Origin of the sequence: Blastopirellula marina (genome assembly GCF_002967765.1) — a bacterium.
Lineage (GTDB): Bacteria > Planctomycetota > Planctomycetia > Pirellulales > Pirellulaceae > Bremerella > Bremerella marina_A.
Window position 1 is genome coordinate 115344 of the sequence record NZ_PUHY01000012.1, and the last position, 57671, is coordinate 173014.

General features: G+C 53.7%; 52 protein-coding genes (2 of these 52 cut by a window edge). 17 read left to right on the forward strand and 35 right to left on the reverse strand.

What is annotated here, in order from left to right:
• Positions 1–1015 carry the 5' portion of an arylsulfatase gene (locus C5Y83_RS16795; RefSeq protein WP_105330929.1) on the reverse strand. 704 nt of this gene lie to the left of the window's left edge, so only the first 1015 of its 1719 coding nucleotides appear in the window; the start codon lies at positions 1013–1015; its stop codon lies beyond the left edge, outside the window.
• 136 nt (positions 1016–1151) lie between these two features.
• Between C5Y83_RS16795 and C5Y83_RS16800 the strand changes: the two genes are divergently transcribed.
• A complete protein-coding gene (locus C5Y83_RS16800; RefSeq protein WP_105330930.1) occupies positions 1152–2348 on the forward strand; it encodes a YcxB family protein in 1197 nt (398 codons plus the stop codon).
• On the opposite strand, the gene C5Y83_RS16805 is transcribed toward C5Y83_RS16800, so the two are convergent.
• Positions 2345–3205 carry a hypothetical protein gene (locus C5Y83_RS16805; RefSeq protein WP_105330931.1) on the reverse strand — a complete coding sequence of 287 codons (861 nt, stop codon included), beginning with the start codon at positions 3203–3205 and terminating at the stop codon, positions 2345–2347. The genes C5Y83_RS16800 and C5Y83_RS16805 overlap by 4 nt on opposite strands.
• 308 nt (positions 3206–3513) lie before the next feature.
• Positions 3514–3969, reverse strand: a complete 456-nt coding sequence (locus C5Y83_RS16810; protein WP_105330932.1) for a hypothetical protein — start codon at positions 3967–3969, stop codon at positions 3514–3516.
• A gap of 324 nt (positions 3970–4293) precedes the next feature.
• Between C5Y83_RS16810 and C5Y83_RS16815 the strand changes: the two genes are divergently transcribed.
• A complete protein-coding gene (locus C5Y83_RS16815; protein WP_105330933.1) occupies positions 4294–4548 on the forward strand; it encodes a lipoyl domain-containing protein in 255 nt (84 codons plus the stop codon).
• Positions 4549–4602: 54 nt separating this feature from the next.
• Here C5Y83_RS16815 and rpiB read toward each other — a convergent pair whose 3' ends face one another.
• From rpiB to C5Y83_RS16845, 6 genes are all read right to left on the reverse strand, one after another.
• Positions 4603–5043 (reverse strand): ribose 5-phosphate isomerase B, encoded by a 441-nt coding sequence (gene rpiB / locus C5Y83_RS16820; protein WP_105330934.1) that lies wholly within the window; start codon positions 5041–5043, stop codon positions 4603–4605.
• A gap of 124 nt (positions 5044–5167) precedes the next feature.
• Positions 5168–6535, reverse strand: a complete 1368-nt coding sequence (locus C5Y83_RS16825; protein ID WP_105330935.1) for a hypothetical protein — start codon at positions 6533–6535, stop codon at positions 5168–5170.
• A gap of 59 nt (positions 6536–6594) precedes the next feature.
• A complete protein-coding gene (locus C5Y83_RS16830) occupies positions 6595–8202 on the reverse strand; it encodes a hypothetical protein (protein WP_105330936.1) in 1608 nt (535 codons plus the stop codon).
• Between the two features lie 26 nt (positions 8203–8228).
• Complete coding sequence (locus tag C5Y83_RS16835) at positions 8229–8969, reverse strand: glycosyltransferase family 2 protein (RefSeq protein ID WP_105331880.1); 741 nt, start codon at positions 8967–8969, stop codon at positions 8229–8231.
• Positions 8970–9260: 291 nt separating this feature from the next.
• Positions 9261–10079 (reverse strand): Nif3-like dinuclear metal center hexameric protein, encoded by an 819-nt coding sequence (locus C5Y83_RS16840; protein ID WP_105330937.1) that lies wholly within the window; start codon positions 10077–10079, stop codon positions 9261–9263.
• 46 nt (positions 10080–10125) lie between these two features.
• Positions 10126–12801, reverse strand: a complete 2676-nt coding sequence (locus C5Y83_RS16845) for a hypothetical protein (RefSeq protein WP_146117807.1) — start codon at positions 12799–12801, stop codon at positions 10126–10128.
• Positions 12802–13002: 201 nt separating this feature from the next.
• On the opposite strand from C5Y83_RS16845, the gene C5Y83_RS16850 reads away from it, so the two are divergent.
• Together C5Y83_RS16850 and C5Y83_RS16855 are read left to right on the forward strand one after the other, a co-directional pair.
• Positions 13003–13788, forward strand: coding sequence for a sugar phosphate isomerase/epimerase family protein (locus C5Y83_RS16850; RefSeq protein ID WP_105330939.1), 786 nt, complete (start codon positions 13003–13005; stop codon positions 13786–13788).
• A gap of 100 nt (positions 13789–13888) precedes the next feature.
• On the forward strand, positions 13889–14371 hold the full coding sequence (locus tag C5Y83_RS16855) for a hypothetical protein (RefSeq protein ID WP_233207260.1): 483 nt from the start codon (positions 13889–13891) through the stop codon (positions 14369–14371).
• 80 nt (positions 14372–14451) lie between these two features.
• Here the strand turns inward: C5Y83_RS16855 and C5Y83_RS16860 are convergent, their stop codons facing one another.
• Entirely contained in the window at positions 14452–15150 is a 699-nt protein-coding gene (locus C5Y83_RS16860) for a 16S rRNA (uracil(1498)-N(3))-methyltransferase (RefSeq protein ID WP_105330940.1), read from the reverse strand.
• Between the two features lie 142 nt (positions 15151–15292).
• Between C5Y83_RS16860 and C5Y83_RS16865 the strand changes: the two genes are divergently transcribed.
• The 3 genes from C5Y83_RS16865 (at position 15293) to C5Y83_RS16875 (ending at position 17044) form a co-directional block, all read left to right on the forward strand.
• Positions 15293–16030, forward strand: a complete 738-nt coding sequence (locus C5Y83_RS16865; RefSeq protein WP_146117808.1) for an AAA family ATPase — start codon at positions 15293–15295, stop codon at positions 16028–16030.
• Positions 16031–16186: 156 nt separating this feature from the next.
• Complete coding sequence (locus C5Y83_RS16870) at positions 16187–16804, forward strand: DUF6677 family protein (protein ID WP_105330942.1); 618 nt, start codon at positions 16187–16189, stop codon at positions 16802–16804.
• A gap of 27 nt (positions 16805–16831) precedes the next feature.
• Positions 16832–17044, forward strand: a complete 213-nt coding sequence (locus C5Y83_RS16875) for a hypothetical protein (protein WP_105330943.1) — start codon at positions 16832–16834, stop codon at positions 17042–17044.
• On the opposite strand, the gene C5Y83_RS16880 is transcribed toward C5Y83_RS16875, so the two are convergent.
• Positions 16995–19226, reverse strand: coding sequence for a penicillin acylase family protein (locus tag C5Y83_RS16880; RefSeq protein ID WP_105330944.1), 2232 nt, complete (start codon positions 19224–19226; stop codon positions 16995–16997). The two genes, C5Y83_RS16875 and C5Y83_RS16880, sit on opposite strands and share 50 nt — an antisense overlap.
• Positions 19227–19463: 237 nt before the next feature.
• Between C5Y83_RS16880 and C5Y83_RS16885 the strand changes: the two genes are divergently transcribed.
• From C5Y83_RS16885 to C5Y83_RS16895, 3 genes are read left to right on the forward strand one after another with little or no spacing between them, the layout of a single operon-like run.
• Positions 19464–20471 carry a carbohydrate ABC transporter permease gene (locus C5Y83_RS16885; protein WP_233207261.1) on the forward strand — a complete coding sequence of 336 codons (1008 nt, stop codon included), beginning with the start codon at positions 19464–19466 and terminating at the stop codon, positions 20469–20471.
• Positions 20471–21841, forward strand: coding sequence for an extracellular solute-binding protein (locus C5Y83_RS16890; protein WP_105330945.1), 1371 nt, complete (start codon positions 20471–20473; stop codon positions 21839–21841). Before C5Y83_RS16885 ends, C5Y83_RS16890 begins: the two co-directional genes overlap by 1 nt.
• Positions 21842–22663, forward strand: a complete 822-nt coding sequence (locus tag C5Y83_RS16895; protein WP_105330946.1) for a carbohydrate ABC transporter permease — start codon at positions 21842–21844, stop codon at positions 22661–22663.
• Between the two features lie 381 nt (positions 22664–23044).
• Here the strand turns inward: C5Y83_RS16895 and C5Y83_RS16900 are convergent, their stop codons facing one another.
• Entirely contained in the window at positions 23045–25300 is a 2256-nt protein-coding gene (locus tag C5Y83_RS16900) for an efflux RND transporter permease subunit (RefSeq protein WP_158262387.1), read from the reverse strand.
• Positions 25301–25408: 108 nt separating this feature from the next.
• Between C5Y83_RS16900 and C5Y83_RS16905 the strand changes: the two genes are divergently transcribed.
• The 3 genes from C5Y83_RS16905 (at position 25409) to C5Y83_RS16915 (ending at position 30380) form a co-directional block, all read left to right on the forward strand.
• Complete coding sequence (locus C5Y83_RS16905) at positions 25409–26728, forward strand: hypothetical protein (RefSeq protein ID WP_105330948.1); 1320 nt, start codon at positions 25409–25411, stop codon at positions 26726–26728.
• A 225-nt stretch (positions 26729–26953) separates the two neighbouring features.
• On the forward strand, positions 26954–29959 hold the full coding sequence (locus C5Y83_RS16910) for a hypothetical protein (protein ID WP_146117809.1): 3006 nt from the start codon (positions 26954–26956) through the stop codon (positions 29957–29959).
• A gap of 28 nt (positions 29960–29987) precedes the next feature.
• A complete protein-coding gene (locus tag C5Y83_RS16915; protein ID WP_105330950.1) occupies positions 29988–30380 on the forward strand; it encodes a diacylglycerol kinase in 393 nt (130 codons plus the stop codon).
• Positions 30381–30822: 442 nt separating this feature from the next.
• Here C5Y83_RS16915 and rplU read toward each other — a convergent pair whose 3' ends face one another.
• The 7 genes from rplU to C5Y83_RS16950 form a co-directional block, all read right to left on the reverse strand.
• On the reverse strand, positions 30823–31137 hold the full coding sequence (gene rplU / locus C5Y83_RS16920) for a 50S ribosomal protein L21 (RefSeq protein ID WP_105330951.1): 315 nt from the start codon (positions 31135–31137) through the stop codon (positions 30823–30825).
• Positions 31138–31363: 226 nt separating this feature from the next.
• A complete protein-coding gene (locus tag C5Y83_RS16925; protein ID WP_105330952.1) occupies positions 31364–33061 on the reverse strand; it encodes a ribonuclease E/G in 1698 nt (565 codons plus the stop codon).
• 626 nt (positions 33062–33687) lie between these two features.
• Entirely contained in the window at positions 33688–35424 is a 1737-nt protein-coding gene (gene ptsP, locus C5Y83_RS16930; RefSeq protein ID WP_105330953.1) for a phosphoenolpyruvate--protein phosphotransferase, read from the reverse strand.
• Positions 35425–35468: 44 nt separating this feature from the next.
• The gene (locus C5Y83_RS16935; RefSeq protein ID WP_105331883.1) at positions 35469–35765 is read right to left on the reverse strand and encodes an HPr family phosphocarrier protein; all 297 of its coding nucleotides are present in this window, start codon (positions 35763–35765) and stop codon (positions 35469–35471) included.
• 99 nt (positions 35766–35864) lie between these two features.
• Positions 35865–36341, reverse strand: coding sequence for a PTS sugar transporter subunit IIA (locus tag C5Y83_RS16940; protein ID WP_105330954.1), 477 nt, complete (start codon positions 36339–36341; stop codon positions 35865–35867).
• Positions 36342–36444: 103 nt separating this feature from the next.
• Positions 36445–36786 (reverse strand): ribosome hibernation-promoting factor, HPF/YfiA family, encoded by a 342-nt coding sequence (gene hpf / locus C5Y83_RS16945; protein ID WP_105330955.1) that lies wholly within the window; start codon positions 36784–36786, stop codon positions 36445–36447.
• Between the two features lie 399 nt (positions 36787–37185).
• On the reverse strand, positions 37186–39030 hold the full coding sequence (locus tag C5Y83_RS16950) for a hypothetical protein (RefSeq protein ID WP_105330956.1): 1845 nt from the start codon (positions 39028–39030) through the stop codon (positions 37186–37188).
• Positions 39031–39566: 536 nt separating this feature from the next.
• Between C5Y83_RS16950 and C5Y83_RS16955 the strand changes: the two genes are divergently transcribed.
• Positions 39567–40943: a BBP7 family outer membrane beta-barrel protein gene (locus tag C5Y83_RS16955; protein WP_158262388.1), complete on the forward strand. Its 1377-nt coding sequence runs from the start codon at positions 39567–39569 to the stop codon at positions 40941–40943.
• Positions 40944–41054: 111 nt separating this feature from the next.
• On the opposite strand, the gene C5Y83_RS16960 is transcribed toward C5Y83_RS16955, so the two are convergent.
• The gene (locus C5Y83_RS16960) at positions 41055–41960 is read right to left on the reverse strand and encodes an HDOD domain-containing protein (RefSeq protein ID WP_105331884.1); all 906 of its coding nucleotides are present in this window, start codon (positions 41958–41960) and stop codon (positions 41055–41057) included.
• Between the two features lie 423 nt (positions 41961–42383).
• On the opposite strand from C5Y83_RS16960, the gene C5Y83_RS16965 reads away from it, so the two are divergent.
• Entirely contained in the window at positions 42384–42650 is a 267-nt protein-coding gene (locus C5Y83_RS16965) for a hypothetical protein (RefSeq protein WP_146117810.1), read from the forward strand.
• Here C5Y83_RS16965 and C5Y83_RS16970 read toward each other — a convergent pair.
• The 11 genes from C5Y83_RS16970 to C5Y83_RS17020 all read right to left on the reverse strand — a co-directional run bounded on the left by C5Y83_RS16970 (position 42622) and on the right by C5Y83_RS17020 (position 52232).
• Positions 42622–43287 carry a response regulator transcription factor gene (locus tag C5Y83_RS16970; RefSeq protein WP_105330959.1) on the reverse strand — a complete coding sequence of 222 codons (666 nt, stop codon included), beginning with the start codon at positions 43285–43287 and terminating at the stop codon, positions 42622–42624. The genes C5Y83_RS16965 and C5Y83_RS16970 overlap by 29 nt on opposite strands.
• Positions 43256–45181, reverse strand: a complete 1926-nt coding sequence (locus C5Y83_RS16975) for a PAS domain S-box protein (RefSeq protein WP_105330960.1) — start codon at positions 45179–45181, stop codon at positions 43256–43258. Before C5Y83_RS16975 ends, C5Y83_RS16970 begins: the two co-directional genes overlap by 32 nt.
• A gap of 63 nt (positions 45182–45244) precedes the next feature.
• Positions 45245–45688, reverse strand: a complete 444-nt coding sequence (locus tag C5Y83_RS16980; protein WP_105330961.1) for a response regulator — start codon at positions 45686–45688, stop codon at positions 45245–45247.
• Between the two features lie 19 nt (positions 45689–45707).
• Positions 45708–46190 (reverse strand): hypothetical protein, encoded by a 483-nt coding sequence (locus C5Y83_RS16985; RefSeq protein WP_105330962.1) that lies wholly within the window; start codon positions 46188–46190, stop codon positions 45708–45710.
• Positions 46191–46196: 6 nt separating this feature from the next.
• The gene (locus tag C5Y83_RS16990) at positions 46197–47411 is read right to left on the reverse strand and encodes a DUF1559 domain-containing protein (RefSeq protein WP_105330963.1); all 1215 of its coding nucleotides are present in this window, start codon (positions 47409–47411) and stop codon (positions 46197–46199) included.
• Entirely contained in the window at positions 47408–47833 is a 426-nt protein-coding gene (locus C5Y83_RS16995; protein WP_146117811.1) for a hypothetical protein, read from the reverse strand. The genes C5Y83_RS16990 and C5Y83_RS16995 overlap by 4 nt, the downstream gene beginning before the upstream one ends.
• Entirely contained in the window at positions 47830–48285 is a 456-nt protein-coding gene (locus tag C5Y83_RS17000) for a type II secretion system protein J (RefSeq protein ID WP_105330965.1), read from the reverse strand. The genes C5Y83_RS16995 and C5Y83_RS17000 overlap by 4 nt, the downstream gene beginning before the upstream one ends.
• A complete protein-coding gene (locus C5Y83_RS17005; protein WP_146117812.1) occupies positions 48282–48710 on the reverse strand; it encodes a hypothetical protein in 429 nt (142 codons plus the stop codon). The genes C5Y83_RS17000 and C5Y83_RS17005 overlap by 4 nt, the downstream gene beginning before the upstream one ends.
• Positions 48711–48721: 11 nt before the next feature.
• On the reverse strand, positions 48722–49963 hold the full coding sequence (locus C5Y83_RS17010) for a type II secretion system F family protein (protein WP_158262389.1): 1242 nt from the start codon (positions 49961–49963) through the stop codon (positions 48722–48724).
• A gap of 36 nt (positions 49964–49999) precedes the next feature.
• Entirely contained in the window at positions 50000–51055 is a 1056-nt protein-coding gene (locus C5Y83_RS17015; RefSeq protein ID WP_158262390.1) for a type II secretion system F family protein, read from the reverse strand.
• Positions 51056–51176: 121 nt separating this feature from the next.
• Positions 51177–52232: a type II secretion system F family protein gene (locus C5Y83_RS17020; protein ID WP_105330969.1), complete on the reverse strand. Its 1056-nt coding sequence runs from the start codon at positions 52230–52232 to the stop codon at positions 51177–51179.
• 62 nt (positions 52233–52294) lie between these two features.
• Between C5Y83_RS17020 and C5Y83_RS17025 the strand changes: the two genes are divergently transcribed.
• Both C5Y83_RS17025 and C5Y83_RS17030 read left to right on the forward strand, forming a co-directional pair.
• On the forward strand, positions 52295–52948 hold the full coding sequence (locus C5Y83_RS17025) for a hypothetical protein (RefSeq protein WP_105330970.1): 654 nt from the start codon (positions 52295–52297) through the stop codon (positions 52946–52948).
• 405 nt (positions 52949–53353) lie between these two features.
• The gene (locus C5Y83_RS17030; protein WP_105330971.1) at positions 53354–55090 is read left to right on the forward strand and encodes a solute:sodium symporter family transporter; all 1737 of its coding nucleotides are present in this window, start codon (positions 53354–53356) and stop codon (positions 55088–55090) included.
• Positions 55091–55115: 25 nt separating this feature from the next.
• Here the strand turns inward: C5Y83_RS17030 and C5Y83_RS17035 are convergent, their stop codons facing one another.
• From C5Y83_RS17035 to panC, 4 genes are all read right to left on the reverse strand, one after another.
• Positions 55116–55670 (reverse strand): RNA polymerase sigma factor, encoded by a 555-nt coding sequence (locus C5Y83_RS17035; RefSeq protein ID WP_233207262.1) that lies wholly within the window; start codon positions 55668–55670, stop codon positions 55116–55118.
• 180 nt (positions 55671–55850) lie between these two features.
• Entirely contained in the window at positions 55851–56216 is a 366-nt protein-coding gene (locus C5Y83_RS17040) for a cupin domain-containing protein (protein WP_105330973.1), read from the reverse strand.
• Positions 56217–56265: 49 nt separating this feature from the next.
• A complete protein-coding gene (locus tag C5Y83_RS17045; RefSeq protein WP_114304688.1) occupies positions 56266–57603 on the reverse strand; it encodes a prolipoprotein diacylglyceryl transferase family protein in 1338 nt (445 codons plus the stop codon).
• A gap of 25 nt (positions 57604–57628) precedes the next feature.
• A protein-coding gene (gene panC, locus C5Y83_RS17050) for a pantoate--beta-alanine ligase (RefSeq protein WP_105330974.1) crosses the window boundary here: on the reverse strand, positions 57629–57671 show its final stretch. It continues 824 nt past the right edge of the window; only the last 43 of its 867 coding nucleotides appear in the window; the start codon falls outside the window, past its right edge — the gene reads right to left on this strand; it ends in the stop codon at positions 57629–57631.

The following is a 57671-nucleotide window of genomic DNA, read 5'->3' on the forward strand; positions in this document are numbered from 1 at the left end:
TCGGCAGATCAGCCTTGATCCCGGTTGCATCGATCAGGGTGGGAAGCCAGTCGAGATGGGCGTGACGTGAAGCGACTTTCCTACCGGCTTCGAGCTTGGCGGGCCATTGCACGAAGCAAGGGACATGAATGCCACCTTCGTAGACCATCGACTTTCGTCCATTGAGCCCACCGTTGAATCGATTTTGCTGAGGTCCGTTATCCGTCAGGAAGATGACAATTGTGTTCTCTCTTAGCTTGAGTTCATCCAACTTCTCTAACAGACGGGCAAAGTTCATATCGATGTTCTCGACCATTGCGTAGACCTTAGCGGTCGTTTCACTCTGATCCTGCTGAGCGTACTTCTTCCACGCGGCCTCGTCGACGATGAGTGGTGTGTGTGGGGCATTCGTCGCGATATAAGCAAAGAATGGGCGATCCTGGTTTTTCTCGACAAAATCGAGCGCCCCATCGAAGAATACATCAGTGCAGTACCCCTTGGCTTGCACCGGTTGGCCATCTTTCCATAGCAGCGGGTCGAAATAATCGTTGGGTTGATCGGGCGGTTGCGTAATTCCACCAGACTTGTGGACCAGCGAATGCTGAAACCCCTGGTCTTGGGGACGCATCGGGTAGTTGTCGCCAAGGTGCCATTTGCCGAAGATTCCGGTAACATAGCCAGCATCCTGAAAGACCTCGGCCATTGTCTTTTCGTCCGTTGCCATCCTGGCAGCACCACGCGAAGTATGAATCACGCCAGTGCGGTAGAAATATCGCCCCGTCATCAGTGCAGCACGAGTCGGAGCACAAACGGGGCTGCAGTAGAATTCCGTGAGCTGTATGCCGTTGCGAGCGAACTTGTCGATAGCCGGAGTCTGTACGATATCGTTTCCATGCAAACCGACATCACCAAACCCTTGATCATCGGTCATTACAAGAATCACGTTGGGCGGCGCAGCCTCGGATTGTGTATTGGTAACAAAAGCAATCAGCCCAATTAGTGCCAGCCAAATTCGTGAAGGAGTGTGTTTAGTCATCGGAGATTGAAAGCAGAGATCGATAAATGGAAAAGGATTTGTCTTCCTATTTTTGCCCAGGAAGCGGCTAGAATCCACGAGAAATAAATCGCAATTCAAAATCAGGCCAACTTCGACCTATCCCTTTAGCAGCGTCATGCGAGTTACCTACGAGAACCAGCCAGAAGATTTCTTCGCCTTGCTGCACGCACTAAACTGGCGAGAGCGCCTCGCTGGGTACACGCAGATTGCTGGTCTAATACACTATGTCTGGCCAGTTCTATTGATCCTGGCCGTGCTGCAAGAGTGGTTCTTTCTGCAATCATTATTGGTGCTCTTGGGAATCTTTCTGCTGTATTACACGTACGCCTATTTACGTAATTGGTGGAAGCTACCACATAATGTGTTCGTGATACCTGGCGAACAAGAGATTCGCTTGACGGACGACTATCTAGAAGCGGTTACGAAACGAGGAAGTTCGCGCCGCCGTTGGAAATATATTTCCAAGGTCGTAGACCTTCCAGATCACATTGTCATCTATGTCCAAACACGTCGTTACTTGGCGATTCCGAAGAAATACTTCGATTCCTCAGAACAGTCTGAGGCTTTTTTCGCACAGGTTAAACAGCTTCACAACGCCGCGCAAGACCAACCATTACCGCCGCTCGAATGGGAGACATTTCGACATGATTTTGGCTTCGATCATCTGCAATTGATCAAGTACTTGAAATGGGAGATCGACCCGAAGCTCTCAGCGAGAGTTGACACACTCGGTGCCGATCAAGATGGGACCAAGTCCGTTCCTACGGCGCTAGGCTTATTTGGACAGACGATCATGCCCAGCTTTGTCGTCCTATTCCTTTTCTTCTTGAAAGCAACCTACAGCGAAAATGGCCAGTTTGTTCTGCATTCGCTCTTCTACACGTTACTGGTACTCGCGATCTTGTTTGCGTTCATTTTTGGCATGCAGTTGCATACCTACCGCCAATTTCGCAAGTGCCTGGCTCAGCAGTCGAAAATGATTCGCCCCAACCAAATCTGGTTTTACCCCGAAGGCATCGGTACGGTCACCGAAGAGGGCTGCTCGTTCCATTATTGGGGGTTAGTTGGGCCCGTAGAAAATGACCGTGAGGCGCTCGTCATCCTGGACATTCCGCCGTTCGTCTATGCGATTGTCCCGAAGACCTGTTTTGCGAGCTCTGAAGAGGAAGATGTGATTCGCGAACGCATGCGAGAGTGCCATGACATCGCCCACGATGTGTATGAAGAGACAATCCTGGCTGAAACCGACGAAGTGATTGTCGCCGATCTGGTCGACAATCCATTTCGCTCGCCGCCGACGAAGCCGACCTAAATCATTGGCGAAATACGTGGCATGTCCCGCTGCGGACGTTTCACGATCGGTTCGTTGACTGTTAGAAGCTGCTCGACCAACAACTCCGCATCGTCCGCCAAGTTGGCGATTCTCGCCTCCCACATCGGATTGATGAGACTTGTCTGATCAAATAGATCCGCTCCGAAGCAAGACATGACTGCCCCTGCGATGTCGCGATTCAGATCGGAGTTGGCCGGCTCGTTGACCAGTTGATTCCCAAACGCATCGACTGCCGATTCCAGAAGCATTGTCCACGTCGCACTCCCTTCCATGCTGCTGCGTTCGCCACGGATGTCGCTTCCAAATTCGCGAACACGTGATTGATCGTAGCCGAAACTATTCACATCGGTTTCGGCCGCAATATAACCGAGAAGCATATCGGTCCAACGCTCAGTACGACGACGCAAGCGATTCAAAGGGACCATCATGGTCGCCTCTAGCCCGCGACCATGCAGTAGCAGATTAAGAGCGCGGTTCCTGGCTTCCATGTGCCCCAGAAACACACTTCGGGCGATCGGCTCTGCAGCAACTTTGCGATGAATTCGATCGTAGGCAACGCAGGTCGAAATCCAGACTCGTGTCAGGATATCACTCACTAAGATCTCCTCGATCACGGGTCGAGCCGCATTCCAGAATCGTGGAAGATCGGTCGCACTGCCGGTCTCAAGCAACGTGGCATGCGTTTTCAAACGGATTCCCCATCGGTCGAGCCGACACTTCGATGCGATCCAGAAACTCTCCAGCGCCGACGGAGAGTGGGCAGCTTTTTGGCGTAAGTAATTGGGGGCAAAAACGGCCATGTAGGCAGCAATTTGAACGTGTTCGCGGGCGTGCATAGAGGCGGCAATTCTAAGACGTGACTTGGAATGCTTCGAGCCAACATGCGGGCCAGCTCGAACTGAGATCTTTGGTAAGCTAACTATTTGCAAAGCTAGTGCCAGTCAGCTTCCACACGAAACATCTCAAGTCGCAAGCCTATTCACTTACACCAGTTACAGCACACGCAACACATTTTTCAGTGCCGTTACACCGCGGCAAGAATGATGTGGCAACGCAACATGTTGCGTCTCAACAACAAACAACTGGTCGCGATCTAGCCTTTTCGCACGGAAGCAACCGAATCATGAGATTGCCACTTTCGAGGCTAAACAAATTCGGACTCAACGAGTTGCCCATCTTTTAGCTCCCAAATCTGACATTGCATCTTCGATTTGGGTTCTCGAATGTGAAACACGACTTCCAGGCGTGAAGGATGAATCGAATCGAGCAGGGACGATCCGATCATAGGATGAGGCGAAGCGACATCGATTCGATCGATCTCTTGATGCTCACTATTTTCGAGCAAGATCTGGATGCCAGGATCAATTCCCCGATGGACGACCGTCGACTCAAAGATGTAAACGTAGTAAGTCTGACCATCCTCGTTGTGCCAGACATGCTCGCCGCGGAGCCGATACCCAGAGTGGCAGAACTGCGAGCTCTGACGGCGAAGCCACTCGTGACCAGCCCCTGTAATTTTGGCGATTGAAGACTGATAGATAACCACTAACACAACCAACACTGCCAGAACGAGCACCATGGCTCGGAGCTTCTTGCCCATTGTCTTCCCCCAGAATCAGCTAACGATTGTCCGCCTCTGGAACGGCTGCCACTCGGTAGTGAAATGCCGACAACTCTGTTCTCTCTCACATAATCTGACATTTTCCCAAGAAACATGCGAATATTTCTTGGCATATTTTTCAGGCGATTTTCGCCCGTCACGCCAAGATAGCGCAGTAAGAGCAGGACAATTCGACCTTGAATCGAGGAGAGTTCCCCGCTATTAATCTCCAGCCCTTGAACGATCTCGGTCAAACTTACCTAGCAAAGACGAGTCAGCCGTCTATCTAGTTTTGATCCGCCTGACTCAAGAAATCAGAAATCTATGCCGCGCGAAGACTTACATCCCCTCGTTTTGCCCGAATTAGGCCTGACCGACATCCTGGTCCGCACCAGTTTGTGGCTCGTGCCGCGTGGTTCATTCGTTCGCGAGGGAGATCGCGTTCTGGAGGTGCTGGCAGGAGAAGTCACCTTTGATGTGACCTCCCCGGCGACTGGCGTCCTGTGCCATCAAAGCACGGAAGAAGACGACATTGTGAACGAGGGTCAGATCCTCGGTCATATTCGTGTCGGCGTATAGCGTCTATTTGTTGGATAGGCGCTTACGGGCGTCAGTTGATCTACAATCCACCGACTAGTCTTTCGACAAGATATCGATCTTCTCGATCCGTCGCTCGTGTCGGCCACCATCGAAATCGGTTGTCAGCCAAGCATCGACGATCGGCAGCACATCGGCTTCAGCGGTCATGCGCTCGCCAATCGAGATCATGTTGGCTTTGTTGTGTTGGCGACCTAGCTTGGCCGTCTCGACATTCCAGGTCAAAGCGCAACGGATGCCTTGGATTCGATTTGCGGCGATCGCCTCCCCATTCCCAGATCCACCCAAGACAATCCCGCGTTCGCATTCGCCATGCGATACGGCCTTAGCGGCAGGGATGATGAAGTCGGGATAATCACACGACTCGTCCGAGTCGGTTCCAAAATCGACCACTTCGTGCCCTAATGACTTCAGATGGTCGATGATGAAGGTCTTGTAGTGATACCCGGCATGGTCCGAGGCGATAGCGATCTTCATGGGGGAGCAATTGAATTAGGGAAACGGGGATATCCGCGCAAGTTAGGAATATCGATCAAAACCAAGCGGTTTATGATACCCCAAACGGAAAGAAATGCCATGCACCCCTCTCCCCAATTTGCCATCACATCGGCAAGACATCCACGGCCGGAAACCAGGGCGGATCGTAGTCGAACAGCTTCATCGCGGTATTCAGGGCAACCTGTGTCGAAGCGTGCAATTGGCCCGATTCTACCAGCGATGGGAGTAGGAGATCCCCCAAAACCAATCGGACCAATTGCCCGCCCGACAATTCCAAATAACTGCGTCCGAGTCGACCATCGGTCAAGGTTCCCTTCCGCTTACCGAGATGGATGCAGTACTTCTCTCCTTCCACGAGAAGACCTAAGTCGAGTGGCAATTCGAGGTTCCTGGCGACTGCCCTCTGATGCAGCACCGAGCAAAACTCGGCCAAGTGCTGAATTGGATTAGGCATGCGCACAAGGATTTCTTCGCCGGGCGGAGAATTCTTACCGCTTGGTACTTGTTGCAAAATCGAATGAACCGGATCCGAAACAGGCGCCTCGAGACGAAACTCTCGATGGTTTGCCTCATATAAATCGCTACAGATTCGATTAATCAGTGGTACTTTGACCGCTTTCTCGTGGGGCTGAGTAATGACTTCCAAGATTTGCCGATCTTTGACGACCGCGTAACCGGCGATTCGCTCGATGGCGTCTTCAAAGGCCAGCTTGTTGCCACCTCGAATGGCGACATACAGTGCATCGAACGCCTTACGTCGAATTAGCCAGTCCCACATCGCCGCAGATCGCGGAGTGCCGACTTGGTTCGCCCGGAACGATTTCTCGTAAAGTGATACGAGAGCGTCAGCTTCCACTTGTCGCATCAGGCGTATCCATAGCCCTGACTCTTTGTTGGCGCGTCGATCACTGATCTCGCTTTGGCTTTCACCACGCACCGAAACCAAAAATGGTTCCGTTGCGGCGGTGCTGCGGAAGTCGCTCGATAAGGCGACCCACCCAAAGCGAGTCAAACGCTTCGCCATCGCCGCGCTTGTGCGATGCATCATGAAAGAGCCACCGAAATGATCGAACGACTCGTCCAGGCACTGAAAGAATGCGTCGACGTTGGTCATGTCGACATATTCCGGCGCTAAGACAAATTCACTGGCTCGCAGGTAGGAAACCAGCGATCCGCCATGCCAGATCTGCTGAGGTACACAACGAATGTGACCAATGATCTGGTTGCCCAGGCGAAACGTCAGCCGCTCGCGCGGATCATAATCTGGCCGTTCTTGCTGCGAGTGAAACTCGTTTTCATCGTACTGAAAAAGGCAATGCTTCATCAGTTGCAAGATGGCAAATTGTTCACCTTCATGACTGCTGGTGAGGCGAAACCTAGCCGTGTCTCCGCGAGAAGAACTCGCTTGAGAATAGGGTGATGACAACGGCTGAATCGGGGGCGAGTAGGTCGATGATACGACGCGACGCATTCAATCCGACTCCGTTCAATAAAGACAAATCCCTTTGCGAAGTGAACTCTCTCCTTAAATTAAAGTTCTTTTACAGCAAGGTCCAGTAGTAAATTCCGCAATCCGTCTTTCGGGAACAGAATGAAAGGGAATTCGCGCGAAGCCAACAGGCTTTCTTGTTGAAGTTGCTGAGCAACTTGATCACGCTCAATTCGAAGGCGCGCAACAGGTTCGGTAATTCGCTCGCGCATCGCCGCGTTCACTTCTTGTAGCTGACGATGCCACGAACTTTTTTCTGAAAGAGTTGGAATGTTTTCCAACAAGTCTGACTTCTGTGCAACCAAACTGGCCCAATCTGGAGCGTTGATCGCAGCTTCGTCCACAACTCTCTCCGGATTGAAGTCCGCATCACGTAACTTGCGTTTGATCTCTAATAGATCTTCTTCCGTTGCCTGGGGACGTGGAATTGGCAACAAAGCCGACGCCGTCGCGGTGACAAATTGCGGTGGTTGCACGAAGTAAAACCGACGGATGATCTCGTCGGTTACCTGATCATATTTTGCTCCACCAATTCCATGGATGAACAAGTCGGAAGCGGCCAGCCGCAGCACCGTCGTCGTTGCCAGGGCACGCGGCCGCACGTACACCCTACACGCCCTGAGTGACTGAAGCTCGGTCACCAGATCGCCATCTGATGCGAGCTTCGTATGCCAGTCACCACGATCGGAAAGCCGTATGCCACTTTCCTTGTGGGCAATCCACAGCGGACGTCGTCGCGGATTCTCTTCCGTCCACATCCAGAAAGGAACTTCAATCCAGTTTCCTTCTGCGCCCAAGTTAGGGACCGGATGCGAAGTGCTTCGAATCCCGTGCACCATTCGATATTCGTTGACGCACGCGTTGTAGATTTCCCGGTATCGCCCAGCTTCTTCCAAGATGCCTCCGACCATCGTCAGAAACCACCGCGTCTGACAAAGCTGGCTCAAAGGAACGTCTAGAACGTTCAAGCCGAACTCAGCTTCTAGTTGATTACGAGCTTGTGAGAACGCCTGCCCTAGCGGTTTGCCAGCTTCAATGGCCGCCAGCACATCAGGCCAGAAGCTAACAATCATTGGATCAGCCACGAACTTTCCGAACGTTTCCACAGTCCGCTTAGAAAAACTTCGCAGCATCTCAAGAGAATGAATCGTAGTCATTTCCCACGGCTGTTGCGGCCCTGGTTCGTCATACGCAATACGCGCCGGCCGAGGTTCACCAGGTGTGCCGGACAAGGCCGAGATTGAAGGAGCCGGAGCAGTATCGTTGTCGACGATAACGTTGATCGCTGTACCCGAAACGTTGGTCGCGATGCGATCGATCAGGAAATTCTTGAACCATACCCCAGGATGATAGAGTGCCGGCTGATGGCCGCTGAGAATAAGCGGTGCACTCGTATCCGGCAAAGAACCGACATCACGATACTGCTGGGTGAAATCATAAGCCAAACGGACGATCCCTTGCCGAGCCTCCTCCCGAAGGGAATCGAATGGGACACGTCCCACACTGGTGGTTGCAGCCGCATGAAAGCGCTGGCGATTTGCGCTGACCAACGCCGCTGGCGAAAGAGGACGTGGTGTTACGAGCGATTCACCATGACCACGAGGTGCGCGGATACGCTGGTACTGGATTCCGGACACTTGAGCAGTCATGAGGCAGACGGCTTCGTAAAACTAATTTAGCAAGATGCCAGCGCGTGCACGCCAGCCTTGGTCAAACCGCTTCGTGCCAAACTGCGATCCAACACAAAATGATAATAGTTTAAGCGGGTACCCCCGTCGTCGAGTGCCCCACCAAACGATCGGTTTTCGTCGAGATAGATCAATGGAACCGGTAACTCAACAATGTTGAGCCCCGCCTTGGCGGCTTCCACCCACAACTCAAGTGGCATCGCATAGCCGGTCTCGGTCACGTCGAGCTTGGCAAGTGCTTCAACTCGATACGCTTTGAATCCGCAAAACGCGTCGGTCAATTGAAACCCCAGCAAACGATTCAGCTCAGAGGTAACACGACGATTGATAAATAACCGCTGCGCCGGTGGCTGGCTTTGGCCAGGGAACTGCTTGAGATAGCGGCTCCCCGAAACGATGTCAGCCGAGCGACACGCCTTGATGAACTTCGGAATCAATTGCGGTTCGTGTTGTCCGTCGCAATCCATGGTCACAACGACATCAAACTTCTGCTCGCGGGCATAGGCAAATGCGGTTAACAACGCGGCTCCATAGCCCGAGTTGTTCTCGTGCGTGATGACCGTGATATCGTCACGTTGTTCGAGGAGCTTCAGAGTGTCGTCGGTCGAACCATCATTGACCACCAGAACCGGATGCCCATATCCCACCACTTGATCCAGCACCGCGTGGATTGTCGCAGCCTCGTTGTAGACAGGAAGAGCGATAAGGGCCTGCTCAGGTGATTTCATAAAGTTCGCCATGGATGATCGAAGTTAAGTTTCCGAGGTTCTTTCGATAACTATTGTGCAAGGACGTCAAATGGGCAATCGACTTCGGGCCGGCTGTCGGCTAAGCGCGGGGCGATTGCCGGAATTTGAATTTTGCTGCTAACTATTGTTACCATAAGGCGTTAGAAGCACAAACCCGTCACATCCAGTCGTCCTAAACCTTCAAGTAGCACGCACTTGGGGACACAACGTTCGTGGCAACAAAAGTTTGGATGCCGACTAAATGAGACACGTTTCACAAATCGCGAAAACTTACGCGAAGTGAACGGGATCGACGTCCTTTCGACTGCACCAGACATTTGCTGTCGGGAAGGCACTGCCCAGGACCGATGCCAACTGCTCAACCGCAAATCGCTCGCTGGCATAATGACCAACGAGAATCAACGCGATATTTTGAGCCTTTGCTTCCAGGCAGGTATGAAAACTAGTCTCTCCGAGGATCAAGCAATCCAGTTTCTTTTCAATGGTGGAAGTAAGTAGCTCGCCTGCCGAACCGCAACCAATCGCAATTGTTTTGATTTCGGCAGTGGATCGCCCTACCACTTTGACCATCGACGCCTTGGTTGCCTGCTTAGCTTTCTCGGCCACCGTCGCCAGGGGTGTATTTTTCGATTCCAACGTTCCCCAGCGTCCGGTTCCCACCTGAGACGTTGGCCCGGAGACTCCCAGCAGATCGACCGGGATCAATGGCTGTATGTCGCTCAGCCCCATCGCTTTCGCCAATTGAAAGTTGATCCCCTCGGCACACGAATCGAAAGCCGTGTGAGGACTGTAAACAGCGATGCCATGCTTGATCAGCTTGAGAAGCATTTGTCCGACGGTATCGGACGAAGTAATTCGTTTGACCGCCCGGAATGGCATCGGATGATGTGTCACAATTAAGTCAGCGTCTGCTTCAATTGCCTCGTCGACCACTTCTGGGGTCACCGTTAAACAGGTCACCACCCCCTCAACAACTTGATCTCGATCGCCGATCAGCAAGCCCACGTTATCCCAGGACTCGGCAAGTTGGCTTGGCGCAAAGCGTTCTAGGAACTCACAAACGGCATTCAACTTAAGTGGATCGGCCACGGGTCACTTTCTGTTGGCAGGATCAAAGAAACGAACGGAGCGTTCCTTAATACTTCACTTCCACACGGTGATTGAAAACCCGGGTCCCACCAATTTCTCGTAGTCGCAGCAAGATTGTGGTCCCCATGAGGTCTTTTCCTTCAGGAATCCGATACACGAGCGTTGTTCGCCCCAGACCAAAGTTCATAATCCGTTGTCGCATTTGCTTCCGGCCAGCTGCGTACAACAAGCAGTCGAACGAGATCAACTCTTCCTGCAAGTTATGCACGGTCGCTTCAATTATCAGATCACCCGTCTCCTCGTCATATTCCGTGGTCGACTCGACCTGCATCATGCCGGAACCGACTTGAATGTCCCGGTAGACGCTGAACTCGTATTCCTTGTCGGCACTGATCTGAAAATCGATACGTACTGGCTGCATTCCGCTCGAAGCATCGGCACGCAGCAAGATCTTGTACGGAGATTTAATCTCACCGCCTCGGGTCAACTTGAACCGGAGAATGCCTGGGTTCACATTCCACACGTCCGGCGAGATCAAGCGAGCCACACCACTCACCGCAGTCGGAAAGGTGTTCTTCACGGTCGCTTCAATCCGTTGCGTTCGACCGAAGTCGCTTTCCAGCCGAGCTGGATCAAATTTGAACGCCAAACGCATCTTCGCTACGCCGTCGTTTAGGCCGATCAAGAATTGCGGGATCGGACCAACGGGGATGATTTGTTTTTTACCATCTTGCTCAGGTGTCGATTCCCGCCCCCAGAGGTCGATAATTTTGACATCGTCCCCTAAATACAGCGTCTCGGTGACTTCTCGCGAATTCCAAACCAACATCACGGTCCGTCCATTGCGTGAGAAGACATGATTAGGACTTCCACCAGGCAACTGAATCTGTCCGAGGTATTCTCTACCAGAGATGAGTCGGGCGGTCGTTCGCCAAGGGAGAAGTAGTTCCGATGGGGAACCATCTTCGTTCATCAAGCCATATTCTCGATCAAACGGCATCGTCATGAAGGCCGCGTCGACCCGATGGATTTTGGCAGCCACCATCTTCTCGACCAAGTCGCGTGCTCGTTCTTCCGTCGAGTACTTGGAGCGGGGCAATGGAAAGACGGTTGCAAAACGCGTCGTCTGTCCCATCGATTTGTCGAGGTAGGTTCCCAGTTCGTCCTTGGTCATCGGTAGCAAGCCGTCTATCTCGCCACTGGCCGGAAGTACCGAAAACGCCAGGAAGTCGAATGGCGGCTTCGCTTCGCTTGGAGGAGCAGCCATCCAACGCCACGGAATGCCCAGGATAATATCCTGCCCGCTAATACGGATTTCCTGTCGGATCTGCCGGAGTTTCTCATCTAGGTTGCGATAACCAACGAAGCTCACGTCGTTGTCGGCGCCTAATTGCCAGTAATGGACCGTCAAAGAAAGTCGCGTGAGGATCGGTTCGATGTAGGGTCGCCACAATAGTGGCTCGGAAAAGACATTCGCGACCAACATTGTTTCCTGCTCACCGAACAGATTACGAATGTCGGCCGGTGGCTTATCGATCACGGCAACCATGTTGATGTGATGCTTATGCAATCGCTCGGCGAAACGCGCAATGTTGTTGGCCCGTTCCAAGTCGTTGTCGGCATACCACACCGGAAATTTCACCCAGCTAACACCGCCTGTGACCAGCAAGTCGAACATGCGCTGGAAGTCGAGTGGCTTCTCCCCGTCGGGTAGTGTCCACCCGAATTCGCCCCCTTCAGGGCTTACGTCACGCGAGACCACCGCCATGGTCATCACACGGCGATGCATCAGCCCAGAGCTTCCCATCATGGTGGCGCGGACTTCGTAGTAACCGTTCTCGGTAATGGGGGGCGTCCAGTTGATATCCCCAGCGTAGCCAACATCCCAATCTTTGTCCTGGTGGGCCTTCTTACCGAACAGCTCCGAGATCTTCTCTGCCTTACGGGCAACCACTTTCGCATCGAGTCGACTTTCATGTCGAGCCAGATTCTGCCGGCCAACGTCGACCAGTTCAAAGATGATCGTCGGATCGCGTTCCAGAATGCCGGAGACCTTACAGTTCACCTCGATCGGCTGATCGTTGTAATAACAGAATCCCCCATCGGCCGTTTCCAACGTCATCTTTGGAAGTCGAGCGAACCAGATATCATCGAACAAGACTTCGCCGGTCAGATCTTCATCGACTTCGTTTTCCGGACCGATGTGCAAACCAATTACGGCCAGTTCCAATCCCGAGTTTTCAGGAGCGATGGGACCGATTCGGATCTTCAGCCAATCCCCAGTTTCTCGAAACTTCTCCGAGTAGTAAGTTTCAACTGGCTGCTGATTGCTATCAAAGAAGGTCAAGGAGATGTATGCCTTGTCATACTTCAACCCTTTCGTCTTAATCCGCGCCTCAAGCACGTAGCTGAAGATATCGCGGATGGCGATCGGAGGACTATAGGCTGTGGCCGACCCACCATCCAGCTTCATTACCAGAGCCCGCTTCCCTTCTCCTGGTTCCTGATCGGTAATTTCAATATCGACATAGCGCGGATAACCAGGGCCTGTTCGGCGCGTCCATTGGTCTGGCCAAAGGTCGTAGTTAAGATCGGAATCTTCTTCAAAATCGCAATGAAAGAGTTCGACTGCCTCGGGGTGGCGTTGGTCGATAGGCGTATCCTTCCAATCCGCGGCCACGATCAGCAAGGGTATTAGGGCGTACGATAACATATGCTTCATGCGGATTTGAGGTCAAAGCGAGACGTCCCAGCGCAGTCCGGCTGGGTCCGTTAAAATGTTGCTTACCCCTGGCAGCCTGGGCGGCACCCTTGCGGAAAGCACGATCCGCCATGACGATGAGAAGCACGAAAATCGCTATAATCGTTAATTCGCCTCCCCAACCTTGCCTTACTTAGCGCAACCACGACCGACAGACAATCCATGATTCGACTAAGCGTTCAACTTCGAAGTCTTCGTCTTCCCTTTCGTCAGGCCCTGCAGACTGCCGGCGAGTTAGGAGCCGATGGGGTCGAGATCGATCTGCGAAACGAACTGCGTCCAGAGGAACTCACTCAAACTGGGATTCGGCATCTCAAGAAGATCCTTAGCGACTACAACTTGAAAATCGCCTCGGTGCGTTTCCCAACCCGTCGCGGATACAACGTGTTGGAAGATCTCGATCGCCGCGTCGCCGCCACGAAAGCCGCGATGACCTCAGCCTACCAGCTGGGTGCGAAGGTCCTGTGCAACCACATCGGTGGTATCGATGAAAACCTGGAAGCAGAAACGAACACGCGCCTTGTCGAAGTCCTTCACGACTTAGCGCGCCACGCTGATTCATGCGGAGTGACGTTCGCGGCAACCACTGGGCAAGTCGATGGGCCGATTTTAAAGATGTTCCTCGACCAACTTCCGGAAGGAGCACTTGGCGTCGATTTCGATCCTGGGGCCTTGATCATTAACGGCTTCTCCGCCGATGAATCATATCAAGCGATAGCAAAATACGTGGTCCACGTCCGCGGTAAAGATGGTGTGAAAGATCTTGCCCGGGGACGCGGTATCGAGGTCCCCTTAGGACGCGGAACGGTCGACTTCCAAATGCTGATCGCCATGCTGGAAGAAGCTCGTTACAAGGGATACATAACGGTTCAACGCGATCATCCTGAGAATCCTGTACAAGAAGTCGCCGACGGATTGGCATATTTGCGAAATATTCAGGTTCCATGATCTTGTTTGGCGAGCTGCCGATTCCGCGATAGGATTGAGGATGTGGCTCTCTCGGCTACTACATTCGCTGGCCCCTAAACGTTTCGAGGAGATCTCCGTTATGTCTCGCACTACCCACCTTGTTGTCTTGCTCGCACTCGGTTTTCTACTCGGTACGCATTCGTCCTCGTTGCTTGCACAAGATACCAAGCCATCCGACGAGCAAGCGAAGCTGTTCGAAAAGTTTGAACAGACCTTGAACAACGTTGCCTTAGTTGGGTCGTTCACAATCACCGGCAAGGAAAATCAAGGGGGCAAGCCTGAACGATACGAAATCAGTAATGTGCGGAAGCTGGAAGAAGGGGATCTGTGGCTAATCAACGCCCGCATTAAATACGGCGACAAAGACACCAAGATTCCTATGCCGCTGGAGGTGAAGTGGGCCGGCAAAACGCCTGTGATTACGCTCGACAACACCACCATTCCAGGGCTCGGCACGTTTAGTGCCCATGTTGTGATCGACGGCGACAAGTACGCCGGAACGTGGACCCACGGCGAAGTGGGTGGGCATCTTTACGGCAAGATTAAAAAGCTCGAAGACTAATTCGACGGCCGACGCAGCATAGCCCCAAGTGTCCGGCATCGCCAATCCGTGCCGGGCATCGACGATAGTGAGTTTGTTCGCTACTCAGATAGTGTCGTCAAACTGGCGATCGCGAGCGCGGCGGTTTCGACGCGTAAAATTCGCTTGCCGAGCGAAACGACGTGGCATCCGGCTTCCGCGGCCTTGGCAACCTCGGCGTCGCTGAAGCCCCCCTCCGGTCCGATGAGGGCGAGGACCTCGTCCACTTTCTGAACAACTTCCAGGTTCACAGGCTCACCGCTGGGATGCAGCACCAGTGCGCACGTCGGCTTGGCGGCCAACACGTCATCTAAAGTCTGCCCCTCTTCGACCGTCATCAGGTGATTACGCTCACACTGTTTGCTCGCTTCAATCACCGCCCGACGGAGACGTTCGATCGCCTTTTCGACTGGCTGGGCGACTCCACGTTCGGTGATTAGGGGAATCATGCGATTCACACCAAGCTCGACTCCCTTTTCCACCAACCAACGTTGGCGATCTCCCTTCGGTAGGGCAACCGCGAGTGTTAGCTTTCGCGCTGCCTCCCGCGAGACTTCCTCTTTCTGCCGAACCGACCCGATAACTTTTTTCTTGCCAACCGAGGTCAGCTCAATCTGATACTCGCTGCCGCTGCCATCAAACCCAACGACAACATCACCAATCTGAGCGCGCATCACCTTGGCCAGATGCTGTGATTCTGCCTCGGCGAACGTGACTTCATCGCCGATGGGAGGTTGTTCCAGAAAAAATCGTTCGGACATTTGGCTTTGCCGGCCAGAGATCAGGAATGCATGAAGACTGCGGTCGGATTCTACCGAAACAAACTCGTGGCAGGAATGCCCTGCGCACCACTTGCTAGCACTGGTGCGGTATGCCAGCAGCCCTCAATTGATTGTCGCCTCGATGAGTCCTTTTTTCGAAAGCCCTGCCTACCAGGAAGCCGTCGCTCGGCTCGAGTACGCCCTACAGCGTCACGACCGCGTTGCGGTTTTGACCGGCGCGGTCGGCAGTGGCAAGACTACGCTCCTGGAAAAGTGGACTGGCCAACTTCGCCGCGGCGGGGCAATCGTCGCGCATCTTCGCACGCCAGGAACCTTCGAACACGACTTTCTATGGGACTTGGCGATTCAACTGAAAGCCAACGTCGGCTTGGCGACCACACCACCCGAGCTTTGGTTTGAGATCCGCGAGCAGTTAACGGCTTTTACGCTTGAGCAGCGGCCAATCGTGGTGGTGGTGGATCATGTCGAAGAAATCTCCCGTGAAACGGCCGATATTCTGCTGACACTGGCCCGGCTTCACTGCGGTAGCGAAACCGAGGCGACGCTGATTCTCTCGGTCGATTCTCAACACCTGCAGACGTTCGATACGCGACTTTTGAAGCTCGCCGACCTGAAAATCGAACTGGAAGCGTGGAATAGCGACGATATCGCCAAGTTCACCGAAGCCTATCAGGCAGCCCATCCAGAGGCCCAGTTGACGCTTGATTCCGCAGCGATTGAAGCCGTCTCGCGCTATTCGGACGGCTTACCGCGTGTCATCTCGCAGATCCTCGATCTTTCGCGTCTGGCCCTGGCAGCGAGCGAATCGACGTCGGTCACCCCGGAAACCGTCGAAGCGATTCGTGAAGAACTTCTGTAAGAGTAACACACTGCATCTTAGCGTAATCCATTTTCAAATAGTGACTTACGTCTCTTTGTCAGCTTTCCAACCGCCCGGAACTGGCCTGGATTCAGAGAAACAATTGGCTAAGATTGAGGGATTACACAAGCACTGCCATCCCTCCGGTTGCACTCAATGTCCAACGAAACCGGGTCCGCTCAACCACCCTCGGACCAAGATCCTTTTGCTCCCGTCGCTATCGACCTGAAGAATCCCTCGACGGCCGTGTTCCTGGCTTGGTTGATTCCCGGTGCCGGACACTTGTACCAGGGTCGCCGCGGGAAAGGCATTCTATTCCTGGTTTGCATCCTCTCGATTTACTTCCTCGGATTATCGATGGGGGGTGGCCGAGTGGTCTATGCGAAGTGGGACAGCGCGGAGAAGCGGCTTCCTCTTCTTTGCCAGTTAGGCGTCGGCCTCCCAACGCTACCAGCGTTTGCTCAAGCATACCTTGTAAAGAATCACAAACAGCCGATGGAGTTCTTAGGAACCCGCTTGATGGCGCCTCCACTCGACAAGGAAGAGAACGCCAGTTTGCATCGCAAGTACGGTTACCTCTTCGAGATGGGTACGTTGTACACCATGATCGCCGGACTGCTAAACGTGCTGGTCATCTACGATGCTGGAGCCGGCCCCGTGTGGATGCTTCCTGACTCGGAGAAGAAGAAGCGAGCCAAAGACAAGGACGACGAATCAGAGTCGGCATCCGAGTCCAACAAACAAGATCCCGCCGCGAGCGTTTCCGCCAGCTAAGCATATCGATACGAAGGACCCGCTCTGATGGAAAACCTGGCTCTACTCGCGATGTTTCCTGGTTGGCACCTGGTGGTTTACGCTCTCCCTCTGATCACCGTGGTTAGCTTGGTTTACGGTGCCACGCGTCACGAGCGCTGGCCGGCGATTCTCAAGCATGCTTGGGATACATTCGTTTGGATCGTCGGCTTTATGGGAGTGGTGTTTGTGGTGATTCTTCTGGCGGGTCTGTGGGGCTAGTCTCGAATTTCGGGGCCAGCTTCTTATAGTCGCCGTCCAGCCACAGCGGAACGTCGCTCTTATAGTATCGCGAGAACCGACTCTCGCTCGGTCCCCCTGGCATGTTTGTCCAAGCCAAGTCGGTCGCCATGTCGGTCACGAAATGGTAACTCGGCGCGAAGGTCGATTCACGCGTCGCCGTCTGCAACACGTGCCCTTGAAACACCGTGGCATGACAGCCGGGCATGGGGTATTCAGGGCTATCAAAACCAAGCAGGCGCCCAACATGCCCGCCGCCGAAGAAGCGGTCGGTGAAGTGGAAGCTATTGAATTGCCCCCAAGTCACTTCTTTTTCGAGCAGTGCTTTCTCGCCTGCCGTCCGAATCATCTCCCCCTTGTCACGCGTCTGCCACCACAAGGAGAGATCCTTCTTCAAGATCTCGTCGCACGCCGCGATGATCATGCTTGAGAAGCCAGCACGCGTCACCAGGTAAAGCGTCCGCTTGGGTCCCATGCCACGTTCGTGTCCGAAGATTTCCAGCAGCGTGTTTCGGTAAAACCGCTGAAACAAGACCGCTTCGGTACTATCAGGGTCGAAGCGATAATCCCAATCTTCGAGCTTGTCGCGCAGAACCTGCGGAGCGTACGGCAACAGGATCGGCAGGATCTCGCGTGCCTGAAGACTCACCAGATCGTATTGCAGCGTCTGCATGTCCTCGATCGTGACTTCACATGCGGCCTCAAGCACCTCGACGATACGACGCTTACGATAGCTGGGCAATGTCTGACTGACCAACTTCGGTCGGTTAGGCTCGTTGATATCTTCGTTGGCCGTGGCGATGAAACCACACTCCGGGTTGTAGATCCGTGGAAGCTGATCCGCAGGAACAACCCCTTGCCAGTGATTCCGCGCATCCCACGCCGCTACCGGACCGAGACCAGAGAAGCCATTTCGGCGACGCGGAAATCGGCCGTTACCTTGCATCCCGATATTGCCTTCGACGTCAGCAACTACCCAGCACAAGGTCGGCTGCGGACAACCTTTGGCCACATCCAACGCCTCGGTTGCATTCTCGGCCGAAAGCATTTGCAGCCACGAGGCGATTGCCATTCCGGATCGCGGCTGCATCCCAGTCCAAGCCAGGCTCAAGTAATAGCCGTCGCCAGACTCTTCCGGATCGACTTCCAACGCGCCTTGCGGATTCTCCAACACTCGCATCGTGGCAGAGGGCTTTCCCTTAGCGCCGATGACTTCATCTCGAACTTGAAAGTCATACCACGCGTCCTCGCGACGATATTGCCACTTACCTTCTTCCGCCTTGCGGCAGTCTTCGATGAAGAAGTCCGTGGTGTCCCCTTTCATGTAGGTCACACCCCAGCTCACTCTCTTGGTACGTCCCACCGCAACCAACGGACAACCAGGCAAGGTCGCGCCGATCGCGTAGTTGCCGTTCCACCGCATTACGGCCTCGTACCAGATTGCCGGCAAACGGTTCGTCTCGAGATGCGGATCGGAAGACAAGATCGGGCTACCACTCTGCGAGAGCTTACCGGAAACAACCCACGCATTGCTCCCCGCCAGACGAGGCAGGTCCATCAGCACCTCGAGCGCTTCATCGGAAAGCTTCTTCACTCCGCGAGCTTGCCGCAAGATTTCAAAATCAACATGCTCCAGTCGGCCAGGAAAAAGTTCGCGGAGGGCTCCTTCATCGCCGCCAGCTTGAATCAACGCGATCACGATTCGCTCGTTTTCCAACTGGCTAACCGCCAAACCACCAAAGCTGAGCAGGTTGCCAATGTAGAGCACCGAGGTCGGATCCCAAGCCGCTGCTTCGAAGCCAATCGCCCACATCGGCCAAGTACCGCCGGTCGCTTTCATCCCATCGTTGACGCCTGCGCAGTAGTGATCGACTTGACGCTGAACGTCCTCAGGCCAGTACTCACGTTCCCGCGGCTGATTGCGATGTAAGCCGATTCGTCGAAAGAAGCGATCGGTCTCTAAAAGCTCATCGCGAGCGGCGATCGATTCAGCTGCTCGACCAGAAGCGATGGCCCGGGCGAATAAAATCTGAGTCAGCCGGTCGGTTGCATGCATGTAACCGAGGCCATATAACGCGTCATCAAGCGTGCTGGCCGTAATGTGCGGAACACCAGCGTCGTCACGCTCGATGGTGATGTCTCTTGTTAACCGGGAGAATTCCATGTGGTTGTCGATCCCTGTCAGCTACCCGGGGCCCCGTGTCAGGGAACTTCATGAAACCTGCACGGCCCTTATGTCATCGTAGCATGCTGGCGCGGTCCGTTTGCGACTTCGGACGAATTGTGACATCGTAGTGGGGTATTCTCACCACTTATCATCGGCAGAATGAGGCGTACGAGGCCAGTCAAGCCTTGGGAGCCTGAGCTATCGTTTCCCCCTTGAATTGAAGCGTAATTCACCTTGGACGACCCAGCGGACACTTCCCACCCGCCAGCAATCGCGTCGCAGCAACGACAGCGCGGGCTACGCCAGTGGTTTACCGCCGTCAGCTTCGCCAGCCCCTGGCTAGTGGGACTCTTGGCACTGTTTGTCTATCCATTCTTGGTGTCGCTGTATTGGAGTTTCTGCCAGTACGACCTGATTAACCCACCTCACCTGATCGGGCTAGAGAACTACCAGCAACTTGGTACCGAACTTGCCTCAGGCACAGGGATTGGCAAAGCACTTTGGAATACGAGCTATTACGCCCTAATTTCCGTTCCGCTTTCGATTGTGGTCGGCGTCGGTCTGGCAGCACTTTTGTCGTGCGAGATCCGTGGGCAATCGATCTTTAGGACGTTGTTCTACCTGCCATCGGTTATCCCAGTGGTGGCTTCCAGTATTCTTTGGATGTGGCTTCTCAATCCGGCAGACGGCTTGGTGAACTCAATCCTCGGCTCGCTCGGTCTTTGGCAGCCGCAATGGTTCGCTTCGCCCGACGAGTTTTTCTCACCACATACCTTCACTGCCTCGGCTTGGTCGAATAATTCGGCGCCGGTCGGCTCGAAGGACGCCCTGATCCTAATGAGCTTGTGGGGCATGGGCAACTTCATGGTGATTTACCTGGCAGCGATCGGCGACATCCCGAAATCGCTTTACGAAGCGGCTCGCCTCGATGGTGCCGGTCCCCTGCGTAGATTCTGGAATGTCACGCTCCCGCTGCTTACACCGATCATCTTCTTCAATCTGGTGATGGGCCTAATCCAATCTGTCCAGGCATTCACACAGATCTATATCGTGAGCGAAGGGCGCGGTGCCCCGGCAGACTCGACGTTGATGCTCAGTCTGCATTTGTTCCTCAGCGCATTTCAGCACTTGGATATGGGATACGCGTCGGCCGTCGCTTGGCTGCTGTTCGTGCTGTTGGGAATGGCGACCTGGTTCCTGTTTACCACCTCGCGACATTGGGTTTACGAGGGGTTACGCTGATGACAAGCAATTCCGTCCGCGGCTGGTTGGCGCTCGCGATGCTGTGCGTGATTGTAATCGGGCTGCTCCTTTCCCAACGTTACCTGACGGCGACCGACCATGCGGTGCCCGACGACCGTGAAGAAGTGGTCTTCTGGCACTTCTGGGGCGGTGCTGATCGCGCCATCGTGGAAGACGTTGCCCAACGTTTCAACCAGTCGCAAGAAGAATACTTTGTTCGCCCGATCGCGATGCCGGGGAACAACCTCGACCTGAAATTCTTTCTCAGCGTTACTGGTGGTGATCCGCCTGATCTCTTGAACATTGACGACCCAGTCATTGCCGACTGGGGACATCGCGGTGCGATCTTGGCTCTGGACGAGGTGGCGAGCGAGGAGGAGGTACAGCGTCTCGCCACGTGGTTATTTCCAGCCGCACGACGGCTGGTGACCTACAACGATCGCATGTACGGTGTTCCCAATGGACTCGATATTCGAGCACTCTACTACAACCAAACCATGTTAGATCGTTACGAGCTCGCCGCACCGACATCGATCAGCGATCTCGACCACATCGCCACCACGATCGCTCCGCCAGATCAGAAGACACCGTACGAACATCACGGGTACTTGCCCGATTCACGTCGAATTTGGGCGTGGGGGCCGGTCTTCGGTGGGCAATTCTACAATGCAAAAAATGGACAAGTAACGCTCACCTCACCTGAAATTGAAGCTGCGTTGGCTTGGATGACCAGCTATCGAGATCGCTACGGTCCTTCGGAAATCGCTCGTTTCCGGCATGGTGATCAATCGCTCCCAGGCAAAACATTTCCTCTATTTGCCGAGCGATATGCCGTGGTCATGGATGGTCAGTGGCGAGTTCGCGATATCCGTGCGTTTCAAAAATCGCAACGCGAAAAAGGGGAGCCGGTCACGCGGTTCGGAGTCGCTCCTTTGCCGCCGCCTCCCGGTGGCAAACCCAATGCAGGTTGGGTAAACGGCAATAATTTTGTGATTCCCCGTGGAGCAAAGAGTTCTCGTGGTGCTTGGGAGTTCATCAAGTTCTGGTGTGGCTTTGACGGTCACGAACCACAAGCAGCGGAAACCTGTGTGTCCGGGGGCTGGATTCCCGTTTCCCAGGCGGTGGTCGATCAACCGACGTTTGCTCAATTTCTAGAAGAAGAACCTTTGTTTCAAAACTTCATTGACCTAGCTGGCAGTCAGAACCAGTATCCGGTACCGGTTATTCCAGGAGCACCTTTCTTCAACAACGAAGTGAAGAATGTCTCCGAAGCGGCCATGGCTAGCCCAACAAAGCCAGACCTTGCCCGGATGCTGGAAGACGCTCAGGAGCGGATTCAGTTGCACATCGATCGAGCAGGGAACCGTTAAATGAATCGCCTGCAGAAATCGACTGTTTATGCCCTGCTGATCTTCTTTGCAGCGATCTACAGTATGCCGCTGTTGGTGATGCTGTCGGGTTCGCTGAAGTCGCCCACAGAAATCCAAGTGGCCCCGAATCGTTTGATCCCGGAAACGTGGCATTGGGAGAACTACGCCACGGCGATTCAGTCGATGCCGTTCTGGCAGTACCTGAGCAATACGCTGACGCTTTGCCTTGGTACGGTCATCGGCACCGTGATCTCCTGCTCGATGGCGGCCTATGCATTTGCCAAGCTGAAATGGTGGGGACGGGACAAACTCTTTGCCGTGCTGATTGGAACCATGCTGCTACCCTGGCACGTGACCATGATTCCCCGCTTCTTGCTACTCCGTGAAGTTGGGCTCTACAACACCCTTGGGGCGTTGATACTGCCGACATTTTTGGGGGATGCCTTCTCAATTTTTCTCTTGCGGCAGTTCTTTCGCACGATCCCAGAAGATATCAGCGAAGCGGCCCGTATCGATGGATTGTCGGAATGGGGCATCTATTGGCGCGTGATCATGCCCATGTCGGTCCCGGCGCTGGTCACCGTCGGACTGTTTCAATTCGTTGCAGCCTGGAATGACTTCAGCGGTCCGCTTTTGTTTTTGAGCAATAAAGATCGTTTTCCGTTGGCGTACGGGCTCGAGCAGTTTGTCAGCTCGTATGCTGACCAGACCCACCTTTTATTAGCGGCGGCAACGCTATTTACTTTGCCGGTTGTGGTGCTGTTCTTCTTCGCGCAGAAGACCTTCCTCAAGGGAATCGCCACCACGGGTCTAAAAGACTAGGAAGACGCCTTAAGCAGAGCGCGCGGCCTTAGATGCTGTCGCCGCTACGAGAAGAGGCGACAGCTTATCGGCAGAAGCGGAAAACCTGGGAGCATATCAGTTTGGATATGCTCCCATCAGATTACTTCTTGCGATGACGGATCTTTGCACGCATACGGCGTTTCTTGCGTCCAACTTTGCGTCGACCCTTACCGGTTTTCTTCGTTCCCACGAAATTCTCCGTATCGCTTCATCAAATATGTAAAGGAAATCCCCCTAGTGGGGAAATTAATTCAGGTGGAAACGTCGCATTCTACCAGAGTCGACTGCAAGTTGGCAAGGAACCCATCGCCCGAATACGAAGCCAGATCAACAAACTACCTTGCGTAAACCTCCTAAACATCAGGAGTTCGTCCGTCCGAGGACAAACAGCTTGATCAGCAGCGGCAAGATGATCAGATTGCCAGCGAGGGCCCCAAGCATCGTGAGTCCCACCAAAACTCCGAAGTAAATCGTTGGCACGAAGTCACTAACGCACAGCACACTAAAGCCAGCGATCAGAGCAAATGTGGCAAAAATCACCGCTTTACCAACACTTTGCTGCACCTCGACAAGCGCTTCCCCAGGCGAATTACCTGCGCGGATACTTCGCTGAAATCCGTAGATATAGTGAATCGACGCATCGACGCCGAGCCCCATCGAAACAGCGGCAATCATGGCCGCACCCATGTTGATCTTGTAACCAAACAGACCAAACGCTCCGGTTACCATCAGAATTGGCAGAATGTTCGGAATCAGTGCCAACAGAGCCAGTTTTACGCTGCGAAACGCCAAGGTCATCGTCAGGCCGATACCGACAATCGCTAAGCCGAACGAACGCCATTGGTCGCGAACCAAACTATCGATCAAATGGGTCAGCAGCACGAAGAAGCCACTGACGATCGGCGGTTCGGCGGGAGCCTGATCTGGCTCGGCTTCATTCGCTTTCTCTGCCGCGTACTCCGCGACAATTTCCCGAACATGCTCGATTGTCTCTTGCTTGACCTGGGCTTCCTGACGTTCCTTGGACAGCAGCATGATCCGAAACCAATACTCGTCTGGATTCGCCGGATCTTGAGCATACAGCGATTTCATTGTTTCCGGCATTTGCTTATTGAGCGACGAGATCCCCACGCGGATGGTGGTGTTTTTAATGAAAGCCAATCGCTGATTCTTAATCGCCGGAGGAAGCGTTGCATCGATCACATCAGCCAGACTTAGCACTTTCGAGAGTTCTGGTACTTCCTCGCGTAAACGATTTTCCAGCTGAATGACTTCCCGCACATAACTCCAATCGACGCTTGCCGGTGCCGGTATCGCGACATCCCACACGCCTGCGCCGCCAAGACGATCTTCAACGTACGAGTAAGCCTGGACGATTGGCGTCGACTCGCGGAAATTCTTAGTGAAGTCACTTTCGACCTTGAGCCGGGCGGCTCCCCACAACGAAACGCCGAATGCTATAAGAATCATCGTTCCGATCAGCAGTGGTCGTTTCACGATCGAATCGACTGTCTTCGATAGGCCTTGTTCCAGCTTTTCGTCTCCCCACGGTTTCGCCGGGTCGACGCCCCAAGGGCTGCCGATCAAAACCAAACCTGGCAAGAAGACTAACACCGCAGGCAACACAAGCATCGCCCCTACAGCCATCATGATGCCGAAATCGTGAACCGGACCGACGCTCGTAATCAGCAGTGCCGAGAAACCGACCGCATCGGTGGCACACGCCCAGAAGACCGGGGCTAACAAATACTGGGCAGCAGAGGCCAACGCGACCTTGGGATCTTGTCCTTCATCGCGATACTGACGAAATCGCAGGATGTAATGCACCACGGTGGCAACACCAATCACCGTGACGATCGCGGTCAGCATCGAACTGACCATGCTCAGTTGTAGCCCGCTTAGGGCCAGCGTGGCATGCGTCCAATAAAGCGTGACTTGGACAACCACGATGGCAATGATGACCCAACGAATGCTCCGGAAAACCAGTAAGATCACGCAGGCCAACAACAGCGACGTCGCCCAGCCTAGACGTTGCCCATCTTCTTCCACGTAGCGAAACCCATCGACCACCATGACCGGCTCACCCGTGATCATACCGTTGGGAAGTTTCTCGAAGATCGCTCGCAGTTGCTCAATGAGTTCGACGCGGCTGACCTTGGTCTCACCTTTCGGCGTGAGCTGAATTGGCAATGCGACGATCGTACCGTCCTCGTTGTGGGTATACCCGGAGAACAACTCTTTAATTTGTGGTCCAGCGGCTGAATCAGGGTTGAGCACGAACTCGCGGATCACTTCCCGATCAAGTGAGAGAACTTCGCGAACGCCGTCTAAGGCTTCGATTTCCGTGCGAACCTTTTCGACGCGGGTCATGCCACCACCGTCGAGTGCGAAGAGCTGATCGTCTTCATACACCCCGAGCACAACTTCGTTGCCGCCGAAGATGCGATTGAAACGCTCAAACGACTCAATCAACGGATCGTCTGCCGCGAACATGTTTTCAATCGAGCGATCGAACTGGAGGTTTTGGCCGAGATAAATGGCCCCAGTGGCCAGCGCGATGCCTATCGCCAGCAACAGCCAACGAGAGGCAATCCAGGTTTCAAACAGTATTTTCACCGCGCTTCCTTGCCACAGGGCAGCCATCGTCAGTTTAGGGCGACGTCTGTTATATTCTACGAAGTCCCGCTAATCGTACGAGCCTGCTTCTTTTGACCGGTCAGCCAGATGGATTCCCTCAGCGATGCCCCAGCGAGTTCGCCGCGTCCCACCAGCGTGTGGTTTGACTGGCAGTGGTATACCATTCTTTTCGTGGCATTGGTAATCCGAGGCGGACTAGGATATGCCCAGCTCGAAAACTTTCAGTCCGATCCCGACAGCTACCGGAAGCTTGCCAAGAACGTACTAGAGCTTCGCTCCCTGACCTTTGTTAACGCCGCGGAACCAACGGCGTTTCGCCCTCCGCTTTACCCCCTACTTCTGGCAATCACGAGTCCATCAGGCAAAGTTCTGTCCACGGAAGTCATGCTGCTGCATGTCGCATTAGGCTTAATTACCGTTGGGCTCTCGTTCTACTGGGCTCGCGTAATGGGATTATCCCGGTGGCGAAGTCTCGCCGCCTTGCTCGTAGCCGTCGATCCAATTCTGCTGAATCAATCGTCCCTGGTCATGACGGAAACACTGGCGACTTGTCTGGCGATTCTGACCTTGGTGGCTGTTTCCACGATGGCGGCCACCTCCAATGAAGAGAATACCGAGCGTTTCAGCACTAACTTAACCATTCGCGCCGCGAATATCGCTGGTGCGGTTGCCTTAGCGATATACTGTCGCCCCACATTTTTGGTCTGGGCAGCTTTGTTGCCACTGGCCATTGGGCTGACGGTAGCGACCTGGAAACATCGCCTGACCTCGGTTTCTTCCTACGGCTTGATGCTCGTATTCCTGCTGGTTCCATGGGTAGCCCGAAACTGGCTCGTCTTCCAAGCCCCTGTGCTGGGAACAACACATGGTGGCCACACGTTACTTTGGGGCAACAACGGCGATTACTACGAGTACCTGAGATCGGGCACGACGCCAGTTTGGGACAACGAGGCATTCCACGAAGGCTTCAATAAACGTCATCCATACGAATACACGTCGGCAAGCGAACTGGCCCGCGACCGAGCGGCCTACGTCGAAGCGATTGATAGCATGAAAGCAGATCCCACGATGACGGCTTACAGTTGCCTTGTACGATTTACCATGTTCTGGCGTCCACTTCCGCATGCACTTAGCGCGCAAGAGGGCCTCAAGCAAGCCGCCGTTCGGTACGCAATCGGGGCTTGGTACGCTGTTCAATTTGCCTTGGTGATCGTTGGGCTGATCACTTTAGGGCGAAACTTGGTGAAACCAGGCTGGCTAGCGGGCTTACTATTGATGGCCAGCTTCACGCTAGTACATCTCTTCTTTTGGAGCAATATGCGGATGCGATCGCCGCTGGTTCCCATCTTAGCCGTGCTAGCATGTGCTGGCATCCAATGGATTTACGGGCGTCTCTGGAAAAGCTAATCGGACGGAAGTTGGCTTGCTCTCGTCTGGCCGCATCCCTATAATCCGCCCCGCTTTAACCCCCTGGGGTGCGAATCACTAACTCGCATGCAGCTCGGGAATTACCGTCCTTCAGAGTCGATCGGCAAGGAAGCCAAGACCCTGTTTCCCCCTCATAGGAAAAGTCCGAAGACGCGTTCAGCATCGACTGATCGCGGTTTTGCGTGCTGGTCGCGTGCGCTGAAGATGTGCGCGGTCTGGGTACTTCTATTCGGCATCGCGACGGTCGCTTCTGCAGAAATTCATCTTCCAAAATCGGATACGACGCGTCCAATTACCATCACCGCCGACGACGCCCGGCACTGGCAAGACGGCAACCAAGAAGTTTGGATCTTGCGTGGGAACTGCCGTATTGTGCAAGGGAACACGATTGCCAAGGGACAGGATGCCGTACTTTGGATTGACTACGCACAGCCGTTTCGGCTCGTCCCTCACAAGGTAACCGTGTATCTCGAGAACGAGGTTTACGTGAACTACCTCGACTCGGAAGAAGGTACGGCAATCTTCGAAGGCCCAACTTGGCTGGGCCAGATGTTCACGACATCGCGATTGGAACTTCCGAGCGACACAACGAAGTCGCCCCCTCCCGTTGCCCCAGCAATTTACCACCGGGGCCGCAACGCGCAGCCACTGGACGATGGCTTCGCCCCACCCCGACAAGTGATCGGTCCGATTCAACAGATTCAGTATGACGCCGGCGAACCGCTACCTCCTGCAATCTCGGTCGAGCCGCAGACGATCAAGATTCGCTTTTTGAATCGCTACTCAACAGGGTTCAATGCTCGCGCGGAAAAAGACCCGAACACCGGCGAGACCATCGGAAGAATTGTTTCTGGAATCCATGTTGTCGTTGAAGGCCTAGGAGATCTCGATACGGTCAGCCTTATGGCCGACCGGGCAATCGTCTGGTCAAAAACCGACATCCCCGAGCTGAACGGTGGTGAAGCTCCGGGCGGTGACAAGGACTACGAATTCTACCTGGAAGGCAACGTTATCTTTCGCCAGGGCGAGCAAGTCGTGTACGCCGAGCGGATGTACTACAACGTGCTCGACGAATATGGCACGATCCTCAACGCCGAGATGCTGACTCCGGTGCCTGAATACCAAGGGCTGGTCCGCTTGAAAGCTGACGTGCTGCAACGAGTCAATCGTGATCGCTATCAGGCCTACGGTGCGGCACTGACAACCAGCCGCATGGGCGTACCGCGCTATTGGTTCCAATCGAACCAGATTGAGTACACCGACCAACAAACTACGGTCGTCAATCCAGTGACCGGTGAAGCACAGATTGATCCGATCACAGGCCAACCGAAAATCGACCACAAGCGTCTTGCGACCTCGCGAAACAACACGCTCTATTTTGGTGGAGTACCGGTTTTCTACTGGCCGGTACTATCGGCCGATGTGAACGACCCAGTCTTCTATTTAAACAAGATCAGCTTCCGTAACGACCAGATCTTCGGCTTCCAAACGCTGACCGAGTGGGACAACTACGAAGTCTTTGGCATCGATAATCCATGGGAAGGAACCGAATGGGTAACCGATCTCGACTACCTTTCGTACCGTGGCTTTGGATTTGGCACTCAGTTCCGCTTCAACGACACCTATTTCCCGTACTTCAACAATCCTGCTACAGGCTTCCTGGATGCCTGGGCGATTCACGACAGCGGGATCGATAACCTGGGTGCCGACCGACGCACGCTGGAACCAGAAACCGACTTCCGTGGTCGTGTCTGGGGCCGACATCGCCAGATGACATTCGGCGACTTCCAATTCACCGGCGAATTGGGCCTGATTTCGGATCGTAACTTCCTGGAATCGTTCTACGAGAAAGACTACGACCAGGCCAAAGACTTCGATACCTCGTTCGAGTTGAAGAAATTGATGGACAACAAGAGCCTGAACATTTTTGGCTCGACACGCGTCAACGACTTCTTCATGCAGACCGAATGGATGCCGAAGGTTGACTACTACGTTCTGGGCGAGCCACTGCTATTTGATCGTTTGACGTATTCGTCGCACTCGCAAGCGGGCTATGCTCGTCTCCGCGAAGCGGCAACGCCGACAGATCCGGAAGACCTTGCGAAGTTTACCTTGCTGCCGTACGAAGCGGACGTGGAAGGCGTTGTTGCGACTTCCCGTCACGAAATCGACATGCCGATGGAATTGCTCGGCGCCAAGGTCACGCCCTATGCGTTGGGCGAAGTTGGCTACTGGGGACAAGACATCAACGGCAACGACCTGCTACGTGGATATGCCCAAGGTGGTGTCCGCGGAAGTATCATGGCCTGGAGCGTGAATCGCAACATTCAAAGTCAGCTTTTAAACTTGAACGGCGTCGCTCACAAAATCACTTTGTACGGTGATTTGTCCTACTCTGACTCGAGCCAGGCTCTGTCTCGTTACGCGATGTACAACAGCTTGAATGACGACGCCCAAGAACAATTCCAACGACGTTTCCTGTTCAACACCTACGGTTTAATGGCTGGCCAAGCTGTTCCGCCGCAAGTCGATCCGCGCTACTACGCCTTACGCTCTAACCAACAAGGGTTGGTTACTTCCCCTGTGAGCGAAATCGCTGATGACCTAACCGCCGGACGACTGGAACTGCGTCAGGTCTGGCAAACCAAGCGAGGCAGTCCCGGCAACGAAAAGATCATTGATTGGATCAAGCTCGACATCGGCGGAACCATCTTCCCCGACGCCGACCGCGACAACTTTGGCGAGACCCTCGGTCTATTGAACTATGATTTCAATTGGCAAATTGGTAATCGCCTGTCGGTGTTCTCGAACGCTTATTGGGATTTATTCGATGACGGGCTTCAAACGATTACCATCGGTAGCTACATCAACCGCACACAGATCGGCAACTTGTACGTCAGCTATACCAACACGGTTCAGCCGTTCAAGAGCCAACTGATCATCGCCTCGCTGCAGTATCGCCTCAGCGAGAAGTGGTTCGGTGGTTTGGGAACGGCGTACGACCTGAATCAAAACATGAATCTTGGACAGAACGTCTTCATGACGCGCATTGGCGAATCAGGCTTGCTGACGTTCAACTTCAACGTCAACAGCAGCCGCGATAACATCGGCATCGGAATCAACTTCGAGCCACGCTTCTTTGCCTCGGGACAATACAGCAAGATCAACGGTCAGCCGCTGTTGCCACTGGGTGCTCAAGGGCTGGAATAGCCTCGCATGTGAGGGGAATCCGTTCGCGATGAAAAACGAAATGACACCGCGCGGCTGGATTCGCAAGTTTCAGCTGGCTTTCTCGGGACTGCTCTGGGCGATTCGTACCGAAGGAAGCTTTAGCGTTCACCTGCCAGCCGCGGCGCTGGTCATCTCGATCGCGTTTCTACTTTCTTTCGACCCAGGACGCTGGGCCGTACTAGTCCTGACGATAGGCGCGGTACTTACCGCAGAACTCTTCAACACGGCCCTAGAGACGCTCGCACGGGCGATCGACGACAATCACAACGAGCATATCCGTCTCGCTCTCGACGCGGCCAGCGGGGCGGTGCTGATGATTAGCATGACGGCGATTGTCGTTGGGGGATTCTTGTTTTGGCAACCCATCGCCACGTGGTGGTCGCGCACTTTCGTAAATTAGCGCAGGCAAGAAAAACAATACCCTGCGTCAGGGTGAATGACGCAGGGTACTGTTATAAGTGGCAGCCAAGCCGAAGATATTTGTTAAGCCGATTCCATCCCCAAATGTTAAGGCTGGCCTTCGTAACTTCCTGTTGTGTTGTCGCGTGCCGTGCGATTCGCTACTACGATCCGGTCCGCCGTTGACCTGGGAAGATGTTCTCCCTCCACCTTCCTTTTCAGCTGAGAGCCATGCTCTCTCGCACGGTGATAAACTTATCGGGTCAGGGATTATTTGACCAGTCTTTTTTTAGGTTTTCTTAACATCGGTTACCCGATAACTTCTCCAAGACATGTTGCGGGTACTACACACGCATTAAAAAAGCCGCCAACCAAAATGGTTCGCGGCTTGAGTATTCTGTTAGTGAATGATCGTGATCGGCACCACCATTCCTAGGCGAGCATTAGGCAACGATCTCGTTGATCTTCACTTTGGTGTAGACCTGACGATGTCCCGTCTTGGTCTTGCTGTTCTTACGGCGACGGAATTTTTGGATAACCAGCTTCTCGCCCTGAACGACACCGAGGACTTCAGCTTTGACCGAAGCACCATCGACAACCGGCTTGCCAATCTTCACGCCATCTTCGCCCGAGACCAATAGGACCTGATCAAAGGTCAAAGCGTCGCCCACGGAAGCCTCGAAACGGAAATCGATCCGCAGTTCTTGGCCCTGTTCGACTTTGATTTGCTTACCGTCTTCTTGAATGATCGCGTACATCCGATTGAGTCCAATCGAGTTTCAATATTTCTGGATAAGCCCCTAATGGGGCAATTCGTATCAGGGGAAACCACACAATTTACCGGCAAACAGGCTGGTTGTCGAGGGCGCCATTTACCGTTTTCTTGAGGAAAGGCCCCTAGCTGCAGTTTCCCGCAAACCACGGTGCCTCGGCCCAGCAGGGCAGGGGAGAGGCAGCCACGCTAACCTGTTTACTTTCAGCAACTTAGCGACGACCGTTTCGCGATGTATCGTGAGGGTCGGTCATGTAGATGCGCCGTCCCTCAGCGTCCTTGCATTCGACTTCCACGTGCTCGGGGAAGACCGATTCGCTGCCGATGATGTGGACGACCACGCTGTTGTCATCTTCGATCATCGCAATTTCGCGACGCTTCTTATTGTTCAAATAAGCGGCGACCTCTTCGTTCACCCGGCAGTTTATCTGAGCAGCCTTGGGCTGTTGAGCAGCGGCGATCAGGACACGGGTCACTTCAATGGCCATGCTCTCGGAAGACTTCACCACCCCTCGGCCATTACAGCAGGGGCAATCACGGAAGATGCTACGTTTCAAGCTCGGACGAACGCGCTGACGGGTCATCTCGATCAAACCGAAGGGGCTCGTTCGCAAGATCTTGGTACGAGCGCGGTCCCGCTTAACCGAGTCCTTCAATGCGCGCTCGACGTTGGCACGGTGCTTCTCGCGTCGCATGTCGATGAAGTCGTTGACGATCACGCCACCCAAATCGCGCAAACGAAGCTGACGAGCGATCTCTTTGGCGGCCATCAGATTCAAATGATAGGCAGCTTCTTCTGAGCTACCGTCGTAACGGAAGTTGCCACTATTCACGTCGATGGCGACCAAGGCTTCGGTCTGATCGATCACGATCGAGCCACCACGTGGCAAAGGCACTTCGCGCTGGTGAATTTTGGCGATTTCTTCGTCGAGATTGTATTTGCGGAACAAAGCTTCTTTGGCGTCGTGCTTGTGCAGACGATCGACGAACCGCGGCATGACCAGTTGCAGGAATTCTTTCGCCGCATCGTATTGCTCTTTGCGATCAATGTAGATGGCGTCGACATCCGCCGCGAAGATATCGCGAATCGTGCGGATGATCATGTCGCTCTCTTCGTAGATTTCGCAAGGCCCGGTGGTCTTGCGAATTCGACGCACAATCAGCCGCCACAACCGCAGCAGGTACGCCATATCACGGGAGAGGTCCTTCTTCGTTCGATCCTGGCCGGCGGTACGCACGATGAACCCAAGCCCCTTCGGCGGATCGAGATCCAACAAAGTGCTTCGCAGGCGACGACGAACCTGATCGTCTTCGATCTTGCGCGACACACCAACCCGCCCCAGGGCCGGCATCAATACCAGGTAGCGGCCAGGAATGCTGATGTACGTCGAAAGGGTCGGTCCTTTGTTGCCGATACCTTCCTTGATGACCTGTACAAGGACTTCGTCGCCTCGCTTGAAGATCTCTTGAATTGGCGGCTTTACTCGAGGACGGGCCCCAGGCCGCTGCCGACGACCACGTCGCGTTTGCGTCTTGGTTCCACCACCGGAAGGTCCGTCGTCGTCCGAGTCGTCGCCATCTTCATCATCATCGCCGAAGTCACCACCGAAGCGGGATGCGGCGAGATCTTCCGGACGATCATACTGAGCTGATGGATCGTAACCGCCTTGGCGGAAGTATTGCGGCTCGACATCGCTGATGTGCAGAAAACCGTTCTTACCGACGCCAAAGTCGACGAATGCGGCTTGAATACTGGGCTCGAGATTGACGACGACACCTTTATAGATGTTACCGACAAAGCTCTCTTGGCTGGTTCGCTCGAGATAGAACTCTTCGAGAATCCCGTCTTCGACGATCGCAATCCGGCATTCTTCCGGCTGCGAGACGTTGATCAGCATCTCTTTTTTCATAAGAAGCTCGCTTTGGTGCATGGGGCCCATGACCGCAAAAGCTTTTACGAATTGGGATGTCGACTGCTGTGCAACTTGTCGGCCGACGATGACGTCGATGCCGAACCCTGGTCCGGATCTTCTACGTCAGCCCAAGTTGGGCTTCGGGTGTTTTCACGCGGCTAAAAGGGGTTTTCAACAGTGTGTTCCTTGGCAGGGTAACGATTCATTACGAGCGATCAGGAATCAGGAGGCTAAATTTGGAAGAGCGTTTCGCTTACCTTCCTGGCCGAAAATCTCGCCGGTGATGCCGAGCAGCGCTAGAAGAAGCGTGCAAAACTGGCTGAGGCGGTTAGCGGCTTGGGGCCCTGAGCTTCCGGCTGAAATTCAGTATCGGGAAGCTCCCATTCGTCTGTCGCTGGTTGGTTGAAATCGGGACGGTTCGTAAGCAGGCTTTTTAAAAGTCCCCGCTGGCGGATCCGCTTATCCTGCATTTCGATGTAAAGCGTTTGTGTCTTGAACCTGTGTCAAGGGATCCAGCGAATTACGATTCGCCGGAAAGGTATTTTCAATGATTTGTCTTGGGTCGACCCTGATTGGCAGGGCCAGCATGTTGGTGTGCCACGTCGCCGTTTGCGCTGGTGGTCTTAATTCTCTTCGGGAAACAATTGCCGTAAGTGCTCTCGCAGCAATCGTTTAATTTCCCACGCGTTGTCCATGTCTCGCACGCGAACCGCTAATTCCCGGCATTTTTCGGCGGATACATTGCGGCAAATCTCTTTCACTTCAGGAATCGCGCTCGGCGTAACACTCAAGCTACGCAAACCCATGCCAATTAGCAACATGGTGTAAACGGGATTCCCCCCCATTTGACCGCACAATGTGACCTCGATGTTAGCCTTTTTAGCCGAGTCGACGGCCATCTGAATCAAACGCAGCACGGCCGGGTCGCAGTTATTGTAAAGTGCTGCCACGTCTGGATTATTGCGGTCCACCGCTAATGTATACTGGACGAGATCGTTGGTTCCAATACTGATGAAATCGATTTCCTTGGTGAATCGATCCAACATCACGACGCTCGCAGGGACTTCAACCATAATGCCGACTTTGAGGTTTCGGTCGTAGTCGATTCCTTGCTCGTCGAGGTCTTCCATCAGGTCAGAAAGCAGCATTTTCGCCTGACGAAGTTCGTGCAGCGTGCTAACCAATGGAAACATGACTCGCACGTCCCCTAACACGCTCGCTCGCAAGATCGCCCGCAATTGGCGACGAAATTGATCCGTATTTCTCAGCGAAAGGCGAATGCTACGCAGCCCCAAAAACGGGTTCGACTCCGGTGTGTGATTGTCGCCGTAAATCTTGTCGGCACCGAGGTCGAGCGTGCGAATAACAATGGGACTTCCCTGCATGTCATGCACGACTTTTGCATAAACTTGATAATGGTCTTCTTCGGTTGGCTCGCTGTCTTGGCCGAGATAGAGAAACTCAGTACGGTACAAACCAACGCCGCTGGCACCACGCTCTAAACAGGCATCTGCCTCATGGGGAAACTCGATGTTCGCCATCAATGTGATGGTTTCGCCATCGGTGGTCACTGCCGGCAGGTCGCGGAGGCTCCGCAAGCGAATCTTAGTTTTTTTCTGCTGTTCGACTTCCTGCTCGTAGCGAGCGATCGTTTCTTCATCAGGCTGAACGATGACCCGCCCTTGGTGACCGTCGATGATCAACATCGTGTCGGTTTGGATCTCGCGAAGATGTGGCCCGACACCAACGACCGCGGGGAGTTCTAAGGCCTCAGCCACGATTGCGGAGTGACTCCCAGGGCCACCCACTTCGGTTACGATTCCACGAATGTTTCCTCGATCGAGATTGGCCATTTCGCTTGGCGTAATGTCGCGCGCCAGAACGATCGAAGGATGATTCGCTGCGAGTCGCCGCTTGGAATCCGCACCAAACAACACGTTGAGCAGCCGCTGTTCGATATCTCGGAAATCACCGGCCCGTTCACGGAGAAATGGATTGGGCACGCGTTCAAAAAACTGAATGTAACGTGCCAGCGACTGCGAGACGGCGTACTCAGCGGTGTAATGCCGGTAGCGGATCGAATCGATCAGCGATTCGTTCAGCTTCTCGTCACGCACCATTTGCAAATGTGCGGAGAAGATTGCTCCATACTCTTCGCCAAGTTCAGTGGCGACTTCCTGCTGGCTGGCTTGGATTTGTTCGGCAACCAAATCCATCGCAATCGTCAAACGCTTCAGTTCGGCATCGACGTTCGCGCGAGAGATAAAGCGACGTGTCACCCGAGGTTGCTGATCGTCGACCACCATCGCCTTGGCCATGGCGACGCCGGGGGAAACAGCGATCCCTTGGAGAACTCGCATGAAGTCATACTCACTGTGAAAGGGACGAACGAGCCCGCGGTTCCCTAGTACTCGTTCTCTTCTGCATCCTCTTCAACGAAGCGATTCACCACTTCGACCAGGGCGTCGGCAGCACTTTCGGCATCCGGGCCGGTCACCAAGATGGTTAGTTCGGTGCCTTGTTCAGCGGCCAGAGTCATCACGTCAAGGATGCTCTTCCCGCTAACCTTCAACCCATCTCGCTGGATCTCAACCTGGCACTGATACTTTAAGGCCTCTTTGACGAACAAGTTCGCCGGCCGGGCATGCAGTCCCTGTCGATTCGGCACAACCACCTTTCGAATGATGCAATCCTCGGCCATCCAAACGTGCCCTTGTAGAAGGAATGCCAAAAACAGCAAAGATTCGGATCCGCCTGGCTCCGAAGCTTTTTCGACATCGATCGTAAGCAGTGAAACGACTTAGCTACCGAACTGGTTGTTGTCGGCTTCGTCTAACAACTGCTTGATATCGTCGATCGTTTTCGACTGCTTCAAAAACTTGCAGAACATGTCGTCACGCAACTGACGTGAGATGTTCTCCAAGGCACGCAGGTGGTCCCCCGGACGATCCGGAGGAGAAACCAGAAGAAAGAACAGGTGTACCGATTCACCGTCGAGACTGTTGAAGTCGACCCCTTCGGTGCTGACACCTACCGTGCCGACCAGCTTTTCAACGCTGGGATGCTTGGTGTGCGGGACGGCAATGCCTCGGCCAATACCGGTGCTGCCCAGTTCTTCCCGCTTCATGATCGCCTTGATGATACTCTCAGCGCTATCTTCCATGATTTCGCCGGATGCAACGAGGCTAGCGACGAGTTCGCGAATGACCGCTTCCTTGTCCTTCGACTCCAGTTCCGGCTTGATCGCCTTCACACTGATAAAATCGGCAAACTTCATTAGCTAGGTTCCTTTTCATGGTGGACCGGGTCAGTCATAAGCATCTGCAGAGACTCGGTGCCATATGATGTCCAGCGTTGTCTCGCCAGCGTTGATCGATTTCTTAACTCTCGAAGTTCGTTTCCGCGTCGGTTGGGGGAGCTCCCTTACCGCGGTGCGCTTTCAGCTTTTCTTTGTGCTTGCGCAACTGCTGTTCCATCTTGTGGATGGTGCTATCGAGGGCCGCCAAAAGGCTTTCCGACTTGTCAGTCGCAACGAAGTCTTCCGTGCGTTCAGCGGACACGCGCAATTCGACTTCCGGCTTCTCGGTGTGCTCCAGATCAATTGTGACTTCGACACCCGTGATTCGCTCGAACAAACGAGTCAGCTTCGAGACTTTCTCGCTGATCGTTTCCTGCGAAGCTGGACTCAGATGACCATGACGCGTTGAGATGTTGACTTGCACGTGTGAATTCTCCTGACGGGAAATATCCGACAAAGTGGGGCTAAGAATCGGGAAATCGGTATGGGGCCCGAGCTTGCCGACGGAGAGGTAGCCACTATTTCTTTATGGATGCTATAGCGGAAACCACCCAGTCTACAACCAAGCGTGAATCATGACAAATGGAGCCACCCCCCGTTTGCGTCCAATTTTTCAACGTTTTTTTCATAATTGGCGCGTTGTTCGGTTCGTGCTGCAAACTCTTGCTATGACTCTACTTCAATCCCCCATCCGGGCGATCGAATGGCCTAATCCAAGCCACATCACCCCCAAATCACGCAGCAAGGGGAAGTTGTACCGCACAGGCCGTAGATACAAGGGCTCGGCTTCGCCTAAGGCTTCTCAGCCATTAGAAGCATACGTCTAATTCCAGGGACGCGGGCTGCTCGTAACGGAGAACCCCAACTCGAAACGGGTCCAAGCCCGTACCGCCGGTTCGGGATGCCGCAACAAGGTCTCCAGCTGAGCCCTTGTGGCATCGTTTAACTGATCAGGCGAGAAGCCACAAATCAATCGATAGATCAGTGGTCCATGTTGTGGACTTTGCTGAACCAGGACCGTCTTCAGCTGGGAAGCCCAATCCGGGTCTTGCGCAACCAGTTCACGGAATTGAGGTACAAAGGGCGAGAACTGGCCTTCATCCGACCACTGCGTCCAAACCTGAAATAACGTCTCGTGCTGGCCCAATTGCCCCAGAGCCAAAGCAGCAGCAGCCTTGACACTCGGCGAAGTGAGTTCGAGGTCTCGCTGCAGGTGTGAGAGTGGCTCATTAGACGATTGAAGCCGGAGGTTCCAAGCTTCAAGTTCCGCGGCATTCTCCAAGCGAGAATCGAACGAGCCTGCTTCGATGCCCCGCACACCTCGCTCTTTATGAACAGCAACGGCTTGCTGTGGCGTCAATCGAAAGGGGCCTCGGCAGCTAGAAATCGCGATCAGCGATTCTCCGGCGATACCCTCGATTTGCAGTTCCTGGTTCAAGCCGCTGGCAAAATCGACGCCCGATGTCGACAACGCCACGGTTTGAAGACGTAGCTGGACGGGTTGATCGCCTGTCGAGACTTCCACATCCTGACCCGCAGCGTGAAGTCGCAAATGTTCGCCCGGGACAAGCTTCAAATCCAACCTTCCATAACGCAAACGGAGACTTCCGGTGTCATCGCATTCGATATCCGAGGCGGACGCGATTTGTATTCGACTATCTTTGCGATGTAACTCGCACTGTCCCTGCAGGCTCACAACAAGCCGACCTTGGTCGATCGTTTGATGTGAAAGCATTGACCATGATGCTCGCGGGGTCTGCTTAAAGAAGCAGCCTTTCGCATTCCCAACTTGAAGCCGACCCGTCGAAGCGGCCTGGGCAGGTTGTGCTGAGCGGACAGGCGAATGAAACGCAGTGACGGCGACCTCTGACTGGGCGGTCTGTTCGTTTGCTTGAGCCATCGAAGCAGACTTATTTTCTAAAGGAACCGCCTGGGCGATAAACTTTTGCGGAGCAGGATCGACTTGGCCCGGCTCGCTTGGCTGTTTTGACAACTCCTCAGCGAGGACCTCTCGTTCGACTTCTTTCTGATCCTTCTGCTGCCAATGGTGGGCAATCATCTCTTCGACTCGGCCACGATTCATAACCACGAAGGCAACCAACCCTATGACACAAGCCGATAGGGCAACCATTTGAAACGCGGTGCCAACGAACGATCGCTTCTTAGCAGGTTCATCGGTCTTTGGTTTGACCTCGGCGACAGGTGCTTCTGGTCCGCCAGTGCGGAAGGTCAAATACGGAAGATCAATCTCAATTTCGTCATGACTTGATTCAATCGCTTGCGTCGCGTCGGGCATCAATGCGTAAAGTTGCTGCCGCAAGCCAGGATCGAGCGGGGCTGGGGTAGATAGCCACTGAGCGAGCACATCATGACAATTAGTTACTTCGGCCAAGAGACGATCGGAAGCAAAGCATTCGTTTTCCAGCTTTACCACCTCCTCCGCCGACAAGGTGTAGTCGAGGTAACTGGTAACCTTATCGAGACTGGCAATCCCGCGAGCGTCGAGGGAGAGAGCAACAATCTCCGGTCGCGATGAACGATCTTTCAGATGCCGAAGCAACTGCAAGACAAACGGACTATGTTCGATCTTCTGCGCAATGACGGCCGCTTGCTGGTCGTTTAGCAAACCATGTTCATAGGCAAGCAGCGTTCGCAGTGTCAGGCGCATCCGTTCCCCTGGACTTTCGTACTCGTAGTGAGCGACACAGATTTCGTCTCATGCGGTAAGGCAATCCGCAGGATAGTAATCAACACCCAATCGATTCCCCAATAGGGCTTTGCGGCGAATGCCACTTAGCCGCCGTGACAAAGCCCCGTAATTCGCATAATTTTCCTACGCCGATTCTTTGACAGCCCACGTTTTGTGAGGTACTCGTTTCCAACGTAACAATCTCGCCCCACCTCTGACGACTCGAAATGGAGTCGATTCTCACGCTAGCGATCTAATGCTAGCGGTTAGTCGGGTTGTGCATCTCGCTCGATTACAAAACTACATCTCAAGTGGCGAATGGATCAATTTTGGTCGCTAGCACTGGTCGATGTTTGCTAACGGTCACACGGTCGTGACCACGCTTGGCATGGTCGCCGAGCGCCGCAGGAAGCCAGAGTGTGGAACGGATGCCTAAAACTCCGCATTGTTTGGCAGCTTTGGAATTCGTCGTTTCCAACGCACGAAGCCAGAGCAAAGTCGTGGAGCCCATTGTCATGAAGACGTTTCTTACTGTGCCGAGTGTCTTGGCAGGATTGCTGAGTGCTACGAGCCTATTTGCCCAAGCCCCGGGCAACAACTATCAACTATCGGCCTATCGCCCTGGTGCGACCTACTACGCCGAACCCGTCGCGCCCGCCAAGTTGTGGGGGCAGCCGGCCTCGAACATCAGCTACAACAATAAACAAGACGCTAGTCTCGAACCGATTCCAAGTGACAAAGCCTATTTGGACGCTTTGGAAGGCAAGCCGAATGCCAGTACTCCGCCCAAGATGCCCAGCCTAGATGGGTCATCGCTCGACGGAGCATGCTGCAACAGCGGAGCGACCAGCTACGATTGCTGCGACGTCTACAGTGATTGCTGTGCCCCCTGCAGCCAGTGGTTTGCTTACGGTGGCGGTCTGATTATGAACCGCGACTTGGAGAAGGAAGTCTGGCTCAGCAACGATAGTGGCGACTTCTCGCGTCAGATCATGGGCACGCATGATGCTGGTATGGACTGGACGGGTGGCTACGAAGTCCGTCTTGGCAAGTATTTCGCTGCCAGTGGGTGTGCCTGGGAAGGCCGCTTCTGGGCACTGCGTGACAGCACCGAGTACAGCGTTACCAACGCAGGGTTAGCCGGCCAATTGGATACGCCGTTGTCAGTCAACTTCCAAGGGCTGTCCTACAACAACGGCACGGCGCTGCAGAATGCCACGGCATACTTCGATAATGCCATGATCCACCGACTACGTCGTAGCTCGGATTTCTATAACATCGAACTTAACGTGTTCCAAAACCCGAACATGTATGCCTACTCGTGTGGGCAAAGTGCCTTCTCGATCGGCGTATTGGGTGGTATTCGGTACTTCCGATTCACCGAGCAGATGTCGTTCTCCTCGGATACCGTCGACACAGTGTTCGATGGCAATCCCAACGAAATCAACTACGACATCAACGTAGCGAACAACTTGATTGGTCCGCAAATTGGTTTCCTGGGTAATCTCAATCATGGTGCCTGGAACTTCCAAGTAGGAACCAAGTTCGGTGTGTTCGGCAATGCCGTATCGCAGCACTCACAGGTCTACGGATCTGCTGGGAATGCAATCATCGATAACGCTCTTAGCCCGAACAATGGGCGTGAGTTCGACATCAGTGGATCGCGTGGTCGCGTTTCCTTCCTGGGTGAGCTCGACGCCAATATCAACTATCGTCTGTTCCAGAACTTCACGCTAACGGCTGGTTATCGTGCCGTTGCGATCTCGGGCGTCGCCTTGTCGGCAGATCAAATCCCGCAAAACTTCGAAGACTTTGCCATCATCGAACATACGCAAGCTTCGAGCGACTTGATTTTGCACGGTGCTTACTTCGGCGGCCAGCTCGTCTGGTAAGTTGACCATCCATGACCTGTTTGGCCAAACAGAAAAAGCCGCTCAATTATGAGCGGCTTTTTTTCGATCTTGGTTCGCTACCATGAATCGTCGAGGATGACAGGTTTCACATTAAGTGGCGGCAGTTTCCTTGCCCTTTTCGTAAAGTTCCACCAGCGAAGTCGACGGATTGGTCAGCTTCAAAACTGGGGCAAATTCTTCATAGTCTTTGTCGACCTTTTCCAGCGTTTCGGTAACGCTCGGGCCGCCCTTCATGACTTTGTCGTAAGCCGCTTGAAAACGCTCCAACTCGCCCCACGATTCGTCGGCGGTGGCTGGAAGCAAGGCGGACAAGGCAACGGCAACTCGGCCTGGCTGCTTTTCTGGTGCGTCCAAGTACTGATCCAAGTCGAGGTGCGATTCAATTAGCTCGGCAAAACCTTCCGGCAAGCTCCAACCACGAGCAATCACACCACCAGCTTCGGCGTGCGTCCAACCGAACGTCTCACGTTCCAAGTCGGAGATACGGTTTTGCCCCTCGCTACGGTTTTCAATCAGTGTGCGGTATTTGTCGCCCAGTTCTTTGGCCAAAAGCGGGACGGCCATATCTTGAAGCAGGGCAGCCGCGAAAAGATCTTCGGCGTCCTTCAGACCCAAGTGCTTGCCAACCGTGCGGGCGAACAAACCACGGCGAAGCGAATCTTGCCACAGGCTCTTAAGATCGAATGGGCCATCTTTCGGATTCGGCATCAAGCTGAACACGGCGCTCCATAGCGCGAAGTTCTTGATCGTGCGAATACCTACGAGCGTAATCGCCAGCTTGACGTTCGAGATCTCGCGCGAGAAGCCAAAGTATGACGAATTAACAAATCGTAATACCTGACCGGTTAGACCTGGATCGGCTTCGATAGGTACGGCAAATTCAGCAGGGCCGTTTTCCGGATCTTGGGCAAGTTCCAACAGGCGAATCGCACTCTGTGGCAAAGCCGGCAATTGAGCACCCGCCAGTAGGTCTTTCAATGAAGTGTTCTGAGTCATCGTGATTTCCATTCCGTCATTTTCTGGTAGCGAAAAGTTGTCCCCCGGTCTTTCTTGGAAACGCAGACCGTACCTGAAATAAATAGGTCACACCTTCCAGCGGGGCAACTTTCCATCGATGAAGGTTTTGTAATCTTGATTTCGGGATCGTTGCCGAGAATCGTCACGTTGCGATCCAGCAACACGACGCCCTAGAAGAGTGGGGATTTAAAGAATCGCTCGCCAAGTTAGCGAGACGGACAGTTGCGATGCAAGGCTATGCCTACAAAAGACTTAGAGGCATTTATCGCTGAAATCGTTTAGAATCGGCACAGTCGCTGCAAAACATGTGGGAAGAACTCTTCCTTGTTCCTGTTTGGCAGAAACGACTGTACCTTGCTTCGCACCGTTCTCAGTACGATCCTTGTTTTTTTCGCGCTTTGGATGGCAACTTCGGTTGTTATCCCCGCGACCAATCCGGCTAGTTCGCCATCGGACGAAGAAATCATCTGGCGCCGCACCGATTCAGGCTGGGTTCGCGCTGAAGATTGGCTCGTCAAACGCGACTATCTTTATCACCAGCCGTCACCACCGGTCTATCCACTCGCCGCGTTACCAATGGTCGTTTTACTTAGCGTAACGGCACTCGTCCTGGGCCAGCCAGCCACGAAGCGCAAGAAATCTATTCGTCCTCGTCGGGCGAATCATTGAGGTCGTTGTTGGCTTCGATCTCGGCACGCAGTTCGTCGATCTTCATCGCCAGACGAGTTAGATCGGGAATGTTGTCAACGCCCATCTTCTTGAACACATTGTGACGGCGAGCTTCGACCGTACGAAGGCTGACATCCAAGCGGTTGGCAATCACCTTGTTGGCTTTGCCGACCATCATCAGCTTCATGACTTCTCGTTCGCCAGCGTTGAGCTTCTCGTAGTTTTCGCGAGCCTCGGCCTCTTCTCGACCTTCCTGACGCCACCGAGCATCGAGCGAGATCGCTTCGTTAACGGCATCGATAATCTCTTGCTGTTGGCAAGGCTTTTCCAGGAAGGTAACTGCGCCGTTACGCATTGCCTTAACAGCAATCTGCATATTAGCGTGCGCCGAAATCAAGATCACGGGAATACGTTGTCCCATTTCGACGAGTTGTTCCTGCAGTTCCAAACCGCTGAGCCCCAACATGCGCATGTCGGTCACTACACAGCCAGGCCGGGCCGCATCGAACGATTGGAGATACTGCTCCGCCGAAGCGTACGTTTCCACTTGGAGTCCAAGCGATCGAATCAACATTCCAATCGATTCGCGGGCCGCTGGATCGTCGTCAATGACAAACACGGTCGGATTCGTCGGCATTGCCAGTCACCTGCTGAATAGTTGTAGGAAGCGTAAAAGAGAAAATGGTACCGCACGTGGGAGCCGCTTCAACCCAAATTTTGCCGCCGTGCGATTCAATGATCGTCCGACTGATCGAAAGCCCCATCCCCATCCCGGTCTCCTTAGTCGATTGAAACGCTTCGAAGACATCGAGATCTTGTGGTAAACCAACTCCGTAGTCACGAACGGAAACTTGCACCAGAGATTCCCCTTTGGACTCCACCAAGTGCGATTCCACTTCAATCACGCGCTGCGGATTACTATCGTCAATCGCGTCGGTCGCATTGCTGATTAAGTTGGTCAATACTTGCTCAATTTGAATTTTATCGACAAAAACCCCGGGAAGCGAATCAGCAAGATCAATCTTTACTTCGACCGCTTGTTCTTCCAACAGCGGTCCAAGCAGTGCAATCGAATCATTCAGCAAATCCGCAATTGGAACCGACTCGACTTTCGGCGCAGCGCGGCTTACGTAATTGCGTAATCGCTTGATAATCTCGGCGGCCCTTCTTGATTGCTGACCAATGCGCGAGACACATTGACTGACACTTGGCAGGTCGATGTTATCAGGATTCTTTAGCAGGTTCTCACATGTCCCGGCATAATTTGAAATAGCATACAGTGGTTGATTGACCTCATGAGCCAATCCGGCGACCAATTCGCCCATCGCCGTCAGTCGCAGGAAATGCGCAAGTTCAGCGTTCCGTTTGCGAATTTCCTCTTCGGCGTTCACTTTTTCAGTAATATCGTGCACCACACCCACGACGTGGGCACTTTGACTATCCGAAACATGCACCGGGGAAATCGATATCTCTACCCAGCGGTACTCATCCTTTTCAGTCAGAATCCGAATCGTGTCGCGTACCGGTTGCCTTCTGAGAATTGCGTTCACGATGAGATGAAAGCGTGTTTCGTAACGCGAATCGCAACGAATGACATCCAATCCTTCTTGCCGCACTGAATCGCGTGTGCAACCAAGGATTTCGAGAAATGCCTTGTTGCAGTCGACGACGTAGATCTTGCCTTGGGACAACTGAACGATGAAGATCCCATCGCTGGCCGAGGCAATTGCGCGATCACGAATTCGCATTTCTGTCTCTGCTTCTTTGCGAAGCGTGATGTCTTGAAACACGTACTGCGTGGCCTCTTGACCGTAATAATCGACGGCCGTGGTCATCAGTTCGACGTCGAGAAGACTTCCATCGACTCGGCGGACGACGTATTCATTCATCATTGCCGGTGAACGCACACCGACAACTTCACCGGTATGTTTGGCAAGTGCATCTTCATCTGGGATCGAGAAATCTTCGATCGTTTTACCCACAACTTGCACAGTGGAACTCGCTCCGAGACAGGTCAGCGCCATGCCGTTGGCCAACACGATGCGGCCCTGACACGCGACCACAATCGACATGGGTGAGTGATCGATGATTGCTCGATAACGCTGCTCGCTATTGCGGAGTGCTTCTTCCGCTTCTACTTTCTCGCACTGCAAGCGCCATTCACGGATCGAACGCTTAGCCAAGCGAGGCAGATCGTTGAATCCTCCATCCGACTTGACAACGTAATCGATAGCTCCTCGCTTGAGCATCTCGACCGCGGTTTGCTCGTCACCTTGACTCGTGATGATCATCACCGGGTAACGCTGCATCGGAAGATGGGACTCGATCAGATCCGCGCCCACGCCGTCCGGCAACGAAAGATCAACGATCACGAGATCAGGCAGCTCGGCTTCGATCGCCGCGCGAGCATCTTTCAGCGAGAAACGCGTCGTTAGATCGAAATCCTCCATCTCGGAACGAAAACCACGCATGATCAAGCGTGCGTGGGCGGAGTCATCTTCCACAATCAACAATCGAAGCTTCTTAGCCATGTATGTCCTACCACTGGCTTGAGTCGAGACGATGAGGCAATTCGCCGAGTAAATAAGAAAACACTACTTCTCAGACGCGGGCGTGTGATTCAATTCCGTCCAATAACTTCGGACCGATCGCATCAATTTCACAAAATGCAGATAATCTATCGGCTTTACCAGATAGCTATTAGCAAAACGCTCTGAAGCTCCCCGAACATCCGAATCGGCATCGGACGTCGTCAGCACGACGACAGGAATTTGCTTCAAGACAGGATCCTCCTTAACCCGCTGCAACACCGTCAGACCATCGAACTTGGGGATCCGTAGATCGAGCAGCACCAAGTCAGGCACAATCGTGCTGCCCTGGTACTCGCCGGTATGAAATAAATAGGCCAACGCAGCTTCGCCATCCGACACATGATCAACACAGACCTCGTCGCCAAATTCGCGGAGCGTACGCATCATTAATTTGGCATGAGCCGGATTGTCTTCGACCAAGAGAACTCGGCCACTCTCTCGAACCATCCCTCAAGCCCTTTCTGAATCAATTTACATCGCTTGCAGCAGCATCTTGTGAGGGCTTCACGTGCTCGTCTTCAAGTACCTTAACATACTGATCTTCTGGTATTTGAAGACCATACCGCCTTTCGATCAATATCGTGCCGAACACGAGCAAAATCAACGATGCAAATATCCACGCCAAATCAAAGATGGCAGTGAGAGCGGAAGGAACGGCCAAAAACGGCGTGCAGAACGTGCCAACGATCGCTCCGAGAAGAAAGCCTATGAAAGCACCGGGCCATAAATTTTCGCGAACCCAGCCGACAATAAAGCCGACGATGGCCCCGCAAACAACCATGGCGATGCTCCAAGAAGCCCATTGACCAAGCCCTACAGCCGACCCCGCGACGTCCGTATCTTGAAACGACCGGACAATCGGCACCGCAATGCGCGCAAGTAACGCAGAAAACGCGACGAGCAGCATCAAAAAGATGAGAGGGAACGATTGGCCTCGGAGAAACTTCATAGCGTCTCAGTATCCACCCTTTCGAAGTTTTCCATCAGCGCGGTGGCCCAATTGGTAGAAAGCTTCTGGATCGATGGTGTTAGTAATAAACCGGACGCCTCCATCTCCAAACGCGGTATTTATTCCGCCAGGATGATAGCTGCTAAGTCCACCTACATAGAGCGCTGGATCATTAGGAATCACGCCGAATACCTGACCACCCCCGGTAGCAAAAGCTGGCGCTCCGCTTGCCGCAAAGTCCATGAAGTCCGCTTCCGTCCACTTCTTGGTTTCCTCTTTGGGCTCGCCAGGTGCATCTTCATCGGTCGACTCTTCGTCCGTGGCCTGCTCTTTATCGGTGGTTTCACCTTCCGCTGCGTCACCCTCAGCTTCGATATCGTCATCGTCGTCGGCATCCATTGACCGCATGCCCATCATTGCCTCGTCGTACTCATCCTCATCAAGATACTCGTCTTCTGCGTCGTCAGATGCGTACTCGCTAAAATCGATGCCGAAATCAACTTCTGCTGGCGTGAGATCAAGCGTGTTTAGCCACTCTTTGGAAGTGAACACGTTGGGCAAGGGAATTGCCGAACCCTGGTTGGGCGGCGTACCGGTGTTTCGTAGTGTGGCTCGTGTGCCACTCAACCAACCAAGATTGCTCGAAGGTTCGATGAGAGTTTCAGACAGAAACAATGTGAATGCCAAGCCATCGCTCACGTCGTTGGTCGTGAGGTTCTTGTTCAAGATAAACACGCCACTGTTGGTCGTATTGATGGGCAACTCACAGTGGTTGTGTATCCCAACATATTGCGAAACGGAAACCTTGTCGTTAGCGCGATTCCAAGGACTGGAAGGACAATTCAGAAAGTCTAACTCTAATTCCCGCGGCCCGTTCTGAGCTTTATCGTAGACACTCTTCTTAAAATCGATGTGATCGTAGGTTGTTGAATCACCCATATACGGAAGAATCGCCGAAATCCAGTTGTGATGGTAGCCAACCGGGGCATTTCGAATCGGGCCGGTATCGTTGATGCTCCCGGCGGGGAAGAAGTTATTCGTCGCCTCGTAGTTGTGGACCGACAGAATCAACTGAGCCAAGTTGTTCGCGCACGACATACGACGGGCCGCCTCACGTGCTTGTTGCACCGCCGGAAGCAGCAATGCAATCAATACGCCGATGATGGCAATCACCACCAAGAGTTCCACCAAAGTAAATCCGCGTCGGTAGTTACGGTTCATTTATCTTGCTCCGCCTGAGGGAGTGGTAAGGTCAACTTGAGCGACTCGCGAGAGACACGCGGTAGCTTGTCTCCCAGCTTCACTTGTATCTCGACGTTTCTCAGTTGCTCGTCGTCATGAGGACGAACGGCAATTACGATTTCGGCAGGTCGATCCAATACTCCGGATTCGCCTGAAATGTTCCACGTTTCCCCCTGATAAGCGGGATCACTCTGCAACTGAGCATTGGCGAGTGACACAGCACTTTCAATCAACAGCGCCGTTTGCGGCGTCGCTTGACTTTGCCGCATTTGCGATTGCTGAGTGGTCCGCTGAAGCGAAACGGTCGCAATCAACACGGCCGCTGCCATGGCTACGAGCACGATCACGCCGACAAAACCGTGGCGATGGCAATTTCGGCTTACTGGAATTCGACGCATCATGGCCTCCCCACACTTTGCCGAATGGTAAAAGCTCGACTGGACTGACGATGACGTTGTGGTTCGACTCGAATGAGAACTTGATCCTCTGCCGGCAGCTTGATCGTCACTTGGCAGTTGGGCAGTGCATATCCTTCATGACTGATTACCTTGTCAGCCCCCGCTTCAATGCGTTCCACCTGATTTGGTTTGACAGCGTAAGTAACGTTCGTCAAGGCTTGATCTAGGACGATCGTCTGGGGATCGGTCAGCTTCACCTCGGTTGCTGCTCGCAGATCGTTTCGCAGTTGTGATTCCCACTGCGTGAGACCTCGCTGCAGATTGAGATGCTCCTGCGTCTGACGAGCGTTCCGTTGACTCTGGCTCAAAATGCGGATCGACATCGTCGCGATCACCGTTCCTACGGCCATCACCACGAGTACTTCGATCAGGCTGACACCACGTAGCTTCCTCATGATGGGTCCTCCGTTTCAGTGGACCCATCGGCCGTGAACCGCCAGACCATAAGCCGTTGGGTTGGAAGCTCGCTGGAGTGCGGATTCCAAATCAGTTCATAGCGGTTTCCAGCCACCGGATTGGTTTCCGGATGAACGACAACCTGGAGGGTGCCTGCTGGCAAACCGTCCGCTTCTTCCAAATCACGCCCCCATTCGGTCAACGTATCTTCGGTCAATTGCGAAGTATCCGCCGAGAGAACCCGATCGGCGAGGTTGGTCAGAGTTTGCTCGGCTCGAATTCGCTGATTATCTAATCCAACTCTTAGAGACTGGACGACTTGAATCGAAAGCAATGTCGTCAGCATCGCCCCCAAGATCGCGAGAGCAACGACACACTCGACGACCGAGAGTCCAGGTTTTCGCATTTGTGCGGAAGCGACCATTTGCATTACGCCTAAGACAACTCCGTGATCATTTTCACCAACGGAAGGAACACTCCCAGCGCTGCGGAAATCACCGGAAACGCGGCAATCAAAACCAGGATTGGTAAGGCAATCTTGGTAACGGGAGCCATGCGGTGCATGTGTCGACGGCGCTTCCCAATCGAGACTTCTTTGAGCGCCCAGCCAAGATTACCGGCATCTTGGGCAGAGCGGATTAGTGCGGTTTCGCCAGAAGTCAAAACTCGCTTGGCGCGCAAAGCGTCGATCCAATCTCCCCCATTCTTCATTTGCAGATACGTTTGATGGGCAATGTAGCGAATACGACTCGAGGGAAACTGCTTGCGAATCACATCCATGGCTCGCTGCAGCGGCAAGTCGGCGGCGACCACGACGGATAATACGTTCAGCAAGCGACATTCGTTGACCGGTCCATGCACCCAGCGCAGTCCCCAAGGCAATTCTGTCAGCCATCCGATTTGCACCAGAATCATAAGAAACGCCAGCAGCAGCGCTACCGGAATCAAAATGTACAAGCAGGACAAGATCAACATAGACGACCACGAACTCCATCCCCAGACCGTCGAGACTGCTTCGTCGTAGATATCAAACTCTTCCAGGATTTGCGCCATCGTTGGCATGAGTTTGATTTCCATGAAGGACAGACAACCCACCTGAAAAAGCCCCACGACGATAATCGTAATCAACGCTCCGAGAAAGAAATCAAAATTCCCATAGTTGGTCGTCTCGTCACGGGCAAACCGCTTTGCGTAGCGATTTACTTCGTCGACGTTGCCGAGGGTTCTTCCCAGTTCTAAGGTCATCAAAGCTTCGGCCGGCATGTCGACGCGCGCGGCTCTGGCGGCTGCCGCCAGCGGCATTCCAGCTCCCAGTGCTTTGGCAAACTTCCCCGCTTTCTGTTCCTGCAGGCCGGCAGCTTCTTGGCGATAGGCCACGACGCTAACGATCGGTGAGATTCCTTTTTCCAGACCCGCCAGGACTACAGAAACGAGCCCGCGATTCTCAACCATGCGATAACGCTGCATCGCGAAGCCAAACACGATTGTGCAGATTACCAGCAGCATGACCACCGCCATGAACCCAGAAACACCGATCCACCAAGCCGTACCACCAACGCAGATAAACAACCACGCGATCAGCCGCAAACCGCGCCGCATGACGGTTGGTTCTTCGTGCGTCGTACTGTCCCACTGCGTCGACAAAATCAGTAGCACGACGCCCAAAATGACCGCCATCCAAAGATTCTGAAGGTGATAAAGCAGTTCCATGGATTACGACAAATTCTGAATGAGATCGATAAGTGGAAGGAACATGACTGCCATTCGAATCGCTGCCCAGAACAGGGCCGCTAAGACCATCGTCGTGATAATCGGAGGACCAATCTTTTGAATCAATTCGCGCCGCATCGCGAGGCGATCCTTCAGCAGGCTTTCGGCCGCTTCAAACGCCTCGCACAGGTTACCTGATTGTTCGCCCCAACGAATCAGTGGCAAGATCGAGCTCGGAATGTCCATGCTACTCAACCACACGTCGGCCAGCGTTCGACCTCGATCCATTTCGCTGGCCCAATACGGAGCCAGCTGAGCCATTCTACGACTGGCGAGTGAATCACTTGCCAGACGCAATGCTTGTGGAGTCGGAATGTTCTGGGCGACAAGCAATCGCAGCTTCACCGTGAGATCAAGTGTTTCGTACCACCAGAATATCTTCCCGAGAAGTGGAATACTGCGACGAAGCATCGCGGTTTGCGTTGCTGACAGGAACGCCGGGATCAGCAGCATGCCTGCCCCGGTAACCAAAAAAAACGCGCTCCACGAAACAGGTGGAGCTTTGAAGATCGTTGGATCGAAGGGGAGATCGAGTTCAAAGTCTTCGTAGATCTCGAGAAAGTTCCCCTGCACAACCGGCATCACGAAAACATTCAAAAGATCAACCACCAACAGCGTCACCGTTGCTAACAACAAGGTGTACGACAAGGCTGCCCACAGATCACGCCAGTATTCGCGACGCCACGTTTCTTCGTCCAGCAATTCGAAGAGTGTGTCTCCCAGGCGATGCGACTGAATGCCTGCAATTAAAATGCTTTGGTGATATTTTGGCAGTCGCACATAGCTCAGTTCGTGTTCGACCAATGGATTACCGCCGGCGCGAATCTCACGGGCAAGTTGGAGAAAAGCTTTTCGTAACTTGTTGCCACTTACCTCTTCTGACAACGCTTCTAAACCTTCGTCAAGCGGCAAACCAGCTTGAGCAAGTTCCCCAATCCCTTGCAAGAGCTGCGCGGATTCTTCATCGGTGAGGATGATCGGCTGAACTTCGGAATTCATCGCCATATCCTCATTCGAATCGCTCTGAGCTGCCACCACCGGAAACTCCAGTGAGCTCTCAACGCTTGAGTCAGGATTCGAACGATTAGGTAACGGCATGGAGGGCTTTTGCGAAGAGTATTTATGTAGGATCAACCAGAACGTGACGGATAATCCCTATCCAAGGAAGGAACAACATCGCAGCATAAATGGCCACCACGACGCCACCCACAATCAGGGTCGCCAAGATGGGGAGCTGATTCTGAATCCACATGCATTGACGCCGCGCCTTGGCATAATATCGCTGAGAGGTTAGCGCCAAGCTATCGGCCAACGCGTCAGCCGTCATGTGGGAAGCCAACAGCCAGCGGCTGAGCGGGCTCAACTCTGGCGGCGCCGTCTTCGTTTCGCCGCGTTCGATTCTCTCTGCCCATTGTTTGCCTGCGCGGATTAACCGACGACTACCTGTCGCTTCCGTGGCTAAAACAATTGCCTCAGGCAAAGCACATTCATGCCGCAGAAGCAGGGACATCAGATCGAACACCATCGCCCATTGGCAATTGCGAGCCACCTTTCTGGCCCCCGGGAGCAACCAAACAACAAGACCATCCCCCAGGAAAAGTGGAGACGGCCAGATGAACAGCACCGCGACAACCAATAGTAAGACTCCACCAATCACTCCCATGGCATAGAACAGCGGCTGCAGCATGAGGAAGAAATCGATGCCTTGAATTACGTAATCATCAGGCGAGATCAACGTATCAATACACAATTGCCGCATCGTCCGCAGCTGTTCCATCCCGACGGTATTGGCCAGGATGCCAGCAAGAATCAGCAAGATTGCTGGGTAAACGGATGCGGTTAAGTACGAGGCCCGCAGCTTTTGAATCCGGCGAGCCGTCGCGGCAACATCTTCCAGAGCCGAAGTCAACCGTCCGCTACGGAGGCCAGCGGTTAGCACTGCGCGGTACATCGGCGGAAAACCGGTTCCCACCTCGCCGATCGCTTCATCCAGTGGCTGCCCATTGGCAAGCCGACGGGAAAGATCCTCGGTGAGCCCCTTTAGACTGCCCGTTAAATCCCCGCTCATCCGGCCCAAATGAGGATCTAAGGGAAGCTCGACGCGCGATAACGAAATTATCTCGGCATTTAGGGCCAAGATATCTTCCAAGCGGTATGATGGAGGGGAAGAAGCCACACAGACTTTCCGGGGACGAGTAGCGAGAAGTAGGTAGCCTTATTCTATCAGCGATTGTTTTCATGCGAAAGAATTTGCAACTTTTGTCGGGCGGACTTGCCTTGAGCTTCGGCTTGGTCCTGGCAGGCTGCTTTGGCCCGCCTTCGCCCCAAGCTGGCGGCACGGTAGACGCCTCCGACCGCCCGCCATCCCAGGAAACGGCCAGCGTTGATAAGCCGCTCCTGGAACCGCCAGCCAAGGTCCCGGTGGTGGTCCACCAAGATGCCGATCGCTCGATCCAACTCTCAGCGTTAACGGCACGTCTTTCCGGCAAGGGATTGCGCCTAGATGAGAACGATCGAATTGTCGGATTCCGAGATCGAACTCAGCGAGCAACCTGGCGAATGAAGTTGGTCGCACCAGGAACCTATCAAGTCGAAAGCGACACGCTTTGTACCGGCCCAACGCGTGAAGCTCGGATGCGTGTACGCGTGGGCGAAACGCTATTCGTGGAAGAGCTAAGCGAATTAAGCGAGAACGCTTATCTACTTGCGAAGACCTCACTGGGTGAACTGAAGCTAGACACTCCAGGCACTTATGAGGTCGAAGTCGAGATGGTCGGCTTGCCCCTCGTGGGCGACTTTGCGATCGCCGAGCTTCGCCTGATACCAGGGGAAGTTGAACCGTCGCCGCTGCCTAAGTTAAAGCTGGACGAAGATTCCGATCAGAAACCGTGATCCCAGTTTCTCTATTTCTGTTTCCGCTGCTGCTGCAGAATACATACGATAAATTGCATGATGGGCCTCTCTCTCCTTTAGGTCTGTTCCACTGTTCATTCTAACCACAACGCATTCACGTTCTCTGTGGTTAGCCGAATTTCGATGAGAGCGGTTCTTCTATCTTGAATTGATCGGCTATTGCCGTTGTCATTGATTGCTGAATTCCAAAAGATTTCGCCGTCAATCTCTCGCAAACTGCCTGATTTAACATGACTCCCTTTGCGGGGACGCTTGCATCAAGCGCCGAAATCCGCAATATTTCTCAACACCCATTGCACTTTTCTCATTGCCATGGGACTTACGAGGGTTAACCTCAAAGGTTTCCCCTGCTCATCATGCCCCGCAGCTATTCACAGGCACCCCATGCTTGAAACGGCAATTACCCTCGGCTCGTTCGTCTTTTTTACCGCGCTCGTCGGGCTGATCACTTGGTTTCTGACTCGCAAAGATGATCACGGATCGTCGTCTGGGTATTTTCTCGCAGGACGAAGCCTTACCGGTGGTTACATTGCCGGTTCGCTGATGCTGACCAATCTTTCGACCGAGCAACTGGTCGGTTTGAACGGCGCGGCATTCACCGATGGTATCTGCGTGATGGCGTGGGAAGTGATCGCAGGTGTTTCGCTCGTGATCATGGCGTTGTTCTTTCTGCCTCGCTATCTTAAGAGCGGTATCGCAACGGTCCCCGAGTTCCTCGAAGAACGGTATGGCGATTCAACCCGAGCAATCACGTCGCTCATTTTCATTATCGCGTACGCCGGTATTCTGTTGCCGATTATTCTGTACACCGGAGCAACTGGCCTCACGGGCATTCTCGATATCAAAGGGATGCTCGGCTTACCGGACACGGCCGCGTCGGACACGGCGGTCCTGTGGGGTGCTGTTTGGCTCATCGGTATCATTGGTTCGATCTACGCGATTTTCGGTGGTCTCCGAACGGTTGCGGTTTCCGATACGCTCAATGGTTTCGGTTTGTTGGTGGGTGGCTTCCTGATCGTTTTCTACGGCCTGAATGCCGTCAGCGACGAAGGTATTTTCAAGGCGGTCGAGATCATGCAGACCGATCACCCCGAGAAGTTCAACTCACTTGGCTCGTCCACCTCATCGGTTCCTTTCACGACACTGTTCACCGGCGTTCTGCTGTTGAACCTCTTCTATTGGTGCACCAACCAGCAGATCATTCAACGAACCTTCGGTGCGAGCAGTTTGAAGGAAGGCCAGCGCGGCGTGTTGATGGCCGGAGCATTGAAGATCTTCGGCCCACTGATCTTGGTCCTACCTGGCTTAATCGCCTTTCAACTTTATGGCAACGAAATCGCAGGGGACCACGCTTATGGAACGCTCGTGCAGAACGTGCTGCCCAAGCCACTAGCTGGCTTCTTCGCAGCCGTCATGGTTGGGGCGATCCTCAGTTCGTTTAACTCGGCACTCAACAGCACCGCTACGCTGTTCAGCTTAGGCGTTTACAAGCAGATGCTACATCCCGATGCATCAGATGAACGCGTGATTTCGTCAGGTAAAGTGTTCGGCACTATCTTGGCAATCGTGTCGATGACGCTCGCACCTCTGTTGGCTGGGCAAGACAGCATCTTCGGCTACTTGCAGCAGATGAACGGCCTCTATTTCATTCCGATCTTCTCGGTCGTGTTGGTCGGCATGCTCTCGAAATATGCTCCGCGTGTTGCCGCAGACATCTCGTTGATTCTCGGTTTCGTTGGCATTGCGGTGTTTTACTTCGTGATTCAACCGATGTCCGCAGACACCCGTTGGGATCTCAATGGCGCCTTCTATAACTTCCACTTCTTGGGATTGATGTTTGTCACGCTGGTTGTTTTCCAGTTGATAATGGCCTTGATTGCTCCGCGTACAACACCCTACGTTCAGCAAGATTCCGGTCAGGTCGATATGACCAGTTGGCCGTTGGCTTGGCCGATCGGCATTGGCTTGGTGGTGATCGTGCTCGGTATCTATGTTTACTTCGCCGATCCGAGTGTCATCTGGCCGCTGGCCCCTCCTTCGGGCGAAAGTGAAACGGTCAGCCCAGAGGCTGTAGACCAAGCCCGGATATTCATCTCAAGCTGCCTCAAATCTGTTTGCTGAGTCGCAGACAGGTGACTAGAAAAGACTAAGGAATGCCTCGCTCAGATTGAGCGATCATCACTTCCAGGCATTCCTTCAGATGCGTCCGTGCCCGATGCAAACGGCTGCGGACAGTGCCGACTGGAAGTTCCAAGACATCGGCGATCCGGTCGTAGTCCATCCCTTCCAGTTCGCGGAGCACCAAAACGTCGCGGTGCTCTTCGGACAGTTTGGTCAACGCTGCGTGAACCTGACGGACGTTCTCTTGTTGCTCGATCCGATGAGTCGGCCCCTCGGACTGGTCGACGGGCTCGCTGCCGATGTCTTCTCGCACTTGATCGATTGAGTGAACCTTCTTCCGGCGCCGTCGATGACTGATCGCAATGTTGAACGAGATGCGATAGAGCCAAGTGTAAAAGGCACTATTTCCTTGGAAGGTCGCCAGCTTGAGGTACGCCTGAACGAATGATTCCTGGACGACATCTTCGGCGTCTTCACGTGAACCGAGGATGTGCACCATCGTGTTGTAAAGTCGTTGCTGATAACAGCGCACAATCTCCTCGTAAGCGGCTGCGTCGCCCTGGAGAATGCGCTGAATCAATAACGAATCGTCTGACACGAATCAGGGATGCCGATGGGTTAGGTCGAGAAGAAAACCATTCCAGTAATTGCGGGCGAGCTTGGGATTCCGCGCGGCGACTCACCTGCTGGATGGGGAAAGACAAGTTCTATCGTAGCTAAAACGTCCCCCCGTTTCGAGGAGTCACGCTTCAGCTTGACGTTACTGTGTGTCGCGATGGACGGTTTCGGGGGAAAATGCGGGTAAGCACACCGCAATGTACTCGGCGCCCTCGGGATGGGGACTGCTGTAACGAATCCATTCCCCTTTTTTGGCGATTATTGCCTGACCGGCCGAGACCTGATGGACACTACCAACGGTTTCTACCGTTAGTTCTCCTTTGAGAACGACGGTGTATTCGTCGAACTGAGGCGTCTGCCCCGGTTCCACCCATCCACTCGGACTCACCATCCGAGCGATACTGACATCCGAAGTCTGGCTGTTAACGCGACCGACGAACTCTTGTATCACCTTCGGCTTGTTGCCGGCGGCTTCGATCACCGCTGGCTCAGAAATAAACACAGGCATCTAGGGGCGTCCTACTCAGAAATGGGGGCAGCGAAAAGCTCACCCATTCTTATGCAGCGGCCCGAGGCCAGGCAAGTGGCTGCTTGCGAAGACGAGCGTAAACAAACAACGCCACCGACAAGATAAAGATCACGACGCTAACGTTTTGTGAGATCGTCAGCCCGGTGCCACCAATGGCATACTCGTCCGTTCGGATAACCTCGAGCAGAAAACGGGTCACCGAGTAAAGCCCTAGTGCAATCGCGATGACTTCGCCATCTGCCTTGCGAAACGGATAGTAAGCACACATCAACAGACAAAGGATCAATCCGTTCGCACTGCTATAAAGTTGCGTTGGATGGACCGGCAGCGAAGCCTTGGGGAGCGGGCCGGCATGAAGGTCGACGATTCCTTTGCCGGTGATATCGAGGAAAATGCTTCCCGGAGCGACTCCCTCTTCATTGTTGATCGTCCACGAGTGCAGCAGGGAATTGGAAAGCACTTCCAGAGGCTTGTTTTTTTGCCCTTGCAAATCCTGACCGTTCACGCGATTGACGGTATCTCCGATTTCGATCTTGCCGCTTTCGCTCGCCGGGGAATCGGGCAGCACGTTCGCCACACGGACGTCTCCCTTTTCATCCTGAGTAAATAGCAGCCCGTAGAAGGCGCCATTTTCCATGTGGCGAATGTACGGAGGCGTGAATTGGGGAGGTGCCCCCTGAGGAAACGATACGGCAATGGGCAGCGTGCATAAACCACCGTAACAGCAACCGTTCATGAAGCATCCGATGCGACCGAAAAACATGCCGATCATCATGCTCGGGGCAATCAAGTCGGCCAAAGCCAACGCATTGAGATGCTTCCGATGACAGAAGATCAGAAACGCCACCGCACCACCAATGAGCGAACCGTAAACCACGATTCCCCCTTCGGTCACTTGCATCACTCTGCCGAGAGTCGCCCGCCAGTCACCAGGGACGTAGAACGTGTGCCAATACTGAATCACAAAAAAGAGACGTGCCCCAACCACGCCGCTGACAATCATCACCATCGCCAACGAGTAGATCACCTCAGGGTTCAAACCCATCTTCTGCGCACGGTAGGCCGCCAAGCCAACCGCCGAAATGATGGCCAGCACCAGGAGCACTCCATAGCCCCGAACGGGGAATCCCATTTGGCCTCCCTCCGGGACGCGCAACATCGGCAACACGAACACGATCGCGGCGGCCACAACCAGGAACAGCATCGCGTGCCCGACCAACTCTTGAACGAAGTTCGGCTTCCGGGAAAGAAGGTAAATCCAAACCGCAACTAGAACGCCCCAAAGAATGAGCAACCAACCAAACCCCAACACAGGTAGGCCAAAAAGATCGTCGGGGATCGGTATCAAAAACAGGGTGCGTTGCACGATCGATTTTGGGGGTTAAAGACTACTAACGGGAGGACGGCGGGCTGACCAACACGTTGTCAATCAAC

Coding starts and splice junctions, on each gene's coding strand:
- rplU (WP_105330951.1), bottom strand. CDS start 31,137: ATGTACGCGATCATTCAAGAAGACGGTAAGCAAATCAAAGTCGAACAG.
- C5Y83_RS16890 (WP_105330945.1), top strand. CDS start 20,471: ATGACAAGCAATTCCGTCCGCGGCTGGTTGGCGCTCGCGATGCTGTGC.
- C5Y83_RS16850 (WP_105330939.1), top strand. CDS start 13,003: ATGATTCGACTAAGCGTTCAACTTCGAAGTCTTCGTCTTCCCTTTCGT.
- C5Y83_RS16915 (WP_105330950.1), top strand. CDS start 29,988: ATGAAAAACGAAATGACACCGCGCGGCTGGATTCGCAAGTTTCAGCTG.
- C5Y83_RS16825 (WP_105330935.1), bottom strand. CDS start 6,535: ATGCGTCGCGTCGTATCATCGACCTACTCGCCCCCGATTCAGCCGTTG.
- C5Y83_RS16880 (WP_105330944.1), bottom strand. CDS start 19,226: ATGGAATTCTCCCGGTTAACAAGAGACATCACCATCGAGCGTGACGAC.
- C5Y83_RS16995 (WP_146117811.1), bottom strand. CDS start 47,833: ATGATGCGTCGAATTCCAGTAAGCCGAAATTGCCATCGCCACGGTTTT.
- C5Y83_RS16990 (WP_105330963.1), bottom strand. CDS start 47,411: ATGAACCGTAACTACCGACGCGGATTTACTTTGGTGGAACTCTTGGTG.
- C5Y83_RS16950 (WP_105330956.1), bottom strand. CDS start 39,030: ATGCGCCTGACACTGCGAACGCTGCTTGCCTATGAACATGGTTTGCTA.
- C5Y83_RS17005 (WP_146117812.1), bottom strand. CDS start 48,710: ATGGTCGCTTCCGCACAAATGCGAAAACCTGGACTCTCGGTCGTCGAG.
- C5Y83_RS16870 (WP_105330942.1), top strand. CDS start 16,187: ATGTCCAACGAAACCGGGTCCGCTCAACCACCCTCGGACCAAGATCCT.
- C5Y83_RS16985 (WP_105330962.1), bottom strand. CDS start 46,190: ATGAAGTTTCTCCGAGGCCAATCGTTCCCTCTCATCTTTTTGATGCTG.
- C5Y83_RS16975 (WP_105330960.1), bottom strand. CDS start 45,181: ATGGCTAAGAAGCTTCGATTGTTGATTGTGGAAGATGACTCCGCCCAC.
- C5Y83_RS16960 (WP_105331884.1), bottom strand. CDS start 41,960: ATGACTCAGAACACTTCATTGAAAGACCTACTGGCGGGTGCTCAATTG.
- C5Y83_RS16835 (WP_105331880.1), bottom strand. CDS start 8,969: ATGAAATCACCTGAGCAGGCCCTTATCGCTCTTCCTGTCTACAACGAG.
- C5Y83_RS17025 (WP_105330970.1), top strand. CDS start 52,295: ATGCGAAAGAATTTGCAACTTTTGTCGGGCGGACTTGCCTTGAGCTTC.
- C5Y83_RS16815 (WP_105330933.1), top strand. CDS start 4,294: ATGCCGCGCGAAGACTTACATCCCCTCGTTTTGCCCGAATTAGGCCTG.
- C5Y83_RS16830 (WP_105330936.1), bottom strand. CDS start 8,202: ATGACTGCTCAAGTGTCCGGAATCCAGTACCAGCGTATCCGCGCACCT.
- C5Y83_RS16970 (WP_105330959.1), bottom strand. CDS start 43,287: ATGCCGACGAATCCGACCGTGTTTGTCATTGACGACGATCCAGCGGCC.
- C5Y83_RS16855 (WP_233207260.1), top strand. CDS start 13,889: ATGTCTCGCACTACCCACCTTGTTGTCTTGCTCGCACTCGGTTTTCTA.
- C5Y83_RS16875 (WP_105330943.1), top strand. CDS start 16,832: ATGGAAAACCTGGCTCTACTCGCGATGTTTCCTGGTTGGCACCTGGTG.
- C5Y83_RS16965 (WP_146117810.1), top strand. CDS start 42,384: ATGGCAACTTCGGTTGTTATCCCCGCGACCAATCCGGCTAGTTCGCCA.
- C5Y83_RS16925 (WP_105330952.1), bottom strand. CDS start 33,061: ATGAAAAAAGAGATGCTGATCAACGTCTCGCAGCCGGAAGAATGCCGG.
- C5Y83_RS17030 (WP_105330971.1), top strand. CDS start 53,354: ATGCTTGAAACGGCAATTACCCTCGGCTCGTTCGTCTTTTTTACCGCG.
- C5Y83_RS17015 (WP_158262390.1), bottom strand. CDS start 51,055: ATGAATTCCGAAGTTCAGCCGATCATCCTCACCGATGAAGAATCCGCG.
- C5Y83_RS17010 (WP_158262389.1), bottom strand. CDS start 49,963: ATGGCGGTCATTTTGGGCGTCGTGCTACTGATTTTGTCGACGCAGTGG.
- C5Y83_RS16980 (WP_105330961.1), bottom strand. CDS start 45,688: ATGGTTCGAGAGAGTGGCCGAGTTCTCTTGGTCGAAGACAATCCGGCT.
- C5Y83_RS16800 (WP_105330930.1), top strand. CDS start 1,152: ATGCGAGTTACCTACGAGAACCAGCCAGAAGATTTCTTCGCCTTGCTG.
- C5Y83_RS16860 (WP_105330940.1), bottom strand. CDS start 15,150: ATGTCCGAACGATTTTTTCTGGAACAACCTCCCATCGGCGATGAAGTC.
- C5Y83_RS16905 (WP_105330948.1), top strand. CDS start 25,409: ATGGATTCCCTCAGCGATGCCCCAGCGAGTTCGCCGCGTCCCACCAGC.
- C5Y83_RS16910 (WP_146117809.1), top strand. CDS start 26,954: ATGTGCGCGGTCTGGGTACTTCTATTCGGCATCGCGACGGTCGCTTCT.
- C5Y83_RS16865 (WP_146117808.1), top strand. CDS start 15,293: ATGAGTCCTTTTTTCGAAAGCCCTGCCTACCAGGAAGCCGTCGCTCGG.
- C5Y83_RS16810 (WP_105330932.1), bottom strand. CDS start 3,969: ATGGGCAAGAAGCTCCGAGCCATGGTGCTCGTTCTGGCAGTGTTGGTT.
- C5Y83_RS17040 (WP_105330973.1), bottom strand. CDS start 56,216: ATGCCTGTGTTTATTTCTGAGCCAGCGGTGATCGAAGCCGCCGGCAAC.
- C5Y83_RS16955 (WP_158262388.1), top strand. CDS start 39,567: ATGAAGACGTTTCTTACTGTGCCGAGTGTCTTGGCAGGATTGCTGAGT.
- C5Y83_RS16805 (WP_105330931.1), bottom strand. CDS start 3,205: ATGCACGCCCGCGAACACGTTCAAATTGCTGCCTACATGGCCGTTTTT.
- rpiB (WP_105330934.1), bottom strand. CDS start 5,043: ATGAAGATCGCTATCGCCTCGGACCATGCCGGGTATCACTACAAGACC.
- C5Y83_RS16935 (WP_105331883.1), bottom strand. CDS start 35,765: ATGGCCGAGGATTGCATCATTCGAAAGGTGGTTGTGCCGAATCGACAG.
- ptsP (WP_105330953.1), bottom strand. CDS start 35,424: ATGCGAGTTCTCCAAGGGATCGCTGTTTCCCCCGGCGTCGCCATGGCC.
- C5Y83_RS16895 (WP_105330946.1), top strand. CDS start 21,842: ATGAATCGCCTGCAGAAATCGACTGTTTATGCCCTGCTGATCTTCTTT.
- C5Y83_RS16940 (WP_105330954.1), bottom strand. CDS start 36,341: ATGAAGTTTGCCGATTTTATCAGTGTGAAGGCGATCAAGCCGGAACTG.
- C5Y83_RS17000 (WP_105330965.1), bottom strand. CDS start 48,285: ATGAGGAAGCTACGTGGTGTCAGCCTGATCGAAGTACTCGTGGTGATG.
- C5Y83_RS16845 (WP_146117807.1), bottom strand. CDS start 12,801: ATGAAGCATATGTTATCGTACGCCCTAATACCCTTGCTGATCGTGGCC.